The organism is Lysinibacillus alkalisoli (assembly GCF_014643595.1).
GTDB classification, from domain to species: domain Bacteria; phylum Bacillota; class Bacilli; order Bacillales_A; family Planococcaceae; genus Metalysinibacillus; species Metalysinibacillus alkalisoli.
Genome location: NZ_BMJT01000015.1, coordinates 1 through 41,562, shown reverse-complemented (window position 1 = coordinate 41,562; position 41,562 = coordinate 1). Strand labels below are relative to the sequence as shown.

Here is a 41,562-nt window from a genome sequence, read left to right as displayed (position 1 = left end):
TTAAGCTCTTTAGCGTCGATGGTAGTTGGACGTAGGTCCTGCGAGAGTAGAACGTTGCTAGGCACTAAAGTATACTGATTTTAATCAGTATACTTTTTTTATATAATTTTTTATTAATAACCTTCTATAAAGTGGAATAAAACCCACTTTGTAATCCCTTTCAATAGTCGGAATAATCTTTCTTTCTAATCTTTCTTGACAGTAAAGCAACGCATTGTTAATCTTATGAATAATATTCTTTTAAACTAGGAGGAGTTCACGAAATGTGGGAAACAAAATTTGCTAAAGAAGGTTTAACATTTGATGATGTATTATTAGTACCAGCTCATTCAGAGGTATTGCCAAAGGATGTAAGCCTATCTGTGCAATTAACACCGAAAATTAAATTAAATGTACCTGTAGTGAGTGCAGGTATGGATACTGTAACAGAGTCTAAAATGGCTATTGCAATGGCACGTCAAGGTGGCTTAGGCATTGTTCATAAAAATATGAGTATTGACGACCAAGCTGAAGAAGTCGAAAAAGTAAAACGCTCTGAAAATGGTGTTATTACAAACCCATTCTTTTTAACTCCAACACACCAAGTATTTGATGCTGAACATTTAATGGGCAAATATAAAATTTCAGGTGTTCCTATTGTAAATAACCAAGAGGACTTAAAATTAGTTGGTATTATTACAAATCGTGATCTGCGTTTTATTTCTGACTATTCATTAAAAATTGATGATGTTATGACGAAAGAAGATTTAATTACTGCACCAGTTGGTACGACATTAGACGATGCAGAAAAAATCTTACAACAATATAAAATTGAAAAATTACCAATCGTATCTGAAGATGGTACTTTAAAAGGCTTAATTACAATTAAAGATATTGAAAAAGTAATTGAGTTCCCGAATGCAGCTAAAGATGATTTAGGAAGACTGTTAGTAGGCGCTGCAGTAGGTGTTTCTAAGGATACGGAAATCCGTGTAAAGAAACTTGTAGAAGCACAAGTTGATATTATTGTTATTGACACAGCTCATGGTCATTCACAAGGTGTTTTAGAAACCGTTAGAAAAATTCGTGATACTTATCCAGAATTAGAAATCGTTGCTGGTAACGTAGCTACAGGCGCTGCAGCAAGAGCTCTTTACGAAGCTGGCGCAGATGTAGTTAAAGTAGGTATAGGTCCTGGTTCGATTTGTACAACACGCGTTGTAGCAGGTGTAGGTGTACCACAAATTACAGCTATTTATGATTGTGCAAGTGTAGCTCGTGAATTAGGAAAAACTATTATTGCAGATGGTGGGATTAAATTCTCAGGTGATATTGTGAAAGCTCTAGCATCTGGTGGCCATGTAGTAATGTTAGGTAGTTTGTTAGCAGGTACTTCTGAAGCACCTGGCGAAACGGAAATTTTCCAAGGTCGTCGTTTTAAAGTATACCGTGGTATGGGTTCAGTTGGTGCTATGGAAAAAGGTTCGAAGGATCGTTACTTCCAAGAGGATGCTAAAAAATTAGTGCCAGAAGGTATTGAAGGTCGTTTACCATATAAGGGCCCTCTTACAGATACAATTCATCAATTAGTTGGTGGTATTCGTGCAGGTATGGGTTACTGTGGCGCTAAAGATTTACATGCATTACGTGAAGAGGCTCAATTTGTACGTATGACAGGTGCAGGCTTATTAGAATCTCACCCTCACAATGTTCAAATTACAAAAGAAGCACCGAACTATTCAACACGATAATTACAAAGCACTCTTTTAGCTTGCTAAGAGAGTGCTTTTTTCACAGAAAGGGATTCATTATGAAGAAGTGGCTTATAGTAATGAGTTTCGTACTAATGTTTAGTACGATGCCACCTGTACAAGCAGCTGAGACTTTTAGTGTGAATGCAGATGGCGCTATTTTAATTGATGCAGAAACAGGTCAAATTTTACATCAACAAAATGCAGATGCGGCATTAGGGTTGGCAAGCGTTAGTAAGCTGATGACTGTTTTTATTGTCTTAGATCATATTCGCTCAGGAGAATTGAAATGGGACGATACTTATAAAGTGTCTAAAAGAGTGCATGAGCTATCTACAGACATGAGTTTAGGGAATGTTGCGTTAGTAGAAGGGCGAGAATATACGATTCGTGAATTGTATGAGTCTATTTTAATTTTCTCTGCTAATGCTTCAACAGTGGGTTTAACAGAGAAAATAGCAGGTAGTGAAGAAGCATTTATGCCTTATATTAAAAAGAAGGCTAAAGAGTTAGATTTACAACAAATTAATTTTGTAAATGCTACAGGGCTAAACAATGTTGATTTACAAGGTCAACATTTGCCAGGGACAGGGCCATCTGACGAGAATGTGATGTCTACAAAAGATGTAGCTAAAATTGCTTATCATATGATTCAAACATATCCTGAAGTATTAGACATTACGAAACAGCCTCGAAAAGTGTTTGGGGCAGGCACCGAAAATATGGTTGAAATGACTAGTTGGAACTATATGTTGCCAGGTTATTTATATGAATATGAAGGTGTGGACGGCTTAAAAACAGGTAATACGACATTTGCTGGTCAATGTTTTGTAGGGACAGTGCAACGTGATGGAATACGTTATATTGGCGTTGTGTTAAATGCACGTGACAAAGATAATAATAGTACGTATGATGGGCGCTTTGGCACAATGAAAGAATTATTTGATTATGCTTTTACGACATTCAATAAAACTACTAAGGCAGATAAAGATACTGTTACACAAGTAAAAGTTGATGGTAAAGAAGCGAAAGTGAAATTAGCAACAGCGCTACCATTTTATGAAGATAAACATGCCAATACTAAAATAAAAGTAGTAGCAACAGCTAATCAACATAAAGGGAAAATTAAAGAAGGCGACATTGTTGGCACTGCACATTTAGCCTATGCAGACGGTAAGGAAATTACCTATCTCGCTCAACCCCCACAAGTGGATTTAGTGGCAACAGATAATGTGCATGCGGCTAACAAAACAAAGGCAGCAGCAGAAGGCGCAGGAAATTTCTTTAGTCGAGTATGGAAAACAATTTCAAACTTTGTCAGTAATATTTTTTAAATAGACATGCTCGTAATAGAAGTGGTAATGGGAAGGTAGTATTTCCTATTACCACTTTTTTGTATAGTAGTACTAAATGTTAGCATCATAAGCTAAGCTCTCAAATTACAGTGAATGAGGCGTTATTTTTTTGAGTTGCCATACTTTCATAAGTGCATCTACTGCTTGGTTAATATCATATAATTGACCAAAGCCAATCAGGAAACGGGCATCAGCGTAATGTGCAGGTTGTAATAAATATTGAGATAAAGGATATACCCCAATGCCTTGTGTTTTAGCGGATTGCCAAAGCTGTTGTTCATTACCTTCAAGTGCTAACAAAATATGCATGCCAGCTTGTGAACCTGTGATGCGAACTTGAGGATAATGTGTAAAAGCATCGATAAGGGCATTATGTTTCTTACGATAAATTTTACGCATACGATTTAAATGCTTAGAGAAATGACCATCTCTCATAAAATTAGCTACGATATGTTGATCAAATCTTGGTACGGTAGATGTGTAATAGGTAAAAACACGTTGGTAAATGGCTAATAATGATGGAGGTAGTACAAAGTAAGCTAATCGTAATGATGGCATCAATGATTTCGTAAAAGTACTCATATAAATAACTTTATCTTTGCCATTTAATGCTTGTAAGGCGGGTATTGGTTTGCCTGTATAACGAAATTCTGAGTCGTAATCATCTTCAATGATATAACGTGTTGGTGAAGCAGCAGCCCAGTTGAGTAGCTGTGTGCGTCTTGTGGCTGATAAAATAGCACCTGTAGGAAATTGGTGTGATGGTGTAACATACACAACATCAGCATTAGACTTCTCAAGCTCGTTGACGATAATGCCTTCATCATCTACATTGATAGGAAAGACGCTACGGCCGTGTTGACGTAAAATGCGGTCAACAGATGGATAGCCTGGATGTTCGAGTGCAAAAACAGTAGCTTCTTCAAATAAGCGAATTAACATCGGTAAAAGTTGTTCTGTACCAGAGCCGATGACAATTTGTTCTGGGGAGCATTCAACCCCTCTTGATTGATACAAATAAGTGGCAATTTCTTGTCGCAATGCGAATTCACCTTGAGCTTCTCCAGTTAGTAACAGGTCAGCATGCGCCGTATCATAAAGGTCACGTGCATATTTGCGCCATGTTGAGAAGGGAAAATGCTCAATATCAATACCACTTGGGTTGAAATCATAGGTGTATGTAGGTTTTTGTGTAGGTGTTTTTGGTAAGATAGTATGTTTTTCCACATAAGGTAACTCATCTAAATCTTCAACAAAATACCCTACACGAGCTTTAGCACTAATATAGCCTTCTGCTAATAATTGCGCATAAGCTAACTCAATAGTAGTTTGGCTAATATTAAGAAAATCGCTTAATTTACGCTTAGAAGGCAACTTTTCACCAACATTAATTTTTTTTTGGATAATGGCATCTTTAATTCCTTCATAGAGCTGTTCGTAGAGCGGTGTGATATCCTCCTTATTTAAAGAAAATAACAATAAATCCATTCTATAACCTCCTGACCTTTTTAGAATAGTGAAATCTGAATCTTTTAATATGGTCAATATTCATTATACTAAACGTTAACAACAAATTGGAGGGATTTATGATGGATCATTTACAAATGCCATACGGTGGCGTAATTATGGATGTTATTAATGCAGAGCAAGCGAAAATTGCCGAGGCAGCAGGGGCTGTAGCTGTAATGGCATTAGAGCGAGTGCCTTCAGATATTCGTAAAGCAGGTGGGGTTGCAAGAATGGCTGACCCAACAATTATGGAAGAAGTAATTCAAGCTGTTCATATCCCTGTTATGGCAAAGGCACGTATTGGCCACATTGTTGAGGCACGTGTATTAGAGGCTTTAGGTGCAGATTATATTGATGAGAGTGAAGTATTAACACCAGCTGACGATGAGTTTCATTTATTAAAATCCGACTATACTATTCCTTTTGTATGTGGTTGTCGCGATTTGGGTGAGGCAGCGCGCCGTTTAGGAGAAGGAGCAGCAATGCTACGCACGAAGGGAGAGCCGGGCACAGGTAATATTGTAGAAGCAGTGCGTCATATGAGAAAAGTGAATGCGCAAGTAAGAGCTCTTGTGCATATGACACCAGAAGAAATCATGACGGAAGCCAAAATATTAGGCGCACCTTATCATATTTTATTACAAATTAAAGAACAGGGACGTTTACCTGTGATGAATTATGCGGCTGGCGGTGTGGCTACACCAGCTGATGCAGCATTGATGATGACTTTAGGCGCGGATGGTGTCTTTGTGGGTTCTGGTATTTTCAAATCAGAAAACCCTGAAAAATTTGCTAAAGCAATTGTCCAAGCAACAAAACATTTTAAAGATTATACGTTAATTGCAGCGTTATCTAAAGATTTAGGTGCACCAATGCAGGGCATTGAGATTGATCAATTATCACCAAAAGAACGCATGCAAGAACGTGGCTGGTAAAGAAAACTATAAACTATGTGATATGTAAGGCAATAAGTGATAGAGGGGAAAGTAAAAATTCCCTTTATCACTTGTTTTTTTATTTAGCTTTCCGTCATAATGGGTAGCAATTATACAAGAGGTACTCTACATTAGGATGTGAAGCACATGGTATGGAGCGTTTACTTAATCGCTTGTTATATGTTAGGGACAGTATTAACAGCAGAATGGGTGAGTCGCCTTTTATATGATGGTGAAATTAGAAAAAAAGGAAGCCGCAATCCGGGTGCGCGCAATATGGGGCGTGTGTATGGACGTACAGCTTTTATATTAACGTTACTAGGAGATGCTATAAAAGGAATGATTGCTGTAGGTGTGGGGTACTATTTAATGCTACCTTTATTCCTTGTCATAGTTGGCTTAGCCTGCGTTATGATGGGACATATTGCTCCCTTTTACCGCAACTGGCGAGGAGGAGAAGCGGTGGCTACCTTTCTTGGTGGTATTATGATGTTATCGCCTTATTATTTATTTGCATTTCTTATTGTTGCTATATGTAGTGTATTAATGCGAGCAAGTATTACAGTGGCAGGTTGGCTAGGATTTATCGCAGTCCCTTTAGCTGCTTATATTCATACAGGGGATGGCGGTATGGCGATGGCCATGACTAGTCTTCTTTTATTATTAGTATGGGCCAATCGTCGAGAGAAATGACGAGGAATAACAAAGATTGTACACAGTAAAATGGAGGTAAGAGACATGAGAAAAATTACATTAGTCAGGCATCATCCCAAATATATTCAACAAATGAGTGAACTAACATATAAAACGGCTGTGCAATATGCTTTAGGTTTGCCAGATATAGCGACAGGATGGAAAGGCACAGAGAATTTCATTCATACTGTTATTGAGGAAGAACAGCAAGGAAAGCAAATTTCTCGTGTTATTTTAAATGAGGATCATGTATTAATTGGTGTTATTACATTAAAAGATATTAAAGGGGATATGGCTCACGTTGGTACATGGCTAGGTGAACCATATTGGGGGCAAGGCTATAATGAATTAGCTAAGCTTGCCTTATTTAAAGAAGCTTTTACTGAGAGAGGTTTTACGCTTATTTTTGCGGGTGCTAAATTAAGCAATATCCGCTCAAGGAAAGCGCAAGAAAAATTACCATACATGACATTTGATGTTGGCGATCAATATCCACAAGAGTTAGCAGTTATCGAAAAAATTACTGGTGAAGCTTGTGTATTACATGCCATCAAAAAAGAAAATTTTCTCTCGTATCTTAAGACGCAATCGCTACAATAATACCGCCTTTGTTATCGCCAGAAATGGTATAGCTTTTATCTTTAGGTAATAGCGCTTCAGAGAACCGACTACCATCATAGTATTCAATAATATAAGAGATACCATTCACTGTTGTCCGAAATGTTTGCTGTTGTTTGAGCTCCTCCACATACTCCTCAAGTACCCAGTCATTGTCATGCATAATGACACTATGTGGCAGCCCTACATAGCGAATATGCCAAGGCTCATATTTAATTTTTGTAATATGAGTCTTATGCTCAGGATAACGCATAACAAAGCCAAATTGCCAAACATTTTGAGCCAACCATTCACCTTCTATTGTGTCCTCCATGCGGCCTTGTGAAGAACCAATATCTAAAGATAGCCCTAAGTTATGTTCACTATAGCCAGCGGGTAAAGCACTGCCATCACCATATTGCTCATATAACTTTTGTTGTTCTTTAAAGCCCCTAAAACCACTACTAATTACAAAGTGATTAACGCCATCCTCGTTTGCTTTTTTCATCAGTTTTTCAAAAGGCTCACTAATATGTTTAGAGACAAATGTATTGTTGTATAAAACAACATAGTGATTGGATTGGTTCACGGTGTTTGCATCTACAATATCTTGGCGAATGAAGGGTTCTTTAACAGGGTAGTCTTCATTCACTAATAATAAATCACCTTGATAAACTTGCTCATGTATATTGGTGTCTACAACTTGAGTAGCTGCAGGCTTTACATCGAAAAGATATTGCGTACCAAACCAACCACCTGTTAAAAAAATTGCACCTGCTAACAACCACTTTTTCATCCAATATGCCTCCTCTAGTGTCAGTACCACCATCATAAGAGGAAATACTTAAATCCCTAGTAGGGCAAAGTTTAAATCTTTCTTAAATTTTTAAGCTTGCGCATAGCGAGGTAATTGTATAGTGAAGCGGGTTTCTTTAATTGTGCTAGAGACATCAATGGTTCCGTCATGTTGTTCGATAATGTTTTTAGCAATAAATAAGCCAATGCCAGAACTATTTTCCACTGTAGTACGTGCTTGATCAGCCGTATAGTACATATCAAAGAGGTGAGGTAAATCTCTTTCTGTAATAACAGCACCGTAATTAATAATAGCAATCTCAACTGTCTCTGCATGTTGCTGGGTGGTAATATCAATAAACTGTCCATCCACACCATATCGACAAGCGTTAGTTAATAAGTTTTCAAAAACACGCGCTAATAATTCACCATCTGCATGTACAAGTAAGGGGTCATTAATGGCCGTACGAATAGTTAAATGAGCTTGCTCTACAATAGGGTACATTTCATCCGCTAATTGTAATAATAAGTGCCCTACATCAAAAGTCGTTTTTTTCAAAGGTAATAGCCCATAATTGAGTCGAGTTACTTCAAATAATGTGTCAATTAGTCGCTCAAGGCGTTCAGCCTTCGTATGCGCAATGTGTAAGTAATGCTGTTGTTGCTTTGGTGTTAAATGATGATCAGATTGTAATAAATGTAAATAGCCTAGCACGGATGTGAGGGGTGTTCGTAAATCATGAGCTAGATTAACCACCAACTCATTTTTACTACTTTCAGAGAAATCACCACGTGCAATAGCAGCTTGCAACATAGAAGAGGCACGATTAATATCAGTAGCAATCTCACCAAATTCATCTTCTTTATCTAGTATGACTTGATGTGTAAAATCGCCATTAGCGAGGTGATGAATGCCCTGTGAAATTTGTTGGAAGTATGCCGTATATTTTTTAGTAAGCAAGAAAAATATGACGAAAGCTAACGGGATAAATAATAATAAAAACACATTAATCTCGCCAATTTCTCGCATAAATAAACGTATACTAGCTAGCGAGTCTTCCCATTTTACATATTTGCGGTAATACCAACGTAAACTTAAAAATACACACCATGTGACGACACCTGATAATAATAAGCTAACACCAAACCAACCAATCATCTGCATGCGAAAGCTTTTTCGTAATTTAATCATTGAATGTATAACCCACTCCCCATACGGTTTTGATATATTGATTTTTCTTCGTTTCTTTTAACTTTTTACGTAAGGTACGAATATGTACCATCACAGTATTAGCGCTGTCAAAATAGTCTTCTTTCCATACTTCTTCAAAAATGTTCTCAGTGCTAAACACTTTTTTAGGGTGGCTAGCAAGTAAATATAAAATATCAAATTCTTTGCGCGTTAAATCAACAGGCTCGTCAAATAGTGTGACAGACCGCTCTAAAGAAGAAATGGTTAGTCCACCGTATTGCAATGTAGTGTGAGCTGATTTTGGTGTATTAAAGGTTGTGAAGCGGCGCAACTGTGCATTTACACGTGCCATGAGTTCAATCGGTGTGAAAGGCTTTGTCATATAGTCGTCGGCACCAACGGCTAATCCGTGTACTTTGTCAAAGTCGGATGTTTTAGCACTGACAAAAATAATAGGCATATGTTGTGTTTTTCGCACTTCAGTGGCAAGCTCATAACCATTTAATTGTGGCATCATAATATCAAGTATTAATAAATCAAAGTCTTGAGATTGAATGGCACGTAAAGCTTGGTTACTATCATAAAAGGTAGTAACGTTATAAAATTCTTTTTCTAAGTGTAATGTAATTAAGTCAGCAATTTCTTGCTCATCATCCACGACTAAAATTTTAGCTCTTTGCATTTCTGTCACCTCAACTTGATTATAAAGGATTCATTCCGAGATTACTTATCCTAAAGTTGCTAAAAAAAAAGACCTATAGTACAATTAATGCAAATTCATATATGAATGCGAAGATAGGAAGCAGTAACAAATACGTTTTTTTAAGAGAGTTAGCGGTTGGTGTGAGCTAATAAAAGCGCTTGTGAATCCGTCCTTGAGTTGCTCAGTTGAAGTAATAGTAAGCTGTAGCCGGTTGAAAAGCCGTTATGTATAGAAGAGAATTAGCTATGAGTAAGCTGGCTAATTAATTAGGGTGGCAACGCGGGTAGCTCTCGTCCCTTCATAGGGATGGGGGCTTTTTTTGTTTTTAAAATTATATTCGCATAATACTTATTGGAGGGAAAGACATGTTAGATATTAAATACGTACGTGCCAATTTTGAAGCAGTAAAAAAGATGTTAGAAACGCGCAATGAAGATTTAGGAAATTTAGATGACTTTGAGGACTTAGACCAAAAGCGTCGCGCTTTAATTGTAAAAGCGGAAGAATTAAAAGCAGAGCGCAATAAAGTATCAGAGCAGATTTCTCAAATGAAGCGCAATAAAGAAAATGCAGACGAAGCGATTGCACGTATGCGTGAAGTAGGCGATGAAATAAAAGCGCTTGACGATGCCTTACATGAGGTAGAAGAAAAATTCACCTACATGATGATGCGTCTGCCGAATATCCCACATGAAAGTGTGCCTGTTGGGACGACAGAAGATGATAATGTAGAAATTTTACAATGGGGCGATGTGCCTCAATTTGATTTTGAACCTAAAGCGCATTGGGATTTAGGTACAGCGTTAAATATTATAGACTTTGAACGCGGTGCTAAAGTGGCGGGGAGCCGTTTTGTATTTTATCGTGGCTTAGGCTCTCGCTTAGAACGTGCACTGATTAACTTTATGATGGATTTACATAGCACAGAACACGGCTATGAAGAAATGTTAACGCCAATGATTGTAAATCGAGAAAGTTTAGTCGGTGTAGGGCAGTTACCTAAGTTTGAAGAAGATGTTTTTAAATTAACAGAAGATCACTTATATTTAATACCGACTGCTGAAGCACCTGTGACAAATTTCTATAATAACGAAATTTTATCAGATGAGATGTTACCACAAGCTTTTGCCGCATATAGTGCATGTTTCCGTTCAGAAGCAGGTTCAGCCGGTCGTGATACACGCGGTTTGATTCGCTTACACCAGTTTAATAAAGTAGAATTAGTACGTTTTGTTAAACCTGAAGAATCATATGAACAATTAGAGTTATTAACAGGTCATGCAGAAAAAGTATTACAACTATTAGAATTACCTTACCGTAAAATGAGTATGTGTACAGCAGATTTAGGCTTTACAGCAGCAAAGAAATACGATTTAGAAGTATGGATTCCAGCGCAAAATACGTATCGTGAAATTTCTTCTTGTTCAAACTTTGAAGACTTCCAAGCGCGACGTGCCAATATCCGTTTCCGCCGTGATGCAAAAGCAAAACCAGAGTATGTACACACTTTAAATGGCTCTGGCTTAGCAATTGGACGTACAGTAGCTGCTATTTTAGAGAATTACCAACAAGCGGATGGCTCAGTAGCCATTCCTAAAGTATTACAACCTTATATGGGTGGCGTGGAAGTTATTCCAGCACCATAAACATCTAAAAGAGGTTGTGATATAACGAGTTTTCAGCCAAAGGAAAAGAGAGTGAAACGCAAATTAGCTTTCAAGTGGCCAAAAACAGGTTCGACATCGATTTTACGTTTTCGATAAATCGCTGCTGTTTTTCCATCTGAAAGCTTCGTTTTTATATAGGTTTTTTGGTTTTCCCAGTTTTCATTCACAAGTAGTGTATGATGATTGCCTTCCTTAGCTTTTGTACAGGACGCACGGAAAGGGCAACTTATACAATTTTTACATCGGTACACCTTAAATGTTCGGGTGAAACCATTTCGATCGGTTCGTATCGAAGGAGAATGAAACACTAATGTTTGTTGATTCGGACACGTATAGAGGTATCTGTGGTTTCGTCATATGTCCAATTGGCTGTGTTGAAAGGATTTTGTTGATACTTTTTCTTTTGTTCTCGCCGATAAAGATTGTAGGTGATAAGCGCCTCGCGCTTATAGTTGTTGAGAATATCATGGTAATTTTGTTCACTGCCATACCCTACATCTGCGACGATATGATGTGGTAAGGTAGAATAATTATCTTCAATTTCATCCGAAAAAGGTAGTAGCGTCAACGTATCCGGGGGATTTGGGAAGATCTGATAGGCGAGCACATACTGTCCTTCTGTCGCAATTTGTACGTTATACCCTGCTTTTAATTGTCCATTTTCTCATATAATCCTTTTTCATTCGCATAAAAGTGGCATCATGGTCTGTCTTCGTATAACTATTTCTTGTGCCAAAAATCGTCATAGCCTTGGCGTATTTTTGTTTATGTAACGCAAGATCAATCCATGTTTTCCACATGACTTTTGGATATTTGCGTTGGATCGCTGGAATAATAGCCCGGGCAAGTAATTCATCATATACCGCCTGCGATTTTTCAATGAGGTTAGTTTGATAACGTATGATGGATTTTTTCCACACAAAGGTGAATTTGTTAGCATTGGCTTCAATCTTCGTGCCATCAATAAAAATCGCTTCGTTATCTATCTGTTTCGCTTCGACCAGTTGGCAACGGAATTGGACAAAGCATTGTCGAAGTAAATCCTTCATGTCTTCATGCACAAGGAAACAATTAATCGTACGATAGCTCGGTTCATATTCTTGCGCCAACCGCATCATACGTAGGCTATCTTTGAGTAACGCTTCCATTTTATGCCCTGAAAAAACGGACTGCGTGTATGCACAAAGGATAATTTTTAGCATCATACGAGGATGGTAAGCTGGGCAGTCCCCATTTCGAAGAAATGGTGTGAACGCTTCCTTACCACAAAAATCAAAGCCCTTGAACTTTTACATAATATAAAAGTTCAAGGGCTTTTCATTTATAAGACAGATTTTGTCCCAACAGCATTCTGTTGACAAAGCACTTTATAAACAGAATGCCATCGCATATTTGCGATGACACAATGCTTCTATGCAGCTTAAATCACTCAAATACTAAAGTGATAAGTGTTCGAATTAAATAAAGTCTAACATCAGGGGTGAGCAATCCCTTTCTGTGCTTTTCGTTTTTCCTTCTCGCAGCCTTATTATACATAAACTTTAAAGTTTGATAAATGGAATATGACCAGATTTATTAATTTTTTTCAGTATATAATCTTCGTTGTATTCAGAGAGTCCTCCCCACAAAGGAATCCTTTCTTTTATATTTAATCCGTACTTTCTAAATGGTTCTAATTTTAAGGGATTATTGGTTATTAAACTTATTGACTTTTTTCTTAATGATTTTATTATCTGTATTGCTTCAGAGTAGTCTCTCAAGTCATCCGAGAAACCCAAAAGATTATTAGCTTCTACCGTATCAAAACCTCCATCTTGTAAAAGGTAAGCCAATGCCTTACTAAATAATCCAATCCCTCTACCTTCATGATTTGATAAATATACCAACGCACCAGATTTATTCTCTACTATCATTCTTAATGACATTTGAAACTGGAAACCACAATCACAACGACTGCTTCCAAATATATCTCCAGTATGGCAAATTGAATGCAATCTTAACAATGCCGTTTCAGAATTTGAAAAATCACCGAATGTTAAAATGCTCGACTGTTGTAAATGTGCTAATTTTTTGTTTGGGAGACTCTCAATTAATTCAATATGAGAATACAGCAGTTCGCAATGCAACCAACTATACCAATTAAACATTTCTTTTTTTCCATCTACCTCGAGTGGTAGCATAATTGGCCCAATTAAATAGATATAACCAATATCCACTTTTATTGTCTCAATTTTTTTAGATAAAATACTTAAAACTTGATTGTCAATGTGTATCAAAATATGCCTCCTTTAAACTTTTGTTTCAGTAAATTGCACTAATGAATATATAAGTTCTTTGACTATTAATTGATGTTCTTCATGTACTAAATTTTGTTCCTCATCAAAGTATTCTCCATCTATTACATGTTGCTGTGGACTAACATCAGCTGCCACACCTCTCATAATTAACCTTAGATTATTAAGTGCGTTAATTCCACCTTTACCATGACATCCAGCTACAAACATTAGTATTTTTTTGTTAAAAAAGTGATCTCTGTTTAAAAAATCTAGACAGTTTTTCAAAGCACCACTCACGGCATTGTGATATTCGGGTGTACAAATGACAATGCTTGTGGCTTTTTCAACATATTTTAATAGCTTTTGAACATTTTCATTATCATAATCACTTTCTTCGTCAGTAAATAGGGGAAGCTGTGTTGAAGATAGATCAAAAATCAACGATTCAACATTATACTGTTCATATGCATTTTGAATATATTTAGCTAAGCCGCTGTTAATTGAATTCTTCCTAGGACTACCGGATAAAATAAGTATCATAATAAAACTCCTTATCTTTATATTTTTAAAACCAAAATTTACCTACTTTTAAATTTATTGAAATTATTGCATTAGATTAACATTAATGCTAATCTATAGTGGCTAGTATATATAGATTATTCTGACTTGTCAAAAATATTTAAGGAGGTGATATCATGAGCTTCGAAAACTTCAAAAAGCCTGAACGCAGACTTATTAATGCGAAAAAGTAATCCCAAAAAGAGGACCATACCAATTTAGGTGTGGTCCTCAAATTTAATCTTGTCAAAACTATCTAAATGGGAAAATAGAGCTACACTATGCAGGTGTGGTTCTCAAAAAAAGGGAGATCATTAAATGTTAAGTAGACTAATAAGAGTTGAATATAATACTTATCACGATATTGTTATTGCTTCAGACTCTCAAGGCAGAATACATAAATTGGATCGGGATCTAAACGTAATAGCTAGTTCTATTGCCCCTCTCGATTTAAATAGAATTTATTGTATTGTAAGTTGTGAAAAATATATATATACCAGAAATATTTTTGGCGTTATTAATATGTTTGATATTGATACATTAACCAGAATTAAAACTCTAGATACTGCTACTCTGAGCAATAGAAGAGATGCTGAATCTCCTTCACCTGGAACAGCAAGAGGTATTGCCCTGTTTAACGGCTATTTATATACAACAAACGGTTTTGGAGAGCTTCTCAAAATCGATAAAAATACCCTTACAATAGAAAGCACCATGGAACACCCAACTAATCAGACAACTTTTATTGATTGTATTAATGTGGAGTTCGATAACCAACATTTCTTATCTGATAAAGAAGGGTATGTATTTATTGGTGATCTTGAAAAGATGGAGTTCGAGAAATCAATTCAAGTAGATGAAGGCAGTGTTCATGTAGTGAAATACGATAAAAGACATGATCGATTAATTGCAACTCAAGATTTTGGAATTGGTATTTCAGCATGGAATGTAAATGGTATTGTCACGTTAGACTATAATGACCTATCAATAGTAAACTACCCGTTCACGACTGACGATGTAGAGTTCATCTTCTTTGATCCATCGTATTCGGAAGTTTATACTGGAGGTTTTGATGGAAAGATATATGTTTATAACAACGAGGAGAAAGATCTTAAACTTAAGAGGGTTTTAGGACCATTCAACCATCAAATCTCTTATGCTATTTCTTTAGGAGATAATGAAATTTTAGCTTTATTACAATCAGGTGAGTTGATAAAGGTTAATAAATTTGGAAAAATATTAAAAGAGTTGGATTATTCTTATGTATGTTATTGGGGTTTTGTTCCTAAACCTGATAATGAATCGATAATTTATGCACCAGATGGTTCGGGCGTATCTATCTTTAAAATAGATCATGTATCTGATAATGATATAAATCTATCGAAAATAGTCTCATATCGTTATAACTTTGGATTAATTCATAAGTTATTATTGTTAAAAGACGATCATTTCATTGCACTATCTAGAGATAATATCGTTTTCAGAGCTGATGCGAAGGGAAATATACTTTGGTATACACATTTAGAGTTTTTACCCAAAAACTTTGCTTGTAGTGAATCACTAAAAAAGTTAATTGTCGGCCTTGATAATAGATGCTTACAAGAGCTGGATTTAGATACAGGAGAGCTATTAAAGAAACAGTATTTCGATTCTTCTGTATATGTATGTAGTTATAATAATAACGATGTTTTAGTAGGTACTTCAGGCGGGAAATTGCATGTATTAGATGAAAATTGGAAACCAAAAAGAGATGTTATTGAGTTAGGTGGATATCCAAAAAGATTATACTTAAAGGATGGCCTTCTAACCATTGTCGGTGGGGAATTTGGGTTTATTGAAATTGAAGTAGAAAATTATACTGTAGTTAAATCTTTTATTGGTGATATTATTTATAACACTCGTGAAGATGCTGTGAAAATAAATAATCTCGTATTTATCGGTAGTTACGGATACCAAGTTGGAATTTATGACTATGAGACAGAAAATCTAGTGGGACTATTAGAAAATGAAATCCCGGATTATGTAAAATCGATGTATCATTATCAACACGATAACGCAGACTATTTAATCATAGGAGGAAATACAGGGTTCATTCAAGCGTATAGAGTTCATGGTCAAGGGATAGATTTAATAAGAGAGTATAGATTTATTTAACTTTAATAGAATTTTTGGGTGGGATAGAAATCTTTCATCTCACCTTATTTTACAAATCTAAATTAAAACTCTACAGATGCTGGCAGGAGAGGTTATGGAAAAATTAAAATTGCTTTTAGCAGCTAACTTGGTATCTACAGTGGGAATTGGGATTAGTAGCTATTTAATAATCTTTTTATTAATAGATCAATTAAATCAGGCTGTTATATATGGTTATCTTTCAATCTTCATTATGCTATTTATCGTTCTTATAACTCCATATATTGGAATTTTAGTGGACGGTTACTCCAGAAAAAAAATCTTTTTCTATTTAGAAGTCACTGGTGTAATTGTTCTAATTGTATTTATGATTTTTTATTCATTGGATTTACTATTTTTAAAGATACTATTATTAAGTGTATTAATTATTTACTTAAATCTCTATGATTCAATAAAATACCCAACTCTAGCTGCACTTTCTCAAGAAATATTTAAAGAGAGTGAATACAACAAAGTAAACAGCAGTTTAGAAGTTCAAGGGCAGACTGCGTTAATGATTAGCTCTGCATTAGCCGCATTAATCATAGGCTCAGTATCTTTTAATCTCGTACTCATTATCAATATAATTACATTTATTATTTCAGCATTTTTGATTAGTTTTATCCCTTACCAAGAAAAAGAGAATGTAGAAACGGCTATTTTAGATAGGAAACGCCAAGAAAAACCGATAAAGGAATTTGTTCTTGGAATAAAGTACTTGTCAACAAAGCCTTTCTTTCTAACTTTAGTACTTTTTGTTAGTATTTCACCAAATATCGCGGTAATTGTTATGAATTACTTAGAACCTATATTTATATATCAGTTCTTGAATAAGGGTCCTGAAGTTCTTGGTATAGCAAATATCTTGTATGCAGTAGGTGCTATATTAGGTGGAATACTATCAATGTGGGTTACAAAAAAATTAAGTACTGTAAAAGCATTGTTTTTGTTTTTGTTTTTATTCAGCTTAGGTTCAATTGTTATTTACATTTATCCCAATGTTACGATTTTCTTCATAGCAAGTATATTATGGGGGGTTTCAAACTCTTCATCAAGAATTTTCAGAAAAGACTATATGTTCAAAAATATAGAAAATGAATATATGGGGAGAATCACAGTTACTTTTGATTCAATAAAACTTTTATTACAAGCCCTAACTATATTTATTATTACTACTTTTTTTGTTAGTCAAAACAAAGTGATATATGGCTATTTAACATTAGCTCTTCTCACTTTAGTATCCTCATTATTATTATTACTATTTACTTACAAATCTAGATCAAACAATAAAGGATGAACCATGTTAGCAGTATATGTTGGTCAATGTTAGCAGTATATGTTGGTCAATTACAAATAAAAATTCATTGGAGAGGAATTTTGTATGAATAATTTACTAACCAAATATAAAGATAAGATGAACGAACTTAATGACCGTGAAGCTATGGGATTACCGAACCATTATATACCAACTGTCCTAGAGAATTTGCAGAAACAAATCAAAGTTTTAAGATATAAACCAAATAAAGTTCTAATTAGTATGATTGAAGATCCCAATATAGAATTACAAACCCGCTATGCTGCTGGAATGCTATTAGCTCTATTAGACGATCCACGCGTTGACCCCTTTAAACCATGTATGATTTCAGTACCAGGCAGGAAGGTGAAATTAGGGCTGGCTTATTCAAAAGTAGAAGAAATTGTTGAATTATATAAAGAAACAGGTATTGTACCAGAATGGATTCAGAAAGAGTGTCCGGAATATGAGATACAAATTTCTTCATTTATGATTGCAAAATATCCGGTAACAAATAAAGAATATTTATCATACTTAAAAGAAAACCCTAAAGCAGAAATTCCCTCATCATGGAAATTTGGTAGATATCCATTTGAATATAGTAACCATCCTGTATATACAATATCCCCGGAAACAGCAGATAACTATGCTACATGGCTTTCTAAGAAAACTAACCGGAGATTTAGACTACCAACTGAGGCTGAGTGGGAATATGCAGCTGGCGGTTCACAACAAAATAATTTCCCTTGGGGTAATCAATACTTAAAAGATTACTCAAATGTTGTAGAAACAGGATTTCTAATTAGTAGTCCTGTTGGTATGTTTCCCGAGGGAAATTCGCATTTTGGAGTAGCTGATTTAGCTGGAAATGTAGAGGAGTTTGTAGCAGACTATTATAAACCTTACCCGGGGGGAAAAGAAATTATAGATGAATTAGTAAATAAAGTTGGCTCTTATCGAATAGCACGAGGAGGCAGTTTTACAAGATTAAAGGATTTGGCTCGATGTAAACGTCGACATGGACATTTCCCTAAGGATATATATGTAATGGGATTTCGCTTAGCGGAAGATTACACGTAAAAGAACAGTAATGATATAGTAAAAAACTTAAATAGAAAAGGATGGTATTAATATGTCTAATGAAAATGGTCTGTTTACAAAACATAGAGGACCTGTAACTGGAGTTGCCCACATACCAAACAGCAATGCTGTAATAACTTCAGGATATGATAGTGCGATAGGTTGGTTCAATATTGATACTAAAGAAGTTAAATTAATTGGGTATCATGACCATTTAGCTAATACTGTAATAGTAAATAACCTTGGCACAAAAGGTGCTTCCTGTTCAGCTGATTATTCAATTAAAATCTGGGATCTTAAGACTTTAACATTACAAAAAACTTTACTAGGGCATAGTGACGATGTTGAATCATTTGTGTTCATAGATGATAAAACAGCTGCTTCTGCTTCTCGTGATCAACGTATCTTAGTGTGGAATTTGGAAACAGGAGCGATTTTACGAGTAATCGAAGGGCATGAAAAAGACGTTCTATCTTTGGCATACTACGATGGAAAATTGTACTCTTCTGGTGATGATAAAACGCTACGCGTATGGGATTTACAAACTGGAAAACTAGTATATATGTGGGGTCCTTTTGATGTAGAAACGGATACCTGTGCAATTGATTTGAAAAATGAACGAGTTATCTTAGGGTGTGATGATGGATATATTCGTATTTTTAATATAATAAATGGTGATTTAATAAAAGAGATTCCTGGGCATGCTTCTGGTATTAAAAAGGTAGCAGTTTCACCTAGTAACGGAGATATTCTATCGTCAGCATATGATCAAAAAATCCTGATTTGGGATTCTAAATCGCTTGAGCTTAAAACTAGTTTGCAGCAAAATCCAGTTAAATGGGAGCGATCTTTAGATTTTTCAACCGATGGAAAAAAAGTGTTTGCTGGAACTTTTGACGGTACAGTTTTATATTGGGATGCGAAAACAGGTGAACTCATCAATGGAGTTGGGATCCAGGAGGAACATAAGGGAAATCCATGTTTTAATGATGTAGCTACAAATGCAAAAGGCGAAATCGCACTTGTTAGTGATGATGGATATGTTAGGCTAACTAAATTAAATGATTTAAATGATTTTAGTGTTTATGAACCTTCTTCGGGAAGATTTCTTATGAATGGTTTAGCAATGAACCAACAATATGAATTAGTTGTGGGCGGAGCACATAACCAAAGAATACATATCTTTAAAAATGAAGATGGACAATTAAATAAAAGTATTGATGTATTCCTTGGTGAAGGTCCTGTAAACACTATTAGAATCTCTGACCATCCTAATTACGAACGTGAATCTTTCGTAGGGTGTTATAGTGGAACCATCGTTCGTGTTAGTCACACAGGTGAAATAATAGAGAAAATGAGTATTCATGGTGGTGCAGTAAAAGCTCTACGCCTCCATCCGAATAAATCAATGGGAGTTAGTTGCTCAGCAGAAGGGGAATTACTTTCATGGGATTTTTACGGAAACAAGTTACGAAAATATTTAGGACATTCAGCTATTATAAATGATGTAGATATTTCACCTTCTGGAAAACTTATAGCAAGTGTATCAAGGGATTTTTCAATCAAGTTCTATGATTTTGAAACAGGGGATTTATTGCACTCTTATACTCTTGGTAAAAAGTCCTTGAAATCTGTTTGTTTTTATAATGATACGACGGTAATTGTAGGAGACTATTGGGGGAATGTAATTAGTGTGGAACTATCGGAAGGTATAATAGCAAGAAATAAAATTGCAAGCAACGGTATTAGCAGTATTTCTAATCTAGATGATTTTGTTATTGCTGTTTCCTATGACGGTAGTGTCAATGTAATAAATCCTATTAACCTAAGTATTGAAAAGAGAAGCAATGCAATGAATCAACGAATCGAAGAATTATTAATTTACTAGTTATAAATATTAAATTCTTAGCTGATCTTGTCTAATCGGGAGTGAATTATATGAATGATGAAGAATATATGGCAATTGCGTTAAAATTAGCTGAGGGGACAACTGGCCAGACATCTCCTAATCCTGTAGTTGGTGCTATCGTTGTGAAAGAAAATCAAATTGTAGGAATTGGTGCCCATCTTAAGGCTGGAACACCACATGCAGAAGTTCATGCAATTCAAATGGCTGGGTCTAATTCAAAAGGCGGAACACTTTATGTCACATTAGAACCATGTGATCATTTTGGGAAGACCTCTCCATGTTCAGAAATCGTGATAAACTCAGGAATTACAAAAGTTTTTGTCGCTACAATGGATCCCAATCCTAAAGTTGCAGGAAAAGGGATTGAAAAAATTAGAGGTGCAGGTATTGAGGTTGAAGTTGGACTTTTGGAACAAGAAGCTAAAGAACAAAATAAGTTTTATATTCACAACATTTCAAAAAAATATCCATACATTACTTTAAAATCTGCAACTAGCTTAGACGGAAAAATAGCAACAACAACAGGAGAAAGCAAATGGATTAGTGGAGAGTTAGCAAGAGAAGATGTTCACAAGCTTCGCCATGAACATGACGCAATATTGGTAGGAATTAATACAATATTAAAAGATGATCCGAGCCTCACAACAAGGTTGAGAAATGGTGGGAAAAGCCCGATTAGAATCATATTAGATACTCACCTTAGGATTCCTAAAGATGCAAGAGTGATATCAGACCAAGAAGCACCTACGTGGGTAATAACCGGAACCGACATTGACGAGAAAAAAAAGCAATTGCTCGAACACGCAGGGATAAAAATATTAAATATCAAAAAAACAAAGATAGAAATTAAAGAGTTATTAGAAATACTTTGGGAAGCAGACATTCGATCACTTCTAGTTGAAGGTGGAGCAGCGGTTAATGCGAGTTTCCTAAATGCACAGCTGTTTCAACAAGTTATTGTTTATCTTGCCCCTAAGCTTATTGGTGGAAAAGTTGCCCCAACCTCCTTTGCGGGAGAGGGGATTGAAAAGATAAATGATGCAATCCCTTTAAAAATAAAAAGCGTGCAAAAAATAGGTGACGATTTGAAAGTGATAGCTATACCTGATTTACATTTATCGTGTAAGTTCTGTAAAACATGTCGAAATGTTAATGGTTGTTCGATTTCTAGTACAAGTAAATTCGCGATGAACACGACACATTATTGGTAGAAATTCTCTCTTTTGGGTGATGCCAAAATCCATTCCCTCTTTTCATGATAGATTGTTAAATTAACTGCATTACTTCATATTCAAATGAATCCTGCGCGGTGTTCCAGTTGAGGCACTTTCTTGTTCGATTGTTGATCAATGAAAGTGCTTTTTCTATGTTCGATGATGGGAGTTGCCCAAATACATTCGTTTTGGGAAGAATTCACGTAAAAGACCATTACTATTTTCATTGATCTGTCGTAAACGTTTGAAAACATTGTCTTGGATAACGCGACATGAGCTGTTCAATGGCCCATTTCGTCGATTGCGCTGAGCGATTCGGTAGTTGAATGCCGACATAGAAACGTGTTTTTCGCTAGGCGAACGTCGCGATATATCCTTTCGTACCATGCGCTGAAACGACGGTATCTCATTCCCAATGGCCAAATGTTTCACGCATTTTGACTTCTTTTGGGCGCTACTGAATAGAGGTATCAACGTTGAAACGACCACGTGTTTCGCGTGGCGCCTGACGTTTTCCTTTTTGGCGAAGTACTTGAAGCGTCACGCGAAATTTTTCTGAATAGAGCCAGCAATAATTGTTTTGAACGCTAGTTTTCCTTGAAGCAAGGAACCAACAATCTGTTCAGGAGACCATGTCGCTTTTAGTTTTTCTTCGATGATGTCACGCAACTCATTGGCACACTTGGAACGCGCACCGTATTTTTTCTTCTGCGTGCCCTTGTGCCTTTCAGCTGGCCATTCATTCAGTCGCTTTAATTCATGAGAAATACGTTGTATGAGAACGATTCAGATGACGTGTAATGGCACGACAAGCGTATCCTAATCTTCTATTTTCGAACGTTCAGATGTGGTAAGATGACAATAGCTCATTCCATATGGCCCTCTGTTGATTTTGGTGTAGGAACTTTAATTATACAGGCTCATAAATGGGTCTTTTTTATTTATTTTGAGTGGTGCACTTAATATTACAATTTCTCTCATATAAAGACCTCCCATTTCCTAAGACAATTCTACTGTTTTAATATCTGATTGTAAGAAACGAGAATTCATCTTGATATTACAAATAACTACTGTTTTATAGACAGCTTACTCAAATTAATGTTTGAGTAGGCTATTTTTAATTGTTTTCGTCTATAAACGATAAAGTTCCAATGGCTGTTTATTTTCCGCATTTCCTTGACGATCCCTCTGTAGGTCAGGAAATTGCGCTGACTAATATCCGTAGCATCTCGTACCCTTCAAAAAAACACAATGGAACAATCAAATCTCAATCTGTTTCAGATATCAATTTTGAACTTAATTCAATCATTATTTTGTTCGCTGCAATAGCCCGCATCTGCTACAATATATTGCGGTAATATAAAATAGTTCGCTTCAATTTTATTCAGAAAAGGGCATAGCGTCAGGGTGTCCGTAGGGTTTGGGGAAATCTGATAAGCGAGGGTATATTGCCCTTCGGTCGCAATTTGTACGTTATATCCGGCTTTTAACTGCCCATGTTTTACACATAGCTTTCAGATATTTACGTTGATGACATAGGTGTTTTCTTTCTGGCACATCTGTCTATGCTTCGATCTATTGATCAATGTCTTTAATGACCTTATTGACAGCCTCAATGACTTGGGTAAGTTCAGGTAGGGTCAGGTCTTCTTCGTTTTCACGTTGAATTGCTGGAATAATCGACTGGGTAAATCATTCATCATACACCGCCTGCGATTTTTCGATAAGGTTAGTTTGGTAACGTACGATGGATTTTTTCACACAAAGGTGAATTTATTTTAACAGAAAGTGTTCTTTCTTAACCACAAAAATCAAAGCCCTTGAACTTTTATGTAATATAAAAGTTCAAGGGCTTTTCATTTATAAGGCAGGTTTTGTTCCAGCCTCTTTTATCTTGCTATTAGTTGAAGCTATTAATAAAATTCACAGCTGTACTTGTCATTTTTGGGCCACCATTATAACGTAAGCCACTCGTCGTTGAGAAGCCTGCTGCATGAACAGCTACTAATTCATTTGATGTATTCAATACACCAGAGCCAGACTGACCTGAATAAGTATCCATATTATAATAAGCAATTGTACTTGTTTGGCTCTCTAAATTACCTGACATACCCCATAGACTTACAGGCGACTTATCACCAGGGTAACCATACACTTTTAATGCTTGATTATTCGTTAGGTTGGTTACTGTTTTAATAGGTGTTTTCCCATTAGCGATACCTGGTACAGTGCTACTTGTTTGATCTAAAAGAATCACAGCATAGTCAACATCCGTATTGCCATTGTACGTGCTTGGATAATGTGAACTCACGGCTTTGTAAGAATGCACATAATTATTATCTTGCATTTGTGTGAATACGGTGATTTTTTTCGGTGTTTCCTTTGTATCTTTGTCAACGACACAGTGTGCATTCGTTAGCACTTTATAATTGTCGACAATGGTGCCACTGCAACTTGATACAAAATTATTGTACTCTAATATAATATATGTCATGGCACGATAAGGCATAACAGATGGGTCAGCTACTTTATGTCGGCCATCAGGACCAATAATAATACGAGGTGCAATGAAGCTTGGTTGACTGTTGAAGTGTTCCATAATATCAACGAATTCGCCATCCTCTGTTTTAAAAGGTTTTGTTACATCTACAATGTTTTCGATTTCAAACTTTTGTAATGGTTGCCCATCACGAGATGTGTTTTCACTGGCTGCTACAGACAATGGTATAGCTAGTAAAGCAAAAAGCATGGCTACTAAAAAGCTAAATCTTTTCTTCATAAAATTTTCATCCTCCTTTATTTACCATAATTGTAACTTAATAATTTAAGAATGCAAGCAATAACCTAGAACAATTTTAGATGAACGAGCAAAATGAAGTATAGATGACAACATTTTATAACCGATAAAGTCAGTGTTTATACGGCTTTATGGAAAAAATAAGGGGGGTTATTATTTACCATAATTTGTTTTTGAAAATGGCTTTAAAAAATAGGATGGCGCTTTTTATAAGGAACTTATAAAAAATACTGAACTTTTAGGCGCGTCAAACGTATAAATAATATGAGCCGTTTTTAATACGGCGTGTTTGCTCGTTAGCAGTAGATTACGTACGGTATACTAGATAAAAGAAAATAAGGAGTGGTGAAATGGCAGGATTATGGAAGAGAATAGCAACAGGTGCTGGCATTTTAGGGGCAGCTGCGACAGGCACTGCAGCTTATGTTTTTCGTAAGGAGCTAGTCACATTAAATAGCATTCAAAAGTTAAGTAATCAAGGTTTATTTGAGATGACTTATGCTGGCGATTATGGTTTAGATGAATTTTTACGAGTAGGTGCGCGCACAGATGCGGAATTAATTCAATTTGTTAGTAAACGCTTATTAAAAGGATTGCCGATTAAAATTGATGTGCCCGATTTAAGTTGTACAACATTCCGCGCAAAAAGTAGTGACGGTGGCTATTTATTTGGACGTAACTTTGATTTGGAGTTGGGACCTTCAATGATTGTGCATACTAACCCACCTAATGGTTACTCAAGTGTTTCAATGACTCATCTACCATTTTTAGGATTACCTGATATGGAAAGTGTTAAAGGCACGAATAAAGTATTAACACTTGCCACACCTTACATCCCAATGGATGGCATGAATGAAAAAGGCCTAGCGATTGGCATTTTACTATTACCTGATACACCAACGGCACAACAACGAGGTAAAATCCCTATTATGTGTACGACTGCAATTCGTCTAGCACTCGATAAAGCAGCTACTGTAGACGAAGCCATTGCTCTATTTGAAAAGTACGATTTGAATGACTCAGCAAGTAGCGCATATCATTATCATCTGACAGATGCAGAGGGGAATAGTGCCATTATTGAATATGTGGATAATGAAATGCATGTATTGCGACATGAAAATAATCGTCAAGCAGCAACGAATTTTTATCAACACCCAGCTAAAAACTCATTAGGTTATGGGCATGATCGTTATGGCAAAGTAATGGATAAACTAGCAGCCAATAATGATGTATTAACAGCAGAAGAGGCTATGGCATTATTACAAGACGTGAAATTAGTGGAGGATGTGGATGTATTCTCTAATAAACCTGCTTGGACATTATGGAGTGCTGTTTATCATAACAATAAAGGGCGTGTAGAAATTGCCTCACAACGTAATTACAATGATATTTTTGTCATCTCATTACAGCGATGAATGATGAGGTATCACCTTATTAATTGTCTCTCATTACAAAAAAGCAGCAAGACGACTTTTGTCGTTTTGCTGCTTTTTAACTTTTACATATGCGGCTTTTTATTATTTTGCTATATCTTCCTGTGTGTGTGATATGCCAATGCCTTCAAATAACATGGTAACTAATGTAGTGACTTCCTCTACAATATCTAATTTCTTTTGAAAGATAATCCAATCAAATACAGTAGCGCGCATACAACGTGTTAAATTTAACAACAGTACGTCTTTTTGCCATACATCTTTAAACTCCCCTTTTGCCAAGCCTTCATCTAAAAATGCCTCAATAAGTTTATAAATTTTACGCTCAGGATCAATTAAGTAATGATTTTCTGTCATTGTTTCAGATAGCGCACTAGAGTAGACTGTACGTAAAAATTCTAAGCCAATCTCATCACGTAAATAGGTCATTTGTTCTTGGTATGCTACTATAATTTTTTCTTTAGTTGAACAGCAGGCGCTAATTTTATTGGGAAAGCCTTCGTAAAATTGGTCAATATCTTTAAATTTAACAGCAAATACATCATATTTAGAATTAAAATGTGTATAAAATGCCCCTTTAGAGACGCCACATTTTTTAGCAATTTCATCAATAGTAACATTATCAAATCCTTTTTTTCCAAACATTTCTAAAGCAGTATCTAACAATAATTGACGTGTTTTTTGTGCGCGGATAGCACGATTTGTAGAAGGTTTCATGGAACTCAACTCCTCTCCTATATCAAAGTATCATACGAGATAAAAAATTCAACAATAATATTTCTTGCATGTCATTTCAATATACTAACATATAAAATAGCGCATATTTTTGCGTAAGATACAAAAATAAAGGTTTACAAAGCGAAACGAGTGATTTAATATTTAAGATACTACGGTATTTGACTGAAGTATCTGAAATTTCAAACGCTAAGTGGGAGAGGGGAGAAAACGTTTGATTCTCGCATTTATAGGCTTTTTTGTAGGGTTAGCCTTACTTATGTATTTCACCATGAAAGGTATGAACATCATTTTTGCGGCGTTGATATCTTCAATTATCGTAGCATTGTCTAATCAATTATCTTTAGAGAAAGCGCTTACGGAAAATTATATGGCAGGTTTCACAAGCTATTTTGCAAGTTGGTTCCTCGTATATTTATTAGGTGCTGTATTCGGTAAGATTATGGAGGAAACAGGTGCTGCTGATTCAATTGCCAATTGGGTCAAGAGAGTGATTGGGGCCAAACATGCTGTGCTAGCTGTAGTTATTGCTTGTTCTGTTATGGCATATGGCGGAGTGAGCGTAGCCATTGTAGCATTTGCGGCTTATCCCATTGCACTTTCATTATTTAGAGAAGGAAATATTCCGCATCGCTTTATTCCAGCAGCTATTATTTTTGGGTCGATTTCATTCACAATGACATCACCAGGCTCGCCGGAAGTACAAAATTTAATTCCGATGGAGTTTTTCGGAACGAAGCCTACAGCAGGTGGGTGGATTGCTTTAGTCGTTGCCATCTCGATCATGGTAATGGGCGGATTTGCATTAAAGTTTATGGTAGATCGTGCCATAAAGCGTGGTGAACAATTTGATGCACCACAAGCTGTACTTGATAATATTGAACGCTTACAAAAAGTGGAGAGAAAGCTACCACCAACGTTTTTTGCAATATTGCCATTGGCATTAGTGGTTATTACGTTAAATGTAAGTGCACAATTTATTTCGTCTGTAGCAGCGGCGTTAGTGGGGTTATTTGTTGGGTGTGCAGTAGCCTTATTAACAATGAGAAAATACGCTACAAAATATGACACAATGTTCACTAAAGGTGCAGAGAATGCAGTAATCGCTACAGTTAATATTTGTGCAGTGGTAGGTTTTGGCGCAGTAGCTAAAGAAACACCATCATTCCAAATGATTGTAGATGCACTTGTAGGTATGCCTGGTATGGCTTATGTAGGTTTAGCAGGGGCAGTGACAATTATTGCAGGTATTACTGGGTCGGCATCTGGTGGTTTGGGTATTGCCTTACCAATTCTTGCGCCAATCTATAATGCACAAGGTTTAGACCCAAATGCTATGCACCGTATTTCTGCTTTGGCGTCTGGCGGTTTAGATTCGTTGCCGCATAACGGTTATATTGTAACAACCATTCGTGCTGTGAGTAATGAGACTCACGATCGCGCGTATAAACCAGTGTTTGTCATCAGTGTAGTTGTTTCCATGATTGCACTAATGTTAGCTATACTATTATATTCAATTTTCTAGGAGGTAGAAGGTATGACAGTTGAAAAATTAGGTTTTATCGGGTTAGGAAATATGGGCATGCCAATGACGAAGAATTTAATTGATGCAGGTTATGAAGTGTATGGCATGGACGTTAATGAAGAATCTTTAAAGACTTTTGAGGCGCAAGGTGGTAAAGTAGCACAAACGACAGAAGAGCTAGTGGCACAAACGACTTTTATTATGACAAGTTTACCAACGCCAAAAATCGTTGAAGCGATTTATTGTGGGGAACAAGGTTTAATTGAAACAGCACGTGAAGGTACATTATTAATTGACTTTAGTACAGTAAATCCAAGCTTAAATGACGAATTAGCAGATAAATGCAATGCTAAAGGTTTGAAGTATTTAGGCGCACCAGTAAGTGGTGGTGTTATTGGTGCCGTTCAAGCGACATTAACCATTATGGTAGGTGGCGATGAAAAAGCGTATGAGCGTGCTAAACCTGTATTTGATGTGCTAGGTCAAAACATCTTTTTATTAGGTGATCGTTCAAGTGTAGGTACACGCATTAAGTTATTAAATAATTTAATGATTGGTTTCTATACAAAAGGCGTAGCGGAGATGATTGTACTAGCAGAGAGTGTTGGTTTATCACCAGATAAAGTGTATGAAATTTTAAACGTAAGTTACGGGCAAAGTAAAATTTACACACGTAACTATGCAGAATATATGAAAAATGATGATTTTAACCCTGGCTTCTCCATTGATTTATTGCTAAAAGATATGCGATTAGCGCAAGAGATGGCTATGGAAGGGAAGGTTGATTTAACTTTCACGAATCAGTTGATTGAAAATTATGATAAGATTTCTAAAGAGGGCTATGGTCATCTTGATATTTCAGCAACATATTTGGCTACAGCTAAAAATGCTAAGGAGGAAGGACAATGACAAACGAAGTGAAAACATTAACACATTTTATTGGTGGTCAATCAGTAGAAGGTAAGACAAATGAATTTGGTGACGTATATAACCCTTCAACAGGAGAGGTAATTGCTAAAGTACCTTTCGCTTCAGCAGATGAAGTAAAAGAAGCCATTGCATTAGCAAAAGAAGGACAAAAAAAATGGGCGGCGATGTCTCTAGGAAAACGTATGGAAGTCGTACTTAAATTCCGCAATTTATTAGCAGAGCGTCAAGAGGAGTTACTTGATTTAGTTTCCTTAGAGAGCGGAAAAACGAGAGAAGATGCACTAGGTGAAATTACACGTGGCTTAGAGTCAGTGGATTTATCACTTAATGCCCCACATTTATTAAAGGGAGAATATTCCGTAAATGTAGGTGGTAATATTAATGCCTTCTCTACAAAATCACCGTTAGGCGTTGTAGCAGCGATTGCGCCATTTAACTTCCCTGTAATGGTGCCATTAGCAATGACAGCAATGGCTGTAGCTGTTGGGAATGCAGTTATTTTAAAACCGTCTGAAAAAGTGCCACATTCTGCATTATTTATGAGTCAATTATGGGCAGAGGCAGGCTTGCCAGCGGGTGCATGGACAATTGTAAATGGCGCTAAAGATGCAGTTAACGAATTATTAGAAAATCCAGAAGTACAAGCGATTTCGTTTGTAGGTTCAACGCGTGTAGCAGAGTATGTATACCAAACCGGTACGAAACACGGGAAACGTGTAGCGGCATTCGGTGGTGGTAAAAACCATATGATTATTATGCCAGACGCTGATTTAGAACAAGCAGCATCCGCATTTTTGGGCGCAGCTTATGGCGCAGCATCCCAACGCTGTATGGCAATTTCGGCAGCGATGCCAGTTGGTCAGGAGACAGCAGATCGCTTTGTAGCCATTATTAAAGAAAAAATTGAAAAGTTAAAAGTAGGTCCTTATACAGAAAAAGATGTTGATTTTGGTCCTGTTATTTCTAAAGAATCAAAAGAACACATTGTGAATGAAATCAATTTAGGACTTGAAGAAGGTGCTGAATTAGTTGTAGATGGTCGTAATCCAGCTATTTGCGAAAGCTCAGAAGGCTATTATTTAGGGCCAACACTATTAGATAATGTCACACCAGATATGAAGATTTATAAAGAAGAAGTATTTGGTCCAGCACGTATTGTAGTGCGTGTTAATGAATTAGAAGATGCGATTAAGTTAATTAATAGTCATGAGTTAGGTAACGGTGTTACGATCTTTACAAACAGTGGTGCAGCATCACGCAAATTTGTTAATGAGATTGAAGTAGGCATGGTTGGTGTTAACGTACCCATTCCAATTCCAGTAGGTTATTATAACTTTGGTGGTTGGAAACGCTCGAAATTCGGTGAAGGTCATATGTTTGGTCCAGATACAGCACGTTTCTTCACAAAAACGAAAACAGTGTCAGAAAGATGGCCTGAAGACCAAATCGAGCAAGTGACATTCTCGTTCCCAAGTAACTAAGTTAATGATTGCTGTGTAAAGTTCGTAGTATAAAAATGGAAAGCCCCTAAAAGTTACTATTTTCCATATCATTATAATGGGTTGTTATGCATGATGATTTATCAGAGGCATAACAGCCCATTTGTTATAAGTTAGTGAGAGAAATCTCTATGCTTTCACATAAAAGCCCTGAATAGCAGGCACTTTTACAGTGTCTATTATTCAGGGTTATTTTAGTAAAGCGATTTCTTTATAGCGATCATACACGGAATTGTCGAATAGTAGTGTCAAGTGTTTCGCTCTCTTCACGTACTTGGTTAGCAACATCTTGCATTTGGTTAACCATGGAAGATTGCTGTTCAGCAGAGGCACTAATTTCTTCGGCTGCAGCTGCAGATTGTTGAGAAATTGCTGCAATCTGGGTGATTTGATAAGTGGCTTCTTGTTGAGCACCCATTAAGCGTTCAATGCCTGCATATAAATGATGAACATCATCATTTAAAGCACTCATATTTAACTCAATATTTTTCAGGGCTTCACCTGTTCGTGTAACACCAGTAGATTGTGCAATAATGCGTTCTTTAGTGTGTAACATTTCTTTTGTTGTGTTTTCTAGCGTATGACTGACTTGTAAAATTAATTGTGCAATATCGTTAGATGAACGATGTGATTCTTCCGCTAATTTACGTACTTCTTGTGCGACAACTGCGAAGCCTTTGCCAGCATCTCCAGCTCGTGCAGCTTCAATAGAAGCATTTAGTGCAAGTAAGTTAGTTTGTTCTGAGATGGCGTTAATTACATCTGTAATGGACTCGATTTTTCGCATAAGAGTAGTGAGTTCAGTCATACGTGTTTCAGTATGTTGAATGCTTGAAATCGTATCATTTGATTGGGTTTGTAAGTCGTCAATGACCGTCTTACCATTCAAACTCACTTCAATTGTTTGTTCACTTTTCGTTTGCATTTCGTGTGCGCTTTGATTTAGATGATCAAAAGATTGATTGATGGTATCGGTTGTTGCTTGAATAGCTTCTATATTTTCAGCTTGTTCAGCTGCTCCTTCAGCCACTTCAGAAATCGCTTTCGCTACTTGGTCACTTGTACTCGCATTTTCAATGGCAATACGATTTAATTCTTGTGATTCTTTCGCTAATTGACCTGAAGATTGGTGAATGGCTACAAAGGATTGACGTAACTTTTGTAACATCTCATTGAAGTTTACGGCAAGCTTGCCAATATCGTCTTTTGTATCTACAACAATCTCTTGTGATAAGTCGCCCTCTTTTATCACTTCGATTTGTTGCATGACTTGATGCAATGGTCGTGTTAACTTGCGAGTGAAAAGTAAAGCAATAAGTAAACTAATGACTAAAATAACGCCTGCAATTACAAGTGATTTTACTTGCATTTGTGTTAGCGATTTATACATTTCTTTCTCCATAAATACAACACCTGTGCGGAAGTTGTCGACCTCATTATAGTAAAGGTGACGTGTAGCACCATCAATCGTAAATTTGTCGTGTTGCGTTGGTGAAGCTAGTGCTTGTTCTAATACGGCTGATTTGTTAATATTCTCCCCTTGGTCTGTAGGATGAACAACAATCGTACCTTTGCCATCTACTACAAAGACAAAGCCACCATAAGCAATCTCAAACTGATTTAGCATAGTATTTACCTTTTCTAAAGGTAAATCAAGCGCTAATACACCAATAGGTTTGCCATTTTTAACAATGGCTTTTGATACAGGGACTAATAATTCTTTATCATTGTTATGATAAGGATAGGCATCGCCTACAATGACTTGATCTGGGTTAGCAATGGCCTCTTTATACCACATTTTTTCAGTAGGTTTATAAGAAGGTTCTTCCATTAAACCATCCGCAGGGTAGTTCACAAAGGTATCATCTTCTAACCCCATAAATAATTGGAATAGTTCGTCTTTAACACCTACATAATGGCTGAAAATATTTTGAATATCCTTAGCTGTGATGTCATTATTTTTTTGCTCAGCAAATGCCAACACCTCAGTTAAATTAGCATATACTGCTACATCTCTTTCATACTCACTAAAGTAGTTATCTACTAGTGTGCTAAAACGGTCTACTTCACGTTCGCCTTCTTGTTGGGTTGATTGTTGAACTGTCGTTTTTACATCGTTTGTTGTCATCCCTATAAAGGACACAGTTGTCACGATGAGCACAGATGCAATCAACACCATAATCTTAGTTCGTATTCCCATACTAAATGCCTCCGTCTATATACCCTTTTTTTACTAGCAAAATCTGCTCAATCTAATAAAAAAAGCTTTTCTCTGCCAATTCTCATTATTAACAATAAAAAATAAGTATGTCAATGGTATGACGAAAAACGTGCATTAAGCATTATAAGATATAAAGAAGTGGTTGTGACAAAATAGAATGCGTGAGTAAAGACCTAAAACCTAAGTGAATAGATTAAAAACAAAAATGACGTATACCAATAGGCTAGAAGTAATGGTTATAATTTTAGAAGTTGGTGTATGATGTTCTCTACTGATGTAGCTTGTGCTAAATAGCCTTTTGTGCCAGACCACATGGAGACAAAATCAGGATTGCCTTGTTGTGCACTCGCTTGTCGCATGCGATTTGTTAAAAAATGTTGAGCAGGATACGGTGCAATAGGTTGCGTTTGCATTTCTTCCATAAAGGTGTTGCGAATGCCTCTTGCTGTTTTACCAGAGAAAGCTTTTGTCAGCATAGTGTCACCTTGTTGGCTATTCAGTAATGTTTTTTTATGAATAGCTGAAGCACCACTTTCTGTAGTAGCAAGTAAAGCAGAGCCGATTTGTACCGCTTGTGCGCCTAGTGATAACATTTCTTGTACGTCTTCCGCTGTAGCAATACCTCCTGCTGCAATAAAAGGCGTTGTAATATGGGGCTTAGTAGCCGAGATTAACTCATGCAGTGGGACTTGTTCACCCTCTATAAAGCTACCGCGATGTCCGCCCGCTTCAATTCCTTGTAACACAATATAATCCATCCCTGCTTGCTCATTGGCGATCGCTTCTTTTGTAGTAGTAGCTGTACCAATTAATATTGTGCCTTGTTGTTTAAAGCGTTCTATCCATTGTACAGGTGGTAAACCAAATGTAAACGAGACATAGGGTACTTTGGCAGCTAATAAAACCTCTAATTGTGTATAAAAATGTTGTTGTACTTCAGGGAGTGGTGCCTCCTCCACTTGTAGTTTTTCTTCATAAGTGCGAATGATGGCATAAGCTTCTTCCATTTGAGCTGTAGTATAGTTATTTTCTTCAGGCACAAAAACATTTACACAGAATTGTTCTGTTTCTTGTTGGATGGCATCCACCGCTTTTTGCGTTTGTTCGGCATTGAGATAACCTGCCCCAAAAGAGCCTAGAATCCCTGCTTTACTTGCAGCAATAACAAATTCAGGTGTTGAAACGCCAGCCATGGGCGCTTGGATAATCGTATACTTCATCATGCATTCCCCTTTGTTTTTTGTTGTTTTCGTTTAGCACGTAATGTTTGAAAGAAGTGGCTAAGTAAGTCACCAGCTTCTTGCGCTAATACGCCTTCTTGCACATCACATGCATGGTTAAAACGAGCATCATTTAAGAGATGATATAAAGAATGGACACACCCCCCCTTAGGATCTCGTGCGCCATATACGACACGAGGAATACGAGATTGTAAAATAGCGCCAGCACACATCGGGCAAGGCTCTAATGTTACATATAAAGTGGTATGCTCTAAGCGCCAACTTTGTAAAATTTCGCAACCTTGTTCAATAACTAGTAGCTCCGCGTGGGTAGTAGCTCGCTGTGTTGTCTCACGCAAATTATGCGCTCTAGCAATAATCTCGTTCTTATAAACAAGTACAGCACCAATTGGGACTTCTTGCAAGTCCGCTGCTTTCTTCGCTTCTTGTAGTGCTTCTTGCATAAATTTTTCGTCTGTAGTTAACATAATAATCCCTCGGTTTTTTCATTTATTGTAGCATAGCGACGAGCCTCAGTTTTTGTGCGTTTTATGATACAATGAAAAGCACTGAAATGAATTGTACAAAGGAGGGCTTCTCGTGAATGTTCCTTTTATCACGATTGAAGGGCCTATTGGCGTCGGAAAGACAACGCTATCACAAGCATTAGCCACGCATAAAAATTTTCATTTATTAAAGGAAATCGTTGATGAGAATCCCTTTTTAAATAAATTTTACGAAGATATTGCAGAGTGGAGCTTTCAAACAGAAATGTTCTTTTTATGTAATCGGTATAAACAATTAACCGATATTAAAAAGTATATTTTGGCAGAAAAGAAGCCAGTAGTAGCAGATTATCATATTTTTAAAAATTTAATTTTTGCACAGCGTACATTACCTGCTTCAGAATACGAAAAGTACGAAGCCATTTATCAAATTTTAACAAAAGATATGCCTAAACCTAATATGGTTGTTTATTTGTATGCGAGCGTCGATACATTAATGCAACGTATTGCAATGAGAGGGCGTGATTTCGAGCGTTTGATTGAGCGTCAATATATGGAGCAATTAGCACAAGACTACCATGATTTTATTGACCAATTTGAGCGCAATCACCCTGACATTCCGGTGTTGCGTTTTAACGGGGACGCTATTGACTTTGTTAAAAATCATGATGATTTAACGTACGTCTTACAACAATGCAATCAAATGTTAGAAGAGAGAGGCTGTCAGTCATGAATCTACGTGAAAAATATCAAATACCCGCACAAACAGTTATTACAATTGCTGGCACAGTTGGTGTAGGCAAATCCACTATGACACAAGCATTAGCAGATGCTTTACATTTTCGCACATCGTTTGAAAAGGTAGATACAAACCCATATCTTGATAAATTTTATGAAGACTTTGCAAAATGGAGTTTCCATTTACAAGTGTATTTTTTAGCTGAACGTTTTAAGGAACAAAAACGTATTTTTGAATACGGCGGTGGTTTTATCCAAGACCGTTCAATTTATGAGGATACAGGTATTTTTGCGAAGATGCATTATGATAAGGGAACTATGACACCTATAGATTATGAAACATATACGAATTTATTTGATGCCATGGTGATGACGCCTTACTTCCCGCATCCAGATTTACTCGTCTATTTAGAAGGACCAATTGATAGTATCATTGACCGCATTCATGCAAGAGGGCGTGATATGGAACAACAAACGCCACATGACTATTGGTTTGAGATGCATGAGCGTTATGAAAATTGGATCAATAATTTTAATGCTTGCCCTGTGCTACGCATTAATATTGATGATTATGATTTAAAGAAGGACCCGCAAGTTGTGGATACTATTGTTAGCCGCATTGCCCATATGTTAGCGCAAACGTCACATTTGCGAAAGTGACGATATGATAAGAAAAAAACTACTAGTGCTATGTTGTACTAGTAGTTTTTTGTTGGCGCCTTGTAAAAGGCTTTTTATTATAAGTCAGACACGCTGTATTTTACATTATATCTCATTTATGGTAACTTGATTAAGGTTGATATGAAGCTAAAGAGATGGAGGGAATCAAATTATAGTATGGCGATTATAAAACTACATCATGTGACAAAGTGTTATGGAGATACAAAGGCAGTGAATGATATTTCGTTAACGATTCATCAAGGCGAGGTTTATGGTTTATTAGGCGAGAATGGTGCTGGGAAAACAACGTTATTACGTATTATTACAGGTCTAATTGAGCCTACAGATGGCACTTATACGATTAATGGTGGTGAGATAAAACCAAAAAGCATAGAAGCTAAGCGATATTTAGGTTTTGTCACAACAGACGCAAGACCTTTACCTGATTTAACTGTGCAAGAAAATCTAGCATTGTTTGGTAGCTTCTTTTATAAAGACAAAATTCAATTACATAGCAGAATTCAAGAAATAATAAGTGATTTAGAGTTACAACCTCACATTAATAAACGTGTAGATGTGCTAAGTACAGGTAATAAACAAAAAGTAGCTATTGCTCGTGTGTTAATTGGTGATCCAGAAATTTTGATTTTAGATGAACCTATGAATGGTTTGGATGTAAGCACTCAGCAAAAAATAAGACAATTGATTATACAATTAAAAGAGCAAGGAAAAACCATCGTTTTTACCTCTCATAACATGAATGAGATAGCCGAACTTACTGAACGAATTGGCGTAATTCAAAAAGGATCGCTCATTTTTGAAGGCGCTATTCAACATCTTACATATGAACAACGAGTCCCATTTTTAGAAGGTTTATTAGTAGATGGAGGCGACCAGCAATGAATCTAGCCTATTTTAAAAAAGAATGGAAGGAATATAGCCGTAATTGGAAGTCATCACTCTTGATGTTGCTTCTTCCTTTATTTATTTTTCCCGTTTCAATTGCATTACCAGTTACTATGTTAACAATGGATAAAGAAGAAACACCTTTTTACTTTAAATGGGAAGGCGAGGAAAATACAAATGTCACCTCTTTATTGACACAGCATCAATTTCAACAAATTACAAAAGATGAGCAGGAAGATATTTTGTTACAAGGCAATGCTAATGACAGCGTGACAATTCATTTTAATAGTAATAAAAAAGAATCACGATATGCATTAGAAGCCATAGAGCAACTTTTTATTAATCAACAAATGGCCTCTTTAACTACCCAGATTATTGATTTGGGTGAGCAACCAGAGCAAATGCTGCAAGTACAAGTAAAAGACCAACATCAGCCTAGTGATACTGGTTTGGAAATTGCGACTTATTTTGTACCTATGGGTATTTTGTTGATGGTTGTATTGGGCGGTATTGTACATGGAAGTGCTACAGTGTCAGGTGAAAAAGACCGCAATACTATTCAAACATCGCTACTCTTGCCACTTTCGAGAAGTCAGATTATTTTAATAAAATACCTAGTAACGGTAATAACGAATATACTGACAGTCATTTCTTCTTATACGGGTATAGTGCTTGCTTTTATTATCATTACGAAATTTACAGATAAAGTAACATTTGACTTTACGAGTAAACAAATGCTCATGAGTATGTATGTGGCATTTTTAGCATGCTTCTTATATAGTGCTATCCATGTTTGTTTAAGTATTTTAGCGAAAGATTTAAAAGAAGTACAAACCTTTTCAACTATTATAGGCATGCTTTTATTATTTATCGCTCTAGGCTTAGGAAACCTGTTAGTTGATAAGGCATGGCTTATCTGGTTGCCTATCGCAAATCAAGCATTCTTATTGAGCCAAATCTTCCATGAACCTATTGCTCTTTTATCTCTCATAATTTATACCATCAGTACACTAAGTATAACGATCGGTGTCGTTTATCTTATGATAACACTCTTTAAAAAGGAAAGGTTTGCATTTAAACAATAGGAGGTGAGTACAGATGAAGAAGAAAAATATCATGTATATTTTAATTTTTGTCTTAGCGTTAATCGGTGGCTTATTAATGGGATTAAATAGTTAAATTAACTATTTCATTATAAGGTGACAGCAATACATAAAAGGCTATAAAATTTACAGGCTAACCAACAGATAAAGTGCAAATCATTTTTCTTATAAATCGTTATTTTAGTTGAAAACATATATGATGATGTGTAACACCAATAACGATTTGATTAAGAGAGGTAGTGTACAAATTATGGGCAGCCCAATAAAAGCTCAGATAATTACTTGCCGTACAAAACAACAGGGCACAGTGGATATAGATGCACAACTGATCATTCTTGTAACACAAGGAGAGGTAGAGATTGTTCATAATGGAATAGCCTATCCATTAAGACAATATGAAGTTTATTTTATGTCTCTCACCTATTCACACTTACAATATTATGCACAAGAGAACACACAGTTTATGGTACTTACTTATACTAAATCAATTGCGACGCCCTTACCTATTCACTTTGGCATACAAGAACCTGAACGTATCCTTTCACTTGCACGAGAAGTGCTAGATTTATCAACAAGTATCTTTGTGGAAGATAATCTTTTACAACAAGCGAAATTGTATGAACTGGTATATCAAATGACACATCACTATTTAAGGCAACAAATGAGCACAACAGATCATATTCACTATGTACAGCAATATATCGACACACATTATAATGAAGTATTATCCATTAAGGCATTAGCCAGTCTAGCGCAAATGAGTGAGAAATATTTTACAGAGCAATTCAAAAAAACATATGGCAGTAGTGTCATGCAATATGTAACACAAAAAAGACTACATGTGGCTAAACATCTATTAAGTCAACAACATATGACCTTAAAAGAAATTGCGCATGCTATAGGTTATAAAGATGAGTTTTATTTTAGTCGCCGCTTTAAGCAAGAAGTGGGGGTTGCCCCGTCTGAATTTAAGAAGAACAGGCAACAAAAAATAGCTGTGTTAGACAGCTCGCTATTAGGTATAGTAGCACCACTATATGTTTACCCAGAGATTGCACCTATCCATCTCACATGGCGAAATTATTATTATGAACAATTTGCAGTCGATGTGAAAGTAAAATTGCTAGTAGGGCGTGCACCTCATATTGTGGCAAACAATATCAAACAATTGCTCTTTGAACGCACGCATGTGGATACGATTTTTACTTATCCATGCACACCAATACAAATACAACAATTACAAACATTAGCTAAAGTTGTTGTAATCGATGAAAAATCGGATTGGCAAACACAGTTAGTGCAAGTGGCTCAAACCTTACAAGTAGAAGTAGAAGCGACCCAGTGGTTACAACATTATAAAAATGTGGCACAAAAGACAGCCAAGTTATTACAAAGGCAACAAAAACAATGTTTTCTTATGTTGTTAGTGAAAGGGCATGAGATTTATTTATATCAAGACCGTATGGTACGTGATGTTTTAATAAATGATTTGCAGTTACAAGCTGTTATAACAGAACCAGTGGCAGAGTTAGTTGTAGTTACCGTGGATGATTTATTACAGTATGACCCCGATTTTATTTTATTACTTGTGTATGAAGATGCGGTATCTCGTTTGACCTATGAACAGCTTCATCAGCATGACTTATGGCAGGAGATGCGTGCTGTGCGTCAGCATCAGAGTTATGAAGTGCCACATTTTCCATGGCGAGACTATGCAGCACTGCCCCACCTACTTATTATTGAACAACTAGCACAATGGTTTGCCGAATAGTACATGGAGAAAACCTCTTTTTATACATGGACGCTTTTCAATCTACTATTTATAATTGAAAACAATTCTCAATGAAAGAGGTTGAACGGACCATGTTAAAAAGTATCAAAATGATGTGTTTATACATTACTGTACTCTTACTGTTAGTTGCATGTAGTAAAGAGGAAAAGAATGAAGCTCACTCAGCGACTAAGGAGATTACGTATTTAGAACAAACGTATACGATTCCAGCTGACCCCCAGAAGATTTTATTTTTAAATGCTTTTGAGTCAATTGAGGATGCAGTATCTTTAGGTGTCACACCATATGCAGCGAGTGCAGTAGGTAGTGATGACGAGCCTTTCCCAAGTTTCTTTGGTGATGTGACAAAAGATACGATTCCCTTATTAGGCACAAGTGATGAGAGTTTAGAGTATGTGCTAGAACTAGCGCCAGACTTAATTATTAGTACGGATATGGAAGACCCAAAAGTGACAAAACAATTAGAGAAGATTGCACCTGTAATCCCGACTTCTCATTTTGGCCCTGATTGGGAAAAGAACTTACTTATGTTAGGGCAAGTGACGAATACTGAGGCAAAAGCAGAGACGTTAATTGCAACGTATAATCAAGATAAAAAGGAAGCTGTCACTCATTTAAAGCAATTTAAAGCACAAGAAGTACTCGCTGTACGTTTGCGTGGTGGTGAGATGATGATTTACCCTAAAGACGTGTTCTTGAATGATGTATTATACAGCGAGCTTGGGCTTACTATTCCTAGCGTTGTCGAGAATGTTGCACAACAAACGGTATTAACATTAGAAGGTCTAGTGAGTGCCAATCCTGACTATCTCTTTTTGCAATTTGATGAATATGAAAATGCCATGCAAGAAAATGTCCTAAATGAGTTACAAGAAAGTGAAGTATGGAAAGGGCTTAAAGCTGTGAAAAATAACCATGTATGGATTAATGCCGTTGACCCATTAGTCATGGGTGGTGGTACATTGAATGGGCGTGTTCGGATTTTAGAAGCGGCTAGAGAGGCCATTCAATGATTCGCGTACAAGCGATTTTTGAACAGAAAGCACGAGAAGGTATTTTCTCAGGTGAGATTATGATAGCAAAAGATCAAATCATAAAGTATCAAGCAGTTTTTGGTCAAAATATAGACGAAGTGCCTTTGCAAAATAATGCTGTTTTTGAACTGGCTTCTGTGTCAAAACCTATAACAGCATTAGGGATTATGCTATTACAACAACAAGGAAAATTACAATATGATGATGCAGTGGCACAATATCTCACACCGTTCCCTTATCCAGCACTCACAATACGTCAATTATTAAATCATTCATCGGGTTTACCAGATTATATGGCGTTAATTGAGCAATATTGGTCATGTGAAAATATAGCAACCAATGAAGATGTCCTACAATTGCTAAATACACATCAACAGCCACTATTATTTACACCAGACACCAAACAAAGTTATAGCAATACAGGATACGTATGTTTAGCACAAATTATTACTGAAATTACAGGCAGTTATACGCAGTTTATGCGGCAAGTGATTTTTGAGCCATTACAGATGCAACAAACAGCGGTTTATCATAGGCGATATACGAAGCAAGTAATTCCCTCTTTAGCATACGGACTTATTCACTGTGACAATAAATTCGTATTACCAGATACATTACACGCGTATGACTTTGTGCGTTATTTAGACGGTATTCAAGGGGACGGTATGGTACATGCTACAGCACAAGATTTATTAAAATTAAGTAATGTATGGCAAGAAGATGCGTTACTACATGTAGCCAATCGTCAAGCGATAACAGCACCTAATCAAACCTTTGCACAAGG

General features: G+C 36.4%; 32 protein-coding genes, 4 pseudogenes and 1 other annotated feature. Of the genes and pseudogenes, 22 read left to right on the top strand and 14 right to left on the bottom strand.

Going from position 1 to position 41,562, the window contains the following annotated elements:
- Positions 1–263 precede the first annotated feature (263 nt).
- Positions 264–1,730 (top strand): IMP dehydrogenase, encoded by a 1,467-nt coding sequence (gene guaB / locus IEW44_RS15280; RefSeq protein ID WP_188615932.1) that lies wholly within the window; start codon positions 264–266, stop codon positions 1,728–1,730.
- Between the two features lie 80 nt (positions 1,731–1,810).
- Complete coding sequence (locus IEW44_RS15275; protein ID WP_188615931.1) at positions 1,811–3,064, top strand: D-alanyl-D-alanine carboxypeptidase family protein; 1,254 nt, start codon at positions 1,811–1,813, stop codon at positions 3,062–3,064.
- A 105-nt stretch (positions 3,065–3,169) separates the two neighbouring features.
- On the opposite strand, the gene pdxR is transcribed toward IEW44_RS15275, so the two are convergent.
- Positions 3,170–4,573, bottom strand: a complete 1,404-nt coding sequence (pdxR, locus tag IEW44_RS15270) for a MocR-like pyridoxine biosynthesis transcription factor PdxR (protein WP_188615930.1) — start codon at positions 4,571–4,573, stop codon at positions 3,170–3,172.
- Between the two features lie 101 nt (positions 4,574–4,674).
- On the opposite strand from pdxR, the gene pdxS reads away from it, so the two are divergent.
- The 3 genes from pdxS to IEW44_RS15255 all read left to right on the top strand — a co-directional run bounded on the left by pdxS (position 4,675) and on the right by IEW44_RS15255 (position 6,822).
- Positions 4,675–5,529, top strand: coding sequence for a pyridoxal 5'-phosphate synthase lyase subunit PdxS (gene pdxS / locus IEW44_RS15265; RefSeq protein ID WP_229704267.1), 855 nt, complete (start codon positions 4,675–4,677; stop codon positions 5,527–5,529).
- A gap of 147 nt (positions 5,530–5,676) precedes the next feature.
- The gene (locus IEW44_RS15260) at positions 5,677–6,222 is read left to right on the top strand and encodes a glycerol-3-phosphate acyltransferase (RefSeq protein WP_188615928.1); all 546 of its coding nucleotides are present in this window, start codon (positions 5,677–5,679) and stop codon (positions 6,220–6,222) included.
- Between the two features lie 45 nt (positions 6,223–6,267).
- Positions 6,268–6,822 (top strand): GNAT family N-acetyltransferase, encoded by a 555-nt coding sequence (locus tag IEW44_RS15255; protein WP_188615927.1) that lies wholly within the window; start codon positions 6,268–6,270, stop codon positions 6,820–6,822.
- Here IEW44_RS15255 and IEW44_RS15250 read toward each other — a convergent pair.
- The 3 genes from IEW44_RS15250 to IEW44_RS15240 all read right to left on the bottom strand — a co-directional run bounded on the left by IEW44_RS15250 (position 6,800) and on the right by IEW44_RS15240 (position 9,488).
- On the bottom strand, positions 6,800–7,615 hold the full coding sequence (locus IEW44_RS15250) for a M15 family metallopeptidase (RefSeq protein WP_188615926.1): 816 nt from the start codon (positions 7,613–7,615) through the stop codon (positions 6,800–6,802). The two genes, IEW44_RS15255 and IEW44_RS15250, sit on opposite strands and share 23 nt — an antisense overlap.
- A gap of 90 nt (positions 7,616–7,705) precedes the next feature.
- Positions 7,706–8,806 carry a sensor histidine kinase gene (locus IEW44_RS15245; protein ID WP_188615925.1) on the bottom strand — a complete coding sequence of 367 codons (1,101 nt, stop codon included), beginning with the start codon at positions 8,804–8,806 and terminating at the stop codon, positions 7,706–7,708.
- Entirely contained in the window at positions 8,799–9,488 is a 690-nt protein-coding gene (locus IEW44_RS15240) for a response regulator transcription factor (RefSeq protein ID WP_188615924.1), read from the bottom strand. The genes IEW44_RS15245 and IEW44_RS15240 overlap by 8 nt, the downstream gene beginning before the upstream one ends.
- Positions 9,489–9,589: 101 nt before the next feature.
- Positions 9,590–9,810, top strand: a binding site (T-box leader).
- Positions 9,811–9,874: 64 nt separating this feature from the next.
- Here IEW44_RS15240 and serS point away from each other — a divergent pair.
- Positions 9,875–11,155 (top strand): serine--tRNA ligase, encoded by a 1,281-nt coding sequence (serS, locus tag IEW44_RS15235; protein ID WP_188615923.1) that lies wholly within the window; start codon positions 9,875–9,877, stop codon positions 11,153–11,155.
- Between the two features lie 41 nt (positions 11,156–11,196).
- Here the strand turns inward: serS and IEW44_RS15230 are convergent.
- The 3 genes and pseudogenes from IEW44_RS15230 to IEW44_RS15220 form a co-directional block, all read right to left on the bottom strand.
- Positions 11,197–12,438, bottom strand: a pseudogene (locus IEW44_RS15230) (IS1182 family transposase); the annotation flags it as partial.
- 279 nt (positions 12,439–12,717) lie between these two features.
- Positions 12,718–13,443 (bottom strand): GTP cyclohydrolase II, encoded by a 726-nt coding sequence (locus tag IEW44_RS15225; RefSeq protein WP_373286143.1) that lies wholly within the window; start codon positions 13,441–13,443, stop codon positions 12,718–12,720.
- A 21-nt stretch (positions 13,444–13,464) separates the two neighbouring features.
- The gene (locus IEW44_RS15220) at positions 13,465–13,992 is read right to left on the bottom strand and encodes an NADPH-dependent FMN reductase (RefSeq protein WP_188615922.1); all 528 of its coding nucleotides are present in this window, start codon (positions 13,990–13,992) and stop codon (positions 13,465–13,467) included.
- Positions 13,993–14,328: 336 nt separating this feature from the next.
- Here IEW44_RS15220 and IEW44_RS15215 point away from each other — a divergent pair, with 336 nt between their 5' ends.
- The 5 genes and pseudogenes from IEW44_RS15215 to ribD all read left to right on the top strand — a co-directional run.
- Entirely contained in the window at positions 14,329–16,164 is a 1,836-nt protein-coding gene (locus tag IEW44_RS15215) for a WD40 repeat domain-containing protein (RefSeq protein ID WP_188615921.1), read from the top strand.
- A gap of 94 nt (positions 16,165–16,258) precedes the next feature.
- Entirely contained in the window at positions 16,259–17,479 is a 1,221-nt protein-coding gene (locus tag IEW44_RS15210) for an MFS transporter (RefSeq protein WP_188615920.1), read from the top strand.
- Positions 17,480–17,563: 84 nt separating this feature from the next.
- On the top strand, positions 17,564–18,556 hold the full coding sequence (locus IEW44_RS15205) for a formylglycine-generating enzyme family protein (RefSeq protein ID WP_188615919.1): 993 nt from the start codon (positions 17,564–17,566) through the stop codon (positions 18,554–18,556).
- Between the two features lie 52 nt (positions 18,557–18,608).
- The gene (locus tag IEW44_RS15200; protein WP_188615918.1) at positions 18,609–20,444 is read left to right on the top strand and encodes a WD40 repeat domain-containing protein; all 1,836 of its coding nucleotides are present in this window, start codon (positions 18,609–18,611) and stop codon (positions 20,442–20,444) included.
- A gap of 50 nt (positions 20,445–20,494) precedes the next feature.
- Positions 20,495–21,565, top strand: a pseudogene (gene ribD / locus IEW44_RS15195) (bifunctional diaminohydroxyphosphoribosylaminopyrimidine deaminase/5-amino-6-(5-phosphoribosylamino)uracil reductase RibD); the annotation flags it as partial.
- Positions 21,566–21,731: 166 nt separating this feature from the next.
- On the opposite strand, the pseudogene IEW44_RS16085 reads toward ribD, so the two are convergent.
- The 3 genes and pseudogenes from IEW44_RS16085 to IEW44_RS15185 form a co-directional block, all read right to left on the bottom strand.
- Positions 21,732–22,549, bottom strand: a pseudogene (locus tag IEW44_RS16085) (IS30 family transposase).
- 440 nt (positions 22,550–22,989) lie between these two features.
- A pseudogene (locus IEW44_RS15190) lies at positions 22,990–23,184 on the bottom strand (transposase); the annotation flags it as partial.
- A gap of 395 nt (positions 23,185–23,579) precedes the next feature.
- Positions 23,580–24,458 (bottom strand): trypsin-like serine peptidase, encoded by an 879-nt coding sequence (locus IEW44_RS15185; RefSeq protein WP_188615916.1) that lies wholly within the window; start codon positions 24,456–24,458, stop codon positions 23,580–23,582.
- Between the two features lie 368 nt (positions 24,459–24,826).
- Here IEW44_RS15185 and IEW44_RS15180 point away from each other — a divergent pair, with 368 nt between their 5' ends.
- A complete protein-coding gene (locus IEW44_RS15180) occupies positions 24,827–25,891 on the top strand; it encodes a C45 family autoproteolytic acyltransferase/hydrolase (protein WP_188615915.1) in 1,065 nt (354 codons plus the stop codon).
- Between the two features lie 102 nt (positions 25,892–25,993).
- Here IEW44_RS15180 and IEW44_RS15175 read toward each other — a convergent pair whose 3' ends face one another.
- Complete coding sequence (locus IEW44_RS15175; protein WP_188615914.1) at positions 25,994–26,626, bottom strand: TetR/AcrR family transcriptional regulator; 633 nt, start codon at positions 26,624–26,626, stop codon at positions 25,994–25,996.
- 235 nt (positions 26,627–26,861) lie between these two features.
- Here IEW44_RS15175 and IEW44_RS15170 point away from each other — a divergent pair, with 235 nt between their 5' ends.
- From IEW44_RS15170 to IEW44_RS15160, 3 genes are read left to right on the top strand one after another with little or no spacing between them, the layout of a single operon-like run.
- Positions 26,862–28,169 (top strand): GntP family permease, encoded by a 1,308-nt coding sequence (locus IEW44_RS15170; protein ID WP_373286142.1) that lies wholly within the window; start codon positions 26,862–26,864, stop codon positions 28,167–28,169.
- Between the two features lie 12 nt (positions 28,170–28,181).
- Positions 28,182–29,078, top strand: coding sequence for an NAD(P)-dependent oxidoreductase (locus IEW44_RS15165; RefSeq protein WP_188615912.1), 897 nt, complete (start codon positions 28,182–28,184; stop codon positions 29,076–29,078).
- The gene (locus IEW44_RS15160; protein WP_188615911.1) at positions 29,075–30,580 is read left to right on the top strand and encodes a CoA-acylating methylmalonate-semialdehyde dehydrogenase; all 1,506 of its coding nucleotides are present in this window, start codon (positions 29,075–29,077) and stop codon (positions 30,578–30,580) included. Before IEW44_RS15165 ends, IEW44_RS15160 begins: the two co-directional genes overlap by 4 nt.
- Positions 30,581–30,818: 238 nt before the next feature.
- Here IEW44_RS15160 and IEW44_RS15155 read toward each other — a convergent pair whose 3' ends face one another.
- The 3 genes from IEW44_RS15155 to tadA form a co-directional block, all read right to left on the bottom strand.
- The gene (locus IEW44_RS15155; RefSeq protein WP_188615910.1) at positions 30,819–32,798 is read right to left on the bottom strand and encodes a methyl-accepting chemotaxis protein; all 1,980 of its coding nucleotides are present in this window, start codon (positions 32,796–32,798) and stop codon (positions 30,819–30,821) included.
- 257 nt (positions 32,799–33,055) lie between these two features.
- Entirely contained in the window at positions 33,056–34,039 is a 984-nt protein-coding gene (locus IEW44_RS15150) for an NAD(P)H-dependent flavin oxidoreductase (protein ID WP_188615909.1), read from the bottom strand.
- Positions 34,039–34,533 carry a tRNA adenosine(34) deaminase TadA gene (tadA, locus tag IEW44_RS15145; protein ID WP_373286141.1) on the bottom strand — a complete coding sequence of 165 codons (495 nt, stop codon included), beginning with the start codon at positions 34,531–34,533 and terminating at the stop codon, positions 34,039–34,041. Before tadA ends, IEW44_RS15150 begins: the two co-directional genes overlap by 1 nt.
- Positions 34,534–34,639: 106 nt before the next feature.
- Here tadA and IEW44_RS15140 point away from each other — a divergent pair, with 106 nt between their 5' ends.
- From IEW44_RS15140 to IEW44_RS15110, 7 genes are all read left to right on the top strand, one after another.
- Entirely contained in the window at positions 34,640–35,278 is a 639-nt protein-coding gene (locus IEW44_RS15140) for a deoxynucleoside kinase (protein WP_188615907.1), read from the top strand.
- Positions 35,275–35,943 (top strand): deoxynucleoside kinase, encoded by a 669-nt coding sequence (locus tag IEW44_RS15135; RefSeq protein ID WP_188615906.1) that lies wholly within the window; start codon positions 35,275–35,277, stop codon positions 35,941–35,943. The genes IEW44_RS15140 and IEW44_RS15135 overlap by 4 nt, the downstream gene beginning before the upstream one ends.
- A 177-nt stretch (positions 35,944–36,120) precedes the next feature.
- Positions 36,121–36,846 carry an ABC transporter ATP-binding protein gene (locus IEW44_RS15130; RefSeq protein ID WP_188615905.1) on the top strand — a complete coding sequence of 242 codons (726 nt, stop codon included), beginning with the start codon at positions 36,121–36,123 and terminating at the stop codon, positions 36,844–36,846.
- Positions 36,843–37,934 carry an ABC transporter permease subunit gene (locus IEW44_RS15125; protein WP_188615904.1) on the top strand — a complete coding sequence of 364 codons (1,092 nt, stop codon included), beginning with the start codon at positions 36,843–36,845 and terminating at the stop codon, positions 37,932–37,934. Before IEW44_RS15130 ends, IEW44_RS15125 begins: the two co-directional genes overlap by 4 nt.
- A gap of 268 nt (positions 37,935–38,202) precedes the next feature.
- A complete protein-coding gene (locus IEW44_RS15120) occupies positions 38,203–39,723 on the top strand; it encodes a helix-turn-helix domain-containing protein (RefSeq protein WP_188615903.1) in 1,521 nt (506 codons plus the stop codon).
- A 92-nt stretch (positions 39,724–39,815) separates the two neighbouring features.
- Entirely contained in the window at positions 39,816–40,757 is a 942-nt protein-coding gene (locus IEW44_RS15115) for an ABC transporter substrate-binding protein (RefSeq protein WP_188615902.1), read from the top strand.
- The coding region (locus tag IEW44_RS15110; protein ID WP_188615901.1) for a serine hydrolase domain-containing protein at positions 40,754–41,562 on the top strand (809 nt) is incomplete at its 3' end. The genes IEW44_RS15115 and IEW44_RS15110, both read left to right, overlap by 4 nt.

Bases quoted from the DNA above. Each gene is read 5' to 3' on its own strand.
- guaB (WP_188615932.1), top strand. From the start codon at position 264: ATGTGGGAAACAAAATTTGCTAAAGAAGGTTTAACATTTGATGATGTA.
- IEW44_RS15275 (WP_188615931.1), top strand. From the start codon at position 1,811: ATGAGTTTCGTACTAATGTTTAGTACGATGCCACCTGTACAAGCAGCT.
- pdxR (WP_188615930.1), bottom strand. From the start codon at position 4,573: ATGGATTTATTGTTATTTTCTTTAAATAAGGAGGATATCACACCGCTC.
- pdxS (WP_229704267.1), top strand. From the start codon at position 4,675: ATGGATCATTTACAAATGCCATACGGTGGCGTAATTATGGATGTTATT.
- IEW44_RS15260 (WP_188615928.1), top strand. From the start codon at position 5,677: ATGGTATGGAGCGTTTACTTAATCGCTTGTTATATGTTAGGGACAGTA.
- IEW44_RS15255 (WP_188615927.1), top strand. From the start codon at position 6,268: ATGAGAAAAATTACATTAGTCAGGCATCATCCCAAATATATTCAACAA.
- IEW44_RS15250 (WP_188615926.1), bottom strand. From the start codon at position 7,615: ATGAAAAAGTGGTTGTTAGCAGGTGCAATTTTTTTAACAGGTGGTTGG.
- IEW44_RS15245 (WP_188615925.1), bottom strand. From the start codon at position 8,806: ATGATTAAATTACGAAAAAGCTTTCGCATGCAGATGATTGGTTGGTTT.
- IEW44_RS15240 (WP_188615924.1), bottom strand. From the start codon at position 9,488: ATGCAAAGAGCTAAAATTTTAGTCGTGGATGATGAGCAAGAAATTGCT.
- serS (WP_188615923.1), top strand. From the start codon at position 9,875: ATGTTAGATATTAAATACGTACGTGCCAATTTTGAAGCAGTAAAAAAG.
- IEW44_RS15220 (WP_188615922.1), bottom strand. From the start codon at position 13,992: ATGATACTTATTTTATCCGGTAGTCCTAGGAAGAATTCAATTAACAGC.
- IEW44_RS15215 (WP_188615921.1), top strand. From the start codon at position 14,329: ATGTTAAGTAGACTAATAAGAGTTGAATATAATACTTATCACGATATT.
- IEW44_RS15210 (WP_188615920.1), top strand. From the start codon at position 16,259: ATGGAAAAATTAAAATTGCTTTTAGCAGCTAACTTGGTATCTACAGTG.
- IEW44_RS15205 (WP_188615919.1), top strand. From the start codon at position 17,564: ATGAATAATTTACTAACCAAATATAAAGATAAGATGAACGAACTTAAT.
- IEW44_RS15200 (WP_188615918.1), top strand. From the start codon at position 18,609: ATGTCTAATGAAAATGGTCTGTTTACAAAACATAGAGGACCTGTAACT.
- IEW44_RS15185 (WP_188615916.1), bottom strand. From the start codon at position 24,458: ATGAAGAAAAGATTTAGCTTTTTAGTAGCCATGCTTTTTGCTTTACTA.
- IEW44_RS15180 (WP_188615915.1), top strand. From the start codon at position 24,827: ATGGCAGGATTATGGAAGAGAATAGCAACAGGTGCTGGCATTTTAGGG.
- IEW44_RS15175 (WP_188615914.1), bottom strand. From the start codon at position 26,626: ATGAAACCTTCTACAAATCGTGCTATCCGCGCACAAAAAACACGTCAA.
- IEW44_RS15165 (WP_188615912.1), top strand. From the start codon at position 28,182: ATGACAGTTGAAAAATTAGGTTTTATCGGGTTAGGAAATATGGGCATG.
- IEW44_RS15160 (WP_188615911.1), top strand. From the start codon at position 29,075: ATGACAAACGAAGTGAAAACATTAACACATTTTATTGGTGGTCAATCA.
- IEW44_RS15155 (WP_188615910.1), bottom strand. From the start codon at position 32,798: ATGGGAATACGAACTAAGATTATGGTGTTGATTGCATCTGTGCTCATC.
- IEW44_RS15150 (WP_188615909.1), bottom strand. From the start codon at position 34,039: ATGAAGTATACGATTATCCAAGCGCCCATGGCTGGCGTTTCAACACCT.
- IEW44_RS15135 (WP_188615906.1), top strand. From the start codon at position 35,275: ATGAATCTACGTGAAAAATATCAAATACCCGCACAAACAGTTATTACA.
- IEW44_RS15130 (WP_188615905.1), top strand. From the start codon at position 36,121: ATGGCGATTATAAAACTACATCATGTGACAAAGTGTTATGGAGATACA.
- IEW44_RS15125 (WP_188615904.1), top strand. From the start codon at position 36,843: ATGAATCTAGCCTATTTTAAAAAAGAATGGAAGGAATATAGCCGTAAT.
- IEW44_RS15120 (WP_188615903.1), top strand. From the start codon at position 38,203: ATGGGCAGCCCAATAAAAGCTCAGATAATTACTTGCCGTACAAAACAA.
- IEW44_RS15115 (WP_188615902.1), top strand. From the start codon at position 39,816: ATGTTAAAAAGTATCAAAATGATGTGTTTATACATTACTGTACTCTTA.